Source organism: Paenibacillus sp. J31R122 (assembly GCF_056269185.1).
This window is the reverse complement of record NZ_JBWDNM010000005.1, coordinates 346,030-399,791: the sequence shown is the minus strand read 5'-3', so window position 1 is coordinate 399,791 and position 53,762 is coordinate 346,030. Positions and strand designations below refer to the sequence as shown.

Annotated in this window: 45 protein-coding genes and 3 riboswitches (1 of these 48 running past the window's edge); of the genes, 21 read left to right on the top strand and 24 right to left on the bottom strand. The window is 45.3% G+C overall.

Annotation, left to right across the window (positions count from 1 at the left end; all coding sequences use genetic code 11):
- Positions 1 to 207: hypothetical protein (locus tag AC0YN7_RS11485; protein ID WP_475810121.1), on the top strand; the 207-nt coding region annotated here is incomplete at its 5' end.
- 362 nt (positions 208 to 569) lie between these two features.
- Here the strand turns inward: AC0YN7_RS11485 and AC0YN7_RS11480 are convergent.
- The 4 genes from AC0YN7_RS11480 to cls form a co-directional block, all read right to left on the bottom strand.
- A complete protein-coding gene (locus AC0YN7_RS11480; RefSeq protein ID WP_475810120.1) occupies positions 570 to 1,115 on the bottom strand; it encodes a glutathione peroxidase in 546 nt (181 codons plus the stop codon).
- Positions 1,116 to 1,310: 195 nt separating this feature from the next.
- Positions 1,311 to 1,859, bottom strand: coding sequence for a CcdC family protein (locus AC0YN7_RS11475; RefSeq protein ID WP_475810119.1), 549 nt, complete (start codon positions 1,857 to 1,859; stop codon positions 1,311 to 1,313).
- A gap of 26 nt (positions 1,860 to 1,885) precedes the next feature.
- A complete protein-coding gene (locus AC0YN7_RS11470) occupies positions 1,886 to 2,710 on the bottom strand; it encodes a response regulator transcription factor (RefSeq protein WP_475810118.1) in 825 nt (274 codons plus the stop codon).
- Positions 2,711 to 3,679: 969 nt separating this feature from the next.
- The gene (gene cls, locus AC0YN7_RS11465; RefSeq protein ID WP_475810117.1) at positions 3,680 to 5,155 is read right to left on the bottom strand and encodes a cardiolipin synthase; all 1,476 of its coding nucleotides are present in this window, start codon (positions 5,153 to 5,155) and stop codon (positions 3,680 to 3,682) included.
- A 159-nt stretch (positions 5,156 to 5,314) separates the two neighbouring features.
- Between cls and AC0YN7_RS11460 the strand changes: the two genes are divergently transcribed.
- Positions 5,315 to 6,631 (top strand): deoxyguanosinetriphosphate triphosphohydrolase family protein, encoded by a 1,317-nt coding sequence (locus AC0YN7_RS11460; RefSeq protein WP_475810116.1) that lies wholly within the window; start codon positions 5,315 to 5,317, stop codon positions 6,629 to 6,631.
- Positions 6,632 to 6,729: 98 nt separating this feature from the next.
- Here the strand turns inward: AC0YN7_RS11460 and AC0YN7_RS11455 are convergent, their stop codons facing one another.
- A complete protein-coding gene (locus AC0YN7_RS11455; RefSeq protein ID WP_475810115.1) occupies positions 6,730 to 7,623 on the bottom strand; it encodes a M15 family metallopeptidase in 894 nt (297 codons plus the stop codon).
- Positions 7,624 to 7,834: 211 nt separating this feature from the next.
- Between AC0YN7_RS11455 and AC0YN7_RS11450 the strand changes: the two genes are divergently transcribed.
- Positions 7,835 to 9,697 carry an LTA synthase family protein gene (locus AC0YN7_RS11450; RefSeq protein WP_475810114.1) on the top strand — a complete coding sequence of 621 codons (1,863 nt, stop codon included), beginning with the start codon at positions 7,835 to 7,837 and terminating at the stop codon, positions 9,695 to 9,697.
- An 86-nt stretch (positions 9,698 to 9,783) separates the two neighbouring features.
- Here the strand turns inward: AC0YN7_RS11450 and bcp are convergent, their stop codons facing one another.
- From bcp to AC0YN7_RS11435, 3 genes are all read right to left on the bottom strand, one after another.
- Positions 9,784 to 10,257: a thioredoxin-dependent thiol peroxidase gene (bcp, locus tag AC0YN7_RS11445; protein WP_475810113.1), complete on the bottom strand. Its 474-nt coding sequence runs from the start codon at positions 10,255 to 10,257 to the stop codon at positions 9,784 to 9,786.
- Positions 10,258 to 10,306: 49 nt separating this feature from the next.
- Entirely contained in the window at positions 10,307 to 11,380 is a 1,074-nt protein-coding gene (locus AC0YN7_RS11440) for an asparaginase (RefSeq protein ID WP_475810112.1), read from the bottom strand.
- A 75-nt stretch (positions 11,381 to 11,455) separates the two neighbouring features.
- On the bottom strand, positions 11,456 to 12,760 hold the full coding sequence (locus tag AC0YN7_RS11435; protein WP_475810111.1) for an ABC transporter substrate-binding protein: 1,305 nt from the start codon (positions 12,758 to 12,760) through the stop codon (positions 11,456 to 11,458).
- A 292-nt stretch (positions 12,761 to 13,052) separates the two neighbouring features.
- Here AC0YN7_RS11435 and AC0YN7_RS11430 point away from each other — a divergent pair, with 292 nt between their 5' ends.
- On the top strand, positions 13,053 to 13,652 hold the full coding sequence (locus AC0YN7_RS11430) for a PadR family transcriptional regulator (RefSeq protein ID WP_475810110.1): 600 nt from the start codon (positions 13,053 to 13,055) through the stop codon (positions 13,650 to 13,652).
- Positions 13,652 to 15,514 carry an ABC transporter ATP-binding protein gene (locus AC0YN7_RS11425; protein WP_475810109.1) on the top strand — a complete coding sequence of 621 codons (1,863 nt, stop codon included), beginning with the start codon at positions 13,652 to 13,654 and terminating at the stop codon, positions 15,512 to 15,514. Before AC0YN7_RS11430 ends, AC0YN7_RS11425 begins: the two co-directional genes overlap by 1 nt.
- Before the next feature lie 90 nt (positions 15,515 to 15,604).
- Here the strand turns inward: AC0YN7_RS11425 and AC0YN7_RS11420 are convergent, their stop codons facing one another.
- Positions 15,605 to 18,808: an MMPL family transporter gene (locus tag AC0YN7_RS11420; protein ID WP_475810108.1), complete on the bottom strand. Its 3,204-nt coding sequence runs from the start codon at positions 18,806 to 18,808 to the stop codon at positions 15,605 to 15,607.
- A gap of 47 nt (positions 18,809 to 18,855) precedes the next feature.
- Complete coding sequence (locus tag AC0YN7_RS11415) at positions 18,856 to 19,287, bottom strand: MarR family winged helix-turn-helix transcriptional regulator (RefSeq protein WP_475810107.1); 432 nt, start codon at positions 19,285 to 19,287, stop codon at positions 18,856 to 18,858.
- Positions 19,288 to 19,556: 269 nt separating this feature from the next.
- Here AC0YN7_RS11415 and AC0YN7_RS11410 point away from each other — a divergent pair, with 269 nt between their 5' ends.
- Both AC0YN7_RS11410 and AC0YN7_RS11405 read left to right on the top strand, forming a co-directional pair.
- A complete protein-coding gene (locus AC0YN7_RS11410) occupies positions 19,557 to 20,120 on the top strand; it encodes an FAD-dependent oxidoreductase (protein WP_475810106.1) in 564 nt (187 codons plus the stop codon).
- 230 nt (positions 20,121 to 20,350) lie between these two features.
- Positions 20,351 to 22,996 (top strand): EAL domain-containing protein, encoded by a 2,646-nt coding sequence (locus AC0YN7_RS11405; RefSeq protein WP_475810105.1) that lies wholly within the window; start codon positions 20,351 to 20,353, stop codon positions 22,994 to 22,996.
- Between the two features lie 273 nt (positions 22,997 to 23,269).
- Here the strand turns inward: AC0YN7_RS11405 and AC0YN7_RS11400 are convergent, their stop codons facing one another.
- The 4 genes from AC0YN7_RS11400 to AC0YN7_RS11385 form a co-directional block, all read right to left on the bottom strand.
- The gene (locus AC0YN7_RS11400; RefSeq protein WP_475810104.1) at positions 23,270 to 23,713 is read right to left on the bottom strand and encodes a hypothetical protein; all 444 of its coding nucleotides are present in this window, start codon (positions 23,711 to 23,713) and stop codon (positions 23,270 to 23,272) included.
- Between the two features lie 33 nt (positions 23,714 to 23,746).
- A complete protein-coding gene (locus AC0YN7_RS11395) occupies positions 23,747 to 24,187 on the bottom strand; it encodes a hypothetical protein (RefSeq protein WP_475810103.1) in 441 nt (146 codons plus the stop codon).
- Positions 24,188 to 24,660: 473 nt separating this feature from the next.
- Positions 24,661 to 26,694, bottom strand: a complete 2,034-nt coding sequence (locus AC0YN7_RS11390) for an ABC transporter ATP-binding protein (RefSeq protein WP_475810102.1) — start codon at positions 26,692 to 26,694, stop codon at positions 24,661 to 24,663.
- Between the two features lie 22 nt (positions 26,695 to 26,716).
- Positions 26,717 to 28,462: an ABC transporter ATP-binding protein gene (locus tag AC0YN7_RS11385; protein ID WP_475810101.1), complete on the bottom strand. Its 1,746-nt coding sequence runs from the start codon at positions 28,460 to 28,462 to the stop codon at positions 26,717 to 26,719.
- A 622-nt stretch (positions 28,463 to 29,084) separates the two neighbouring features.
- Between AC0YN7_RS11385 and AC0YN7_RS11380 the strand changes: the two genes are divergently transcribed.
- The 7 genes from AC0YN7_RS11380 to hmpA all read left to right on the top strand — a co-directional run bounded on the left by AC0YN7_RS11380 (position 29,085) and on the right by hmpA (position 37,109).
- Positions 29,085 to 30,704 (top strand): ABC transporter substrate-binding protein, encoded by a 1,620-nt coding sequence (locus AC0YN7_RS11380; protein ID WP_475810100.1) that lies wholly within the window; start codon positions 29,085 to 29,087, stop codon positions 30,702 to 30,704.
- A 71-nt stretch (positions 30,705 to 30,775) separates the two neighbouring features.
- Entirely contained in the window at positions 30,776 to 31,726 is a 951-nt protein-coding gene (locus tag AC0YN7_RS11375; protein ID WP_475810099.1) for an ABC transporter permease, read from the top strand.
- A 4-nt stretch (positions 31,727 to 31,730) separates the two neighbouring features.
- Positions 31,731 to 32,576: an ABC transporter permease gene (locus AC0YN7_RS11370; protein ID WP_475810098.1), complete on the top strand. Its 846-nt coding sequence runs from the start codon at positions 31,731 to 31,733 to the stop codon at positions 32,574 to 32,576.
- Positions 32,577 to 32,619: 43 nt separating this feature from the next.
- Entirely contained in the window at positions 32,620 to 33,606 is a 987-nt protein-coding gene (locus AC0YN7_RS11365) for an ABC transporter ATP-binding protein (protein WP_475810097.1), read from the top strand.
- Positions 33,599 to 34,516, top strand: coding sequence for an ABC transporter ATP-binding protein (locus AC0YN7_RS11360; protein WP_475810096.1), 918 nt, complete (start codon positions 33,599 to 33,601; stop codon positions 34,514 to 34,516). Before AC0YN7_RS11365 ends, AC0YN7_RS11360 begins: the two co-directional genes overlap by 8 nt.
- Positions 34,517 to 35,173: 657 nt before the next feature.
- A complete protein-coding gene (locus AC0YN7_RS11355; protein ID WP_475810095.1) occupies positions 35,174 to 35,620 on the top strand; it encodes a hypothetical protein in 447 nt (148 codons plus the stop codon).
- A gap of 256 nt (positions 35,621 to 35,876) precedes the next feature.
- A complete protein-coding gene (gene hmpA / locus AC0YN7_RS11350) occupies positions 35,877 to 37,109 on the top strand; it encodes an NO-inducible flavohemoprotein (RefSeq protein ID WP_475810094.1) in 1,233 nt (410 codons plus the stop codon).
- A 42-nt stretch (positions 37,110 to 37,151) separates the two neighbouring features.
- On the opposite strand, the gene AC0YN7_RS11345 is transcribed toward hmpA, so the two are convergent.
- From AC0YN7_RS11345 to AC0YN7_RS11325, 5 genes are all read right to left on the bottom strand, one after another.
- Entirely contained in the window at positions 37,152 to 37,652 is a 501-nt protein-coding gene (locus tag AC0YN7_RS11345; protein ID WP_475810093.1) for a Crp/Fnr family transcriptional regulator, read from the bottom strand.
- A gap of 84 nt (positions 37,653 to 37,736) precedes the next feature.
- Positions 37,737 to 40,055: an ATP-dependent DNA helicase gene (locus AC0YN7_RS11340; protein WP_475810092.1), complete on the bottom strand. Its 2,319-nt coding sequence runs from the start codon at positions 40,053 to 40,055 to the stop codon at positions 37,737 to 37,739.
- A gap of 146 nt (positions 40,056 to 40,201) precedes the next feature.
- Positions 40,202 to 40,375, bottom strand: a complete 174-nt coding sequence (locus AC0YN7_RS11335; protein WP_475810091.1) for a hypothetical protein — start codon at positions 40,373 to 40,375, stop codon at positions 40,202 to 40,204.
- 83 nt (positions 40,376 to 40,458) lie between these two features.
- Positions 40,459 to 41,340: a PP2C family protein-serine/threonine phosphatase gene (locus AC0YN7_RS11330; protein ID WP_475810090.1), complete on the bottom strand. Its 882-nt coding sequence runs from the start codon at positions 41,338 to 41,340 to the stop codon at positions 40,459 to 40,461.
- Positions 41,341 to 41,572: 232 nt separating this feature from the next.
- Positions 41,573 to 41,803, bottom strand: coding sequence for a cold-shock protein (locus AC0YN7_RS11325; protein WP_475810089.1), 231 nt, complete (start codon positions 41,801 to 41,803; stop codon positions 41,573 to 41,575).
- 330 nt (positions 41,804 to 42,133) lie between these two features.
- Here AC0YN7_RS11325 and AC0YN7_RS11320 point away from each other — a divergent pair, with 330 nt between their 5' ends.
- The gene (locus AC0YN7_RS11320) at positions 42,134 to 42,265 is read left to right on the top strand and encodes a DUF4023 domain-containing protein (RefSeq protein ID WP_475810088.1); all 132 of its coding nucleotides are present in this window, start codon (positions 42,134 to 42,136) and stop codon (positions 42,263 to 42,265) included.
- Positions 42,266 to 42,934: 669 nt separating this feature from the next.
- Here AC0YN7_RS11320 and AC0YN7_RS11315 read toward each other — a convergent pair.
- The 4 genes from AC0YN7_RS11315 to AC0YN7_RS11300 form a co-directional block, all read right to left on the bottom strand.
- Complete coding sequence (locus AC0YN7_RS11315) at positions 42,935 to 43,258, bottom strand: TraB/GumN family protein (RefSeq protein WP_475810087.1); 324 nt, start codon at positions 43,256 to 43,258, stop codon at positions 42,935 to 42,937.
- A 237-nt stretch (positions 43,259 to 43,495) separates the two neighbouring features.
- Positions 43,496 to 44,320 carry a sugar phosphate isomerase/epimerase family protein gene (locus AC0YN7_RS11310; protein ID WP_475810086.1) on the bottom strand — a complete coding sequence of 275 codons (825 nt, stop codon included), beginning with the start codon at positions 44,318 to 44,320 and terminating at the stop codon, positions 43,496 to 43,498.
- An 18-nt stretch (positions 44,321 to 44,338) separates the two neighbouring features.
- On the bottom strand, positions 44,339 to 45,166 hold the full coding sequence (gene yidC, locus AC0YN7_RS11305) for a membrane protein insertase YidC (RefSeq protein ID WP_475810085.1): 828 nt from the start codon (positions 45,164 to 45,166) through the stop codon (positions 44,339 to 44,341).
- Complete coding sequence (locus tag AC0YN7_RS11300) at positions 45,136 to 45,462, bottom strand: hypothetical protein (protein WP_475810084.1); 327 nt, start codon at positions 45,460 to 45,462, stop codon at positions 45,136 to 45,138. The genes yidC and AC0YN7_RS11300 overlap by 31 nt, the downstream gene beginning before the upstream one ends.
- Before the next feature lie 228 nt (positions 45,463 to 45,690).
- Between AC0YN7_RS11300 and AC0YN7_RS11295 the strand changes: the two genes are divergently transcribed.
- Both AC0YN7_RS11295 and AC0YN7_RS11290 read left to right on the top strand, forming a co-directional pair.
- Positions 45,691 to 47,196, top strand: coding sequence for an ABC transporter substrate-binding protein/permease (locus AC0YN7_RS11295; protein WP_475810083.1), 1,506 nt, complete (start codon positions 45,691 to 45,693; stop codon positions 47,194 to 47,196).
- A complete protein-coding gene (locus AC0YN7_RS11290; RefSeq protein ID WP_475810082.1) occupies positions 47,189 to 47,911 on the top strand; it encodes an amino acid ABC transporter ATP-binding protein in 723 nt (240 codons plus the stop codon). Before AC0YN7_RS11295 ends, AC0YN7_RS11290 begins: the two co-directional genes overlap by 8 nt.
- 554 nt (positions 47,912 to 48,465) lie before the next feature.
- Here AC0YN7_RS11290 and AC0YN7_RS11285 read toward each other — a convergent pair.
- Positions 48,466 to 48,933, bottom strand: a complete 468-nt coding sequence (locus AC0YN7_RS11285; RefSeq protein WP_475810081.1) for a hypothetical protein — start codon at positions 48,931 to 48,933, stop codon at positions 48,466 to 48,468.
- 110 nt (positions 48,934 to 49,043) lie between these two features.
- A riboswitch (cyclic di-AMP (ydaO/yuaA leader) is annotated at positions 49,044 to 49,219 on the bottom strand.
- Between the two features lie 354 nt (positions 49,220 to 49,573).
- Positions 49,574 to 49,774, top strand: a riboswitch (cyclic di-AMP (ydaO/yuaA leader).
- Positions 49,775 to 49,902: 128 nt separating this feature from the next.
- A riboswitch (cyclic di-AMP (ydaO/yuaA leader) is annotated at positions 49,903 to 50,095 on the top strand.
- A gap of 121 nt (positions 50,096 to 50,216) precedes the next feature.
- On the opposite strand from AC0YN7_RS11285, the gene AC0YN7_RS11280 reads away from it, so the two are divergent.
- The 4 genes from AC0YN7_RS11280 to kdpB form a co-directional block, all read left to right on the top strand.
- Positions 50,217 to 50,624, top strand: a complete 408-nt coding sequence (locus AC0YN7_RS11280) for a hypothetical protein (RefSeq protein WP_475810080.1) — start codon at positions 50,217 to 50,219, stop codon at positions 50,622 to 50,624.
- 145 nt (positions 50,625 to 50,769) lie between these two features.
- Positions 50,770 to 50,847: a potassium-transporting ATPase subunit F gene (locus AC0YN7_RS11275; RefSeq protein ID WP_475810133.1), complete on the top strand. Its 78-nt coding sequence runs from the start codon at positions 50,770 to 50,772 to the stop codon at positions 50,845 to 50,847.
- Between the two features lie 41 nt (positions 50,848 to 50,888).
- Complete coding sequence (gene kdpA, locus AC0YN7_RS11270; RefSeq protein WP_475810079.1) at positions 50,889 to 52,568, top strand: potassium-transporting ATPase subunit KdpA; 1,680 nt, start codon at positions 50,889 to 50,891, stop codon at positions 52,566 to 52,568.
- Between the two features lie 19 nt (positions 52,569 to 52,587).
- On the top strand, positions 52,588 to 53,762 hold the 5' portion of the coding sequence (gene kdpB / locus AC0YN7_RS11265; protein ID WP_475810078.1) for a potassium-transporting ATPase subunit KdpB. It continues 856 nt past the right edge of the window; 1,175 of the gene's 2,031 nt are visible here — the first part of the coding sequence; it begins with the start codon at positions 52,588 to 52,590; its stop codon lies off the right edge, out of view.

Below are 53,762 nucleotides of genomic sequence, written 5' to 3'. Positions count from 1 at the left end.
GGTGTTGGTGTTGGTGTTGGTGTTGGTGTTGGTGTTGGTGTTGGTGTTGGTGTTGGTGTTGGTGTTGGTGTTGGTGTTGGTGTTGGTGTTGGTGTTGGTGTTGGTGTTGGTCTTGGTCTTGGTCTTGGTCTTGATCCTGATCTTGATCTTGATCTTGGTCTGTTGGTGTCGGGCTCAGTGCTGGCGTGGGAATTGTGCGGGTATTGAGTTAGTGTCGTGATGACGGCGGCACCTGATTCTGTAAAGAGTTAATATCAGTCAACCGAAACCATCACACCTCAAGTACGCCACTTGATACATTTTGTGCGCACTCGTACTATAACAGGATGATAAATTTCATCATTCACCTATAAAAGACAATCGAGCTGCTAAGAGATTTAATTCATCTCGCAGCAGCTCGTCCATCAATTATAACATAACTCCCACCCTCAAATTCGATGCTTACTACTATAAGCCGTCGTAATTCCGCATCAAATGACGATAAATAGTAATAAAATGGGCATTTTGTCGCCCGGAGGCCGCATAAATGCTTTTTCTAAGTGAGGGAGGGAACCATTATTTGGAAGTGACTATAGCAGCTGTTCGATATCGGCAGTCATAGCTAGAGGCTCATCAGTCGATTCAAAGCGTTTTACAACGTTCCCTTCACGATCAATTAGAAATTTAGTGAAATTCCATTTTATTTCATTTCCTTCCAAAAAGTGTGGGATCTTTTCCGTGAGAAAAGCATTCAGCATTTTACCGCTAGCTTCATTTGTGTTAAAGCCATCAAAAGGAGCCTGCTCAGTCAAATAACGAAATAACGGATGAGCCGTCTCGTCACGAACATCGATTTTTGAAAACAAAGGGAATGTTACACCATAGTTAATTTCGCAGAAGCTTTGAACATCAGAATTTGCGCCCGGCTCTTGCTCCCCAAATTGATTACTCGGAAAACCAAGAATTTCTAAGCCTTGATCCTTATATTGTTCATACAGCTTTTGTAAATCGGAATACTGAGGCGTAAACCCACATTTGCTTGCGGTATTAACGACGACTAGTACCTTACCTTTATATTGTTCCAAGCTTACCTGCTCGCCTTTAATTGTTTCTACATCATAAGAATAAATAATCATTAATGATTGCCTCCTCTAGCCGAATTAAATTTAACTAAATTATATTGTACACAATTCATTTTCTAAAAAAATAATATCACGCTGCTAGGATGTTGTCAAACAAAGCTAATTCGCTTAACAATAGACTCCTCTACAAAAAAAAGGCCCTGCCCCCAGTGATTGAAATCAAAGTTGGTTAACGGCCTTTCTTCCTCATTATGATTCTAATTTTTGCAATCTCATATAGTCGCTGACCATAGCCAAACGCCAAGGAATAATCATACCAAAAGCGAGTAAATAAAAAATAGCTCCCGTTTGCGGAATCGTCATGTACTGTTCTACGATACTATGCAGTGATAGCCTAATAAGAAATAAAGTTATCATTATGAAAATAAAAGCCTTGGAGCGTCTTACATAAATCTCTGATTCAATTCGCTCTAAGCTTGTCGTTACGACTAATGGAAATGCGAAGATTAGCATACCCGTTCCAAAAGCCGCTAACCCCCAGCTCCATGGAATATGGGTGATAGGAAAGGCAAACATAATGAAGCCCATCGCCATGCCAAAGGGCGGTATAATAATTTTGCGTAAGGAAGTCGGTTGTTTTCCAGCTCGGATACGAATTATGATAAGTGAAACGCCCGCTAAAAGCGATATAATGATAGATCCAGCTTGAATCATTTGTGTAGATAGCAGCACTAAGCCCTGCCCCCGTTTTCCCGATTTCATCAGCCATTTATTACTAACATCGTACTGCAAAACCATTATAACTGCAAATCCCGATTCATATGCTAGTCTGCCAGCCTATAGCCTGCTCCTCGTACCGTTACAATATATTTAGGAGCAACGGCGCTATCCTTTAATTTTTTACGTAAGCTTTTGATATGCACATCCACTACATTGCTGCCCACGTAAATTTGCAAGCCCCATACGGTATCAAGCAGCGACTCGCGCGACAGTACAGAACCGTCCGATGATATAAAATGAAGAAGCAAATCGTATTCTGTCTTCGTAAGCTCAATGCGCTGTCCGTTTCGATCAACGGTCATCTTCTTCAAATCAATGTAAATATCTTTAAATTGACGAATGTCCTCCGAAGCTGTGCCCCCTATTGGCGCCGGGCGATTACTGAGCATTCGGTTAATACGAACAAGCGCTTCTTCCGGCCTTGCGGGCCAAACGAGCAGCTCAGCAGCTCCCAAAGCAGGTGTTACACATTCTTCATACGATTGCTGGTCGAGCAATACCAACACAGGTACGCCATGCGATTCCGCGGACTCGAGTAGCTCGGCACCCGCCTGAAGTGTATTCCCGCTCAGCGAGTGATTGACTGGAATAGCATCGTATACGAGCAGCTCGGGCTGTAGGCTGCGGAGCATACTTTGGTCAAAGTCATGCAGAGAGAATACATCAAAGCATTCCTCGGATAACGTTACGAGCAAGCTTCGAACGCGCTCAGGCAGCGGACTAATAATCATGACGCGCTGTGTCAATGAACAAAGCACACCGCTCTGCAGAGCATCTACATCTATATTATCGCCATTCAACTCAACGCTCACCTCAGTGGTCAGACTCCATTGCTCCTCAGCCATCACGTTTCTCATTTCGTTGCGCATGATTCGCATACTCCTTCTAGTACGACTTGTGCATGTTCAATCTTATATTTCGTTTCCTTAGCAGCCTTTATTTAAACTGAGTATAAATGCATATAATTTGACGGTCAACTTTCTACCAATTTACTGCTACTATAGTGTCCCTATTGTCCCTATTAATTATAGCTCAGCTTCATAATCAGTGCTTGATGGATAGATGGAGATGATGCACTTGGTTTGACTGTATTTTATCCAATCAACACTTCATCCTAAGCGTTATTATTGAGCTAGACTGTATTTCATCCAACCTAATTGTCCGTTCTGGACGAAAATGGTTCCTGGCGTCTTGTTAGGTTGGATATTTTCCACTCAAATGCTAAGGAAAATGGATTAGGTGGATGTTTGATTGGACAATATCCATTCTAATCTTCATTCATTCCCTTACGGACATAAGATCCATTTTTTGTTGATTTTCATGCATATGAGGATGGTTGCGATGCCCTCTCCCTCTATTTATCCTATAATATCTATCTAATTGATCATTAGCTTAGATATTGAGACTTCAATAATTATAATTTTTTTGTCGAAAACAATAATCTGAATATTTACAAAATTCAAATAAAGGAGTATACTAAGCCTATCTTAACCGAGAGGGGATAGCCCATTGAAGTAGTCAAGCGAAGCATGTCTCATTAAGTCGGGAAGGAGTATCGAATTGTTGGACATGCGGGAAAATCAGCGCAGTACGAAATCGATCCTTTTAAATGAACAGTACTTAATATAAAGAAAGGATTTGTAGCAAATCGAACAGCAATTTGATCAAGGTCAATCGAGAAAGGATCGAAGTCGAAGAGGTTTGCAGCAAATAGAAAGGAAGCAGATGAGACAGTGCAAGAAGCGGATTGGAGCGTTTGAATAAATTGAATAGTCGTAAGCCAAGCACATAAAGGGATTCTGGTTATCATAGATAAGCAGAATCCCTTTTTATGTTGTTTATAAAATTGGACTAAGAAGGCGCGAAATAGATTCTTTAAATCGATTAAATAGGGGACGAGCCTCATATAGCTCAACCGTCAGCAGCTGACAGCTTTCAATATCTTTCTCAAAAATGCGTTGCAGTTTAGCTGCTGTCCACGTATCATATATGAACGCATTGATCTCAAAATTAAGCTTGAAGCTGCGAATATCAAGATTAGCTGTTCCAACCGAAGCAATCTTGCCGTCGATAACAAGTGTTTTCGCATGAAGGAATCCCTTCTCATACAAATAACATTTGACCCCTCCTGCCAGCAATTCGCCTAAATACGAATGAGTGGCCCAATAAACGAAGAAATGATCCGGCTTGCTCGGAAGCATGATCCGAACATCCACTCCAGACATCGCCGCGATTTTCAGCGCCGTCATCAAGCTCTCATCTGGAATGAAGTAGGGCGTTTGCAAGCAAATCGTCTCTTTTGCCGCATAAATCATTTTGATATACGCATCTTTAATTTGCTGGTATTCCGAATCCGGTCCACTAGCTACAAGCTGCATACCAATCGTACCTGTGTCATCCCTAATAACGGGAAAATATTGTTGATTTAGTTCTATTTTACTGGAAGCGGCTAGATTCCAATCCATCAAAAACTGCGCTTGCATTTGAAGTACCGCATTGCCCTGAACTCTCAGATGAGTATCTCTCCACTCGCCAAAGTGCTTATCCAGACCTAAATACTCGATGCCAATATTAAAACCGCCAATGTAGCCGGTCTGACCGTCAATAATAACGAGCTTGCGATGATTGCGATAATTAACTTTCAAATTGAGATAAGGAATTCGCGATGGGAAAAAGGCTGCAGTCTGACCACCCGCTGCTCTTAGCTCACTGAAAAACCGCTTAGTTAAGCTTGAGCTTCCAATATGATCATACAAAAACTTAACCTCTACGCCCTCTGCCGCCTTAGCTGTCAACGCCTTAACCAGTCTCCTGCCGAGCTCATCGTCACGCACGATATAATACACAAGGTGGATATGGTCCTCAGCTGCCTCGATATCCTTTAGCAGCGAATCAAATTTCTGATTGCCATCCGTAAAAATATCGATTGCATTATTGCTTGTATACATCGCATAGCTCGTTTTCAAATTCATATAAATCATGTCTTGATAATGGTGCATATCGCTATCCTTAAATATAATTTCACGTCCAAGGAGCTGACGCTCTTGCATCTCAATCGTATGCTCAATAATCCGCTGGCTTTCTCCCAACAGCTTAGAAAGCTTTCTCTTTTTCATTTTTTGGCCAAGAATCAAATATAACACGAACCCCACAACAGGAATGAAGAAGAGGATCATGATCCAAGCCCATGTCGTACTCGCATTGCGACGCTCTAGAAAAATAATGGTAACCGCCAAAAAAATGTTTAGCAGCATAACAATGATAGTGGCGTTTTGCGCTATGATCGTGTATGCATTATGTATAAAGGTTGACATTCGTTTATAACACCTCAATCATTCTTAAAAGTTAATGCGATCATACTTCAAGCACGCTGTATGTTCAAGCATAGAAAATATGCTACAATTTCAACCATAGGCAGCTTTCGCCTTTCAAGGCGGGCCATGGTCAGTAGAAATGGCACTGGAGGAACTAGTATGGACATAAGAAAGTTACGACTAGATGAGAAAACGCTCGTTACTTATAGTGACGAACGAGATGAATATGAACGTGATTACGCAAGGCTGATTCAATCACCCGCTTTTAGACGGCTGCAAGGAAAATCACAGGTTTTCGGAGCAGGTACAGGTGACTATTATCGAACAAGACTGACCCATTCACTCGAGGTTTCACAAATCGCGCGTGAAGTAGCACGCCGACTAAATAAACAATATGAGTTTTTAGGTCGCAAGGAGCATCCCGGTCTTATACTCGACCCTGCGGTAGTGGAGATTGCCGCTATAGCGCATGACCTCGGGCATCCGCCATTCGGGCATAGAGGCGAGGAAGTGCTTAATCATTTACTAATGAAAGAATACGGAATGCCTTATGAGGGCAACGCTCAAAACTTCCGTATTTTAATGTTTCTGGAGAAGCGAGCTGGAAGCGGCAGCGGACTCGATTTAACAGCAGCCACACTGCTCGCCGTCAATAAGTATCCTTACGGGCTCGATGAACCAGGCAGACTGAAGGGCTTGTATAACACGGAATGGGAAGATATTGCGCAGCTTCGTCATTCTTGGGGCATGCCTGTCGGCTGCTCAACATTAGAAGCTCAGCTCATGGATCTATGTGATGATATTGCCTATTCCACGCATGATATCGAAGACGGCATCCGCGCTGGAAAAATTCAGATGAACCAAACCTTCTTCGAGGACACGCGACTGATTGATCATCTGGTTCAGGAAATTGTCGATGACAAAGGCAATACCGGCATCGGCTGGGATAAGGTTGACATTCCGGCGATGGTAAAACGCGTACTTGTCTCCTATTGGGAGCAGTGGGAGGCTCTTTATGTCAGCTGTGATCGCGAAGCATCGCGCACAAGACGCGAGATGAAGGCGCGCTGGGTGAGCCTCTTTGCCGGTAGGGTAGGCATTATCGATAATACTTCGAGAGGCTGGAAACAGGTTACTTTCGTTCATGATGGAAAGCAAGACATCGATTTACTGCGCACGATGGAAATATTGAAGAAGCTAGCTTGGGTAACGCTCATAAAGGATTTCCGTGTGCAGCGGCTGCAAATGCGCAGCGAAATTATGATTCGCCGTCTGTGGGATAGCTTTAAGGTTCAAGAGTCAGGCAGACTCATTATTCCGCCGGATTGGATAGAAAATTATGAGCTTCACAAAAACAAATGGAGCTGGCCGCGCTTCGTAGCCGATTACATCTCCGGCATGACGGATGCTTACGCAGAGAAGGTATATGCCGAGCTGTACGCAAGCAAATCGGGTTCCATTTATGAAATGGACTAAAGCCAAGCCCGAAGGATCAATAGCCGTTATAACATCAACCAAGGGCCCCTGTTGTTCACAATAGGTGCCCTTTATTGATTACTAGGAGCTAGGCCCTTCTAGTTTGATACTGGAATCGCGTCAAAATACTCTTCAAGCGACTCACCTGTCTTATTCATCTCAGTCGATATTTCAGTTCCGACATATCTAATATGCCACGGCTCATATTGATAGCCGGTAATTTCTTCTTTTCCTTTCGGATATCGGATAATAAATCCATATTCATGCGCATGCTTCTCAAGCCATTCCGCTTCATCCGTACCGCCAAAACAATTCGACGCCGCGCATTTGCCATCACTTCCGGATACGTCAATTGACAAACCCGTTTCATGCTCGCTTGTGCCAGGGTAAGCGCTGTACGTTCTAGCCTTTTCTAAGCCATCTTCCTTTACATAACGCTCGAACAAAGACTTTTGAGTCGCATGAGATCGGTAAGCAGATACACCAGCCAGCTTTATTTGATCTTTGTCAGCAGCGTCAAACATCGTTTTAAGAGCTTCAGCCGCTTCCTTCCGCATCTTACGCTTGTCCAATTTTTCGGAAAATATAAAACGTACATCTGCATATACTAAATCTGTCGGATTATAATCCTCTGGTAATTTATTATGTTTATTAACCAGTACCGCGAGCGATTCCGGCTGTGCAATGACGGCTATATCGTCTTCTGTTTCTGTTGGTTTCTTTGTTTCTGTTGGTTTCTTTGTTGCTCCTGGCTTCGTTGTTTCTGTTGGACTTGACGTTTCCGTTGGTTTCGTCGTATCTGTAGGCTTTACAGGATCATCCTCACCATTGGTCTCGCCCTCAATTACTCCACCTACACCTTCTGTTTCCTCAACCTCAGACTCTTTGGGCGGAATCGTAGCTGATTCGCTTCTTTGCATCACCATGTAACCAATCGTTAAAATAACGCATACCGTAACAAAAAATAATAATCGTCTTCCTTTTTTCTTCATGCTGAACCTCCAAATGATGTAATAAATTTTTTCCCATAATATTGTAAATGACTCTACTTCCCACTATACTTAGAGGTGCCATTTGCCTTTTGACATTGGACTGCAAGCTGGAGCATAATAGATAGAAACTTAGTGTACGAATATATTACTCGAAGCGGGCTGGCTAACTTATTAAGACGGCTTGTTTTTGTTGTGAAAGGTAGGCGTTTAAATGACATTTTTTACTTCAAAAAAAGGGCTGGGCACTCGTCCCATATTATTTTTCTCGCTCATAATGCTTATTAAAAGCTACCTGGCCTGGATGGTTATTTTTGAGAACGGGCCTTCATGGACGACCTTGGTCAAGGAAATTCCCTTCGTACTCATTGTCTATTGTCTCATAGAATGGTTTACGTCAAAACGAAAGCTTACTTTCTATTTGATTGCCAATCTAGTAATGACCTTAATTCTATTCGCTGTCATAATGTATTACAAGTATTACGGTGTTATTGTCACTTATCTAGCTTTAGAACAAGTAAATCAAGTAACAGCCGTCAGCAATAGTGTGTTTTCACTTATGGATCCCTATTTCCTTCTTATATTTATAGACATTATTATAATGGGTTTCTTATTATTTAGAAAGAAGAAGGCTGTTATTTGGAAGCAAGAAAGCTCACGTAAAGAGAGCAAACGACTTGTCCTTGCGCTTTTCACCATTTCGATTGCGCTTTGTCTGTTCAACATTTTGCCAAACCGCGCCAGCATGAATGAGATTGTTAAAGCGGAGCAAATGGGTATTTTAAATTACGAGGCATATACGATTTTCTCTAATAAAAAAGTAGATTATATTGACCCAAATCAAATTACGCAAGACAAAATTAATGCAGCGAAAAAGATTCAACAGCCTGCCGCGCCACAGCTTTGGAAATCGGCAGCTGGCAAAAACGTCATCATTATTCAAATGGAATCATTTCAAAACTTCTTAGTGAACTTGAAAATTGACGGCAAAGAAATTACGCCAAACATCAATAAGCTTGTTAATGAAAACTATTATTTTAAGCATTTCTACCAACAGGTTGGCCAAGGTAATACATCCGATGCCGAATTCGTAGTCAATACATCATTCTACATTCCGGCGCGCGGCGCGGCTACGATGATCTACGCGGATAAAGAGCTTCCTAGCCTACCGAAATTGCTTAAATCTCAAGGTTACGATACAGCGACCTTCCATACGAACGTTGTCGAGTTTTGGAATCGCTCCGAGCTTTACAAAGCGCTTGGTTTTGACCGTTATTATGACAAAGCCTTTTTTGGAGAAGAAGATAATATATTTTTCGGAGCCTCAGATGAGCAGCTCTATAAGAAAACCGCGGAGGAACTTGATCGGATGAATCAAAACGACAAACCGTTTTACTCGCATGTCATTTCTATGACAGCACATCATCCGTTTACGATTCCAGAAGACAAATACCAAATGACACTTCCTGATCGATATGAAAAAACATTTGTCGGCGACTATATCCGTTCACAAAATTACGCGGACTACGCACTAGGCAAGTTCATCGAGGATTTAAAGCAACGCGGCATTTGGGATGATAGCCTGATCTTGCTTTATGGTGATCATCTTGGGCTGCCGATATACTCGCTTGATCGAGACGACAAAGATTTAATGGCTGAAATTTATGGCCGCGAATACAGTTACACGGATATGATTAATATCCCGCTTGTAGTGGCATCACCTGGCATTACAGAACCAAAGGTCTTTGATCAATTGGGCGGCCAAGTTGATGTTCTGCCTACAATCGCCAACATGCTAGGCATTTCTTTGGACGATCATATTCACTTCGGCCAAGATTTGTTTAATCAATCGTATAACGTTCTTCCACAACGATACTATTTGCCTTCCGGCTCATTCTTAAGCAGTAAAGAGCTGTTCATGTCCGGAAGCGGCTATGAGGATGGCAAGCATTACTCATTGGCGGGCGATGGCGTCACAGAGCAAGAAGCTACTGAAGACGAGTATCAGCGCGCACTTGAATTGCTTAATTTGTCTGACAGCTATGTAAGTCAGCTGCCTAGCTGGAAGAAACCATAATTGTAATATAAGAAAGCTCTCCTACAAGCTGATAATTCCGCTTGAGGGAGAGCTTTCTTTCATCTATTCGTTCATATCGCATTAGTTTAGATGCTTTTTACCGCTTCAAGAACTTCCTTCACATGTCCTTCCACAACGACGCTCCGCCATTCCTTGACTAGCTTGCCTTGTTCATCAAGGATAAATGTAGAACGCTGGATACCCATATACTCCTTGTCATTCCAGCGCTGCAGCTTCCATACGCCAAACAGCTCTGATACCTGATGATCGGTATCCGATAATAGTAGAAAGGGCAGCTCATGCTTGGATACAAACTCTTCATGCGAAGCTAAATCATCAGGGCTAATGCCGATTACTTCCGCATTATTGGCACCGAATTCACCGTTGAAGTCACGGAAATCACAGGACTCTGTTGTACAGCCAGGCGTCATATCCTTCGGATAAAAGTAAATGACTAGTTTCTTGCCGGCATAGTCTGTAAGCTGAACCTCTTGGCCGTTTGAGGCTTGAAGCTTAAAATTCGGAATCGTATCTCCTACTTGCAGGTTTGCTTGCTCCATGAACACATTCTCCTTTTTTATATGGAATGATCAATCATTATGCACTCTATTATCGATTATCATGCTGTATGTCGTTGCGTTCATAGTACAGTGAGGTGTCTGTCACAAATTGTTTAACCCGCTCGCTTGAATCAAATATACCATAAGCAAGCATGAGCTTCGTAATGGCCGCTTCGATTGACATATTTTCAATAACAATTGCACCTGCTTCAATGAGTCGCAGCGACGATGAGTATAGCGCGTCCGAACGATCTCTAATCGGGCAAATATAAAAATCAATCCCAAGTGACTGGCAGCGGGATATGAACTGCAGCAAAGAAAACGGTCCTGAGCTAATGGCGCATGCTGTTCCAGAATGATGTAAATCATGCAGTACAGCTTTCGGAGTGTTCGCAGTAAAATCATAATACGAATAATTTAAACCTGGGTACGGTTTGATGTATACAACACTAGAGTCTATAGCCAGTGTCTGAGGTTCCCAATTAAACTGCGCCGCATGCGTCTGCTTAAGCTTACCCAAGCTTGGATTTCGTTTATCCTCATGCCAGACAAATCTTCCGCCTTCCATCATTCCATACGGAACACCATACGGCGTGCCAAACTGATCCGTAAACGATACAGCCTGCGTAATTCGCGTCGCTATGTAAACAAGCGGTGATCCTTGATCGTTTTCATAAACAACAAATACACCCGGCAAAGCGGTATCCACAATAAAGTCGATCGCATTCGTGAAATTGCGGAGACCATTGCTCCGCTCATCCGCAAGCGGGTAATTACTTGCGGTAAATAGGATCGGCACATTAGTGTCCGCAAATAAATAACCAAACATCGCAGTTGTATAGGCTAGCGTATCCGATCCATGCGTGACGACAATACCGTCATATGCGGTCTTATCTGCTTCGTTTATAGCCGTAGCCAACGTACGCCAATCGTCAGGTGTAATATTTTCGCTAAGAAGATTGAGTGGTTGTATCGTATGAAGTGTAACCTCTTCCTTGTACAACGGACTGCTCTTATAGGCGTCTATTAAACCATAGGAACCCTCCTCATCAACATGAATTCCCGCTCCCTGCTTTCTGCTTCCGATCGTACCGCCAGTAAATATGATAAGCAGCTGCTTCACTTGTCTATCTCCTTTCCCCTATGTCAAGAAATCCGAACACTCCATACAAGGTTACCCTTGCTGCTTCAGATCATACTAATCACGCTGTTCCATCCAGAAGCGATCGAATTGTTCAAGCAGCTTCTCAGCTGATTGTTCTCCAATCAAGTACAATCGTCCGTAAACGGTCATCATTTTCAAATAATTGCTGTAATTCGCATAATGTGTCGACGGCTTCACTGCCGTATAGCGGGAAGGGTTATCATTCATCCGGATATAAGGCGCGAATGGTCCGGTCTTATATCTCTCTTCCGTCTTCACATTATTATAAACCGAAATAACTCCCGTCGCCTTAGTAAAAGAGTTGTTATTATCTGCAGACGACAGGAATGCAATCAGCTCCCACGCCTCCTGCGGGTGTTTGGATCCCTCTGCTATTCCCCAGCCGGCGGCACCTACATTATAATGTGCGATATTCTCTGGACCGGTAGGCAAAGGAGCTGTTGCCCATGTACCTTCCTTCCAGTCCTTTTCAATACGTTCTATTGCGTCCGGATCTTGAATCAGCATAGCCGCTCGTCCTTCCGCGAATGCTTTTACATGCTCATTATAGCCCCAGTCTATCGACTCGGGCGGAGATATATCCGTGTAAATATTTCGATATAATTTTAAAGCATTTATTGCAGCCGCATTAGAAAAAATAGTCGTTCCATCCATGCGAAACATCGATTCATGCTGATTAACATAATTCCCGCTGTAATCCTGTATGATTTGTGTGAACATAATGGATGCTCCTGTGCCACCGCGAAAAGCAAAGCCGTATTGGTTCAAATCCAGCTTCGTCAGTTGTTTCCCAACGAAGTAAAGCTGCTCCCACGTTTCCGGCACCTGAAGTGCTTTGGCATCAAACAAATCCTTACGATAAAACAATTGCGCCTGGTATAAACCGTTAGGGATATAGTAGGCGACCTCATTTAAATCCCTGGCCATCATCTTCGCATTACAGGACATAAGCTGATATTCGGGCCAGTCCGCAATATATGGCTCCAAGCTTTTTATCAGCCCTAGAGAGACATAGTCATGTACCGTAATATCACGGACTTCGACAATATCAGCTTCCTCAGCTACCAGCATAGATTTGATCGTTTGATCAGCCGTTTCATATACCGGTGAAATGAGCTCCACTTTTATCTGAGGATGTTTGGATTCAAATTCATTAATGAGCTGTTCAAGCTGCTCCGTACGCTTCTCGCTTGCTAAGCTTTGTACAATTTTAAGGGTCACTGTATCCGTATTTTGTGAATTGTGCGGGGGGCGGTTAGCTGTGCAGCCACTCAACAAAAAAGTTAATATGACCAATGAGAGCGGGTATAGAGCTATGCCCAACTTTCTGAGCTTCATTAAATCACCCCTCAGCTTCAAATAAGGGCTCTAAGCCCATACATTATTTATCGGCTGCACATTGACCATTCAATACAGCTCTTTTTTTGCCACGTTCAGCACCTGAGTGCCATATCTCAGCTGAATGCATATTCGGCTTCCGTAGTTGCGGCATATCGTCTCACTTCCTCAATAGCTCCATTCTACCAAAAGTTTAGGTCGCAATGTATCGTAAAAAACGATTGACGAGAATACGATATATCGTATACTTTTATATTACGATATATCGTATTGATAAAACGAGGTGCAGAATATGTGCGACATACAAGAAAATAGAGCCGCTGATCAGCAGCAGCCAGGCGAAATAACCGAAGCAAATTCGCATCGGGGCTGGGGCAAGCGTTATTTTGGCAGGGGCGGTGTGAAGTTTGCTTTACTGAAGCTGCTCGCCCTTGAACCGATGCACGGCTATCAGATGATGAAGGCGCTGGAGGAGCAGTCCGGAGGACTTTATGTTCCGAGTGCAGGATCCATCTATCCTACTCTTCAGATGTTGGAGGAGCGCGGCTTTGTTTCCATTCAAGAGGAGGAGGGCGGGAAAAAGGTCTATTCGATTACAGAGCAAGGTCTTTCTGCCTTAACCTTATTGCCCGACAAATCGAGACGTGACGGTGAAGAGCATGACCGACATTCTCCTCAGGCAGAATCGTTCCGAAATGAGAAGCTCCGTCAGAAGCTCGGTCTATCGAATGACTCGTTTGACTTTCTATTGCTCATTAAACGTGCCGAGCAAGCTGTTTTAACCAGTAAAGAACGGGCTGAGAAGCTGCAACTACTTCTTCTTGAGCAACAAAATCAGCTAAATATATTTCTGGCTGCTGCTGAGCAGGCAGACGAAGGCGAGTTGAAATAATGGCGATGCATCCATTTCCACAGCCTATGAAAAATCATCATTTCCGTAATACACCAGCCCGTCCTGCGCGCGGCAGTATATGGGCAATGTACAAACGAATGTTTTTCCATGTACGGTCTCAATGGCTTCTGCTTACAGCGGCTTTTATTTGCATCATATCCGTTGCATTGCTGGAATTCATAATTCCGCGGCTTACTCAATTCACCATCGATGACATCATACCGAATAAACAATATCATTCCCTCATTTGGGTTGGCGTCGGCGTCCTCGGCACAGCCTTGCTGCTCGGGCTGTTCAACTTTTTAAGCAGTTTGCTCATGGCGTCTGTTGGCCAACGCGCGGTCTACGATATCAGAAACGATTTGTATAAGCATATCCAGAAGCTTGATATCAGTTTTTTTGACCGCAACCGTACTGGCGACCTCATGTCTCGCTTAACGAGTGACGTGAACATGCTCCAGCAGATGGTCTCCTCTGGTATGATGTCGATCGTAACCGATTGGTTTACCTTTATCGTCGTCGCCTCTTATATGTTCTGGATCAATTGGCAGCTAACGCTAGTTGTACTCATTACCTTTCCGATTATGATTGGCATGACTCACTTTTTTGGAAAAAGAATGCGCGCTGCCTTTAAGAAGGTACAGGAAACAGTTGCCGAGGTTAGTAATCATCTTCAGGATACGTTATCATCCATTCGTTTGATTAAATCCTTCTCCAACGAAGATTATGAGGCGGAGCGATTCTCCACTCGCAGCCATAACAATATGACAGCGAATCTTAAAGCGGTGAAGCTGCGAGCGAGCTTCGAGCCTATTATTGACCTGCTTCTATTTCTCGGTCTGGCCGCCGTTCTCTTGTTCGGAGCCAAGCTCACAATGGATGGCGCTATGACCACAGGAACCATTGTCGCTTTCATTGCTTACTTACGGCTGCTGCAGGCTCCGATTCGCAGGTTTAGTCGAACAATCAATACGATACAGCAATCGGCGGCCGCTTATGAGAGAATCGTTGACATTTTGGGAACTGAGCCTGGGGTGACTGATGCGCCAAACGCTATTACACTCGAGCATGTACAGGGTAACATGCTGTTTCAAGACGTCAGCTTTGCTTATCATAACGGCGTTCCCGTACTGGAGCAGTTCAACTTCGAGATCCACGCAGGCAAAATAACGGCGATTGTCGGATCATCAGGAGCAGGGAAGTCGACGATAACACATCTCATGACCAGGTTCTATGATCCTCAGGAAGGTGTAATTACGATTGACGGCAATCCTTTAACTGGCGTAACGCTCAAATCACTGCATCAGCACATGGGTATCGTCTCTCAAGATATCGTGCTTCTTAACGGAACCATCCGCGAAAATATCGTATACGGCAAGCCGGACGCGACGGATGCCGAGGTTGAGGCGGCTGCGAAAGCGGCAAGCGCACATCCCTTTATTGCCTCGTTTCCCCAAGGCTACGATTCACAAATTGGAGAACGCGGCGTGAAACTGTCTGGCGGTCAGAAGCAGCGTATTTCGATTGCGCGCGCCATTTTGAAAAACCCGCGTCTCATTATTTTGGATGAAGCGACCTCCTCTCTCGACACCGAGTCTGAAAGATCGATTCAGGACGCGCTCACCTATTTACTGAAGGGACGTACCTGCCTCGTCATTGCGCATCGGCTATCTACGATACAGCAGGCTGACTTCATCTATGTGCTCGATAAAGGCAAGATCATCGAACACGGCACGCATGATTCTCTGCTCAGTCAACAAGGGAAGTACAGTCAGCTCTATGAGCTGCAATTCCCTCAGAAGGAAGTTGTCTTAGAGGCTGATGTGGCTCCCAAGCTGGGGCGAAACAAACGAGGACGCTAATTGAGCATTCATACTCTTAATACTGCCATAGGAACAAAAAAAGGGGTTGCCCACGGTTAGAGACCTGAGCAACCCTTTTCTGAATATTTATTAGATCGTCGTATCATGCGAAACCTGGCGGCCTCGGCTAGACTTTGTATGATCGGATAACCCCTCGGGCTCCGCTGTCTGCTTGCGTCCCATGAACGGCCACCAGTTGGCAGGACCGAACATACGCACCATAACCGGAATAAACAGCGGAAGCATAAGCAGCGCGTATATGAATAGTCCGCATAACACAATCGTCGCGATTTGCAAGAGTGACATTACTCCTGACGGCAGCATGGCAGCGAATGTACCGCCTAGAATAACAGCAGCCGACATAATGACCGTGCCCATATTTTTCATGGCATCCAGAATAGCTTGCTGCGGCGATAAATGACGGTATTCCTTGAAACGATCCATCAAGAAGATACTATAGTCGATGCCGAGCGCCACCAGCATAACAAATCCGAAGAACGGCACTGCCCAGCTAATGCCCGACTGTCCGAGCAATCGTACAAATATAACCTCCGCAATCGCCATCGAAGTATAAAACGTCACGAGCAGCGAAGCAATCAAATAAATCGGCATTACGATCGAACGGAATAAAATAATAAGAATAATCGAAATGCCGATCAGCATCAGCACAACTGTACGCGAATAATCTGCTGATGAAATATTTTTGAGATCATTGTTCATACTCGTCACCCCGCCAATGGCCACTTGAGCATCGTTATAATCCGTACCTTGAACCGCGCGTTGCACGGCTGATTCAAGACCATCAATTTCATCCATTGTCTCAAGCGCATATGGATTAGTACTGAATACAACGTCAAACTTCGCAGTCTGGCGATCCTCCGACATGTAGACGTTCAGAGCAGCTTGGAATTCCTCATTCGCAATTGCTTCCTCTGGAATGTACCAGCCTGTCATTTGTTTGTTCGGTGAACCCGCAAGTCCATTTAAGTAGCCTCCAGCAGAAGCTAATCCGCTTGTCACCTGCGTAAGCCCATCTACACTTTGGTCTAAACCGCTTGTAAGCTCGCCAAGCTGATCATTTAATGCGGCAAAGCCTGCTTGCAGCTCTTGTTGTCCATTAGACAGCTCCGTGAAGCCCTGCGTAACACCTGGTAGCTTGGATACGATTTGGCCTTGACCTGCCGCCGCTTCAGCAATTCCCTTTTGCAGCTCAGCGAGACCTGCAGCAAGCTTACCCAAACCATCCGCAAGCGCCTTTTGACCGCCTGATGCTTGCGCATAACCGTCATTTGCCTGCTGCATGCCCGTAGAAATGCCGCCGAGCTGCTCATTCATCTGTGTTAATTGTCCGCCGATGCCAGCCGCACCCTGCTGCAGCGCAGCTAGCGTGCTTAGTGCTTGCTGGAACTTTTCATCACCCTTCAGATCAGGGTAGCTATCCTGCAAGCCGCCCAGCTCTTGCTTCACGCCATTCAGACCATCAGCAAGCTTAGTCTGCTCTGTCGCTATCGCACGATAAGCGCCAGTCAATTGACCAAGCCCGCCTCCCAGCTGCTCATAGCTGGCAAGCAGCTCGCGACTCGCCGCTTCTAGCTGCTCCGCGCTCGCTTGCGCTTGCTTCAGACCGGCGCTTAGCTCCTTAGCTCCGGTTGAGCCTTCTACCAAGCCCAGCTGAATTTGCTTCAGGCCATTGCCAAGCTGTACGATACCTGACTTCAGCTCATTTGTACCATCTACGAGCTTGCCTGCGCCCTCTACAGCCTCATTCAGCTTCGGTCCGTTCTCATTCAGAGCGCTGCTGGCTTCGGATAGACCACTGCTGATTTTCCCGAGTCCACTGCCGCTTTGTCCTAGTCCATCTTCAAGCGTGACCACTTGATCGGATACGAGGAATTGCTCCATTATTTCACCGGTAGGACGCGTTGCGCTCCGAACGAGCTTGACGCCATTCGTCTTCGCCAGTTCACGGCTTACTTGCTCCATCGCCGCAAGGCCCTCCGGCGTATCAAACGGTTTATCCGCTTTGACAATGACTGTTGTGGGCAACGAGTCGCCAGGTCCGAAGCTTTCGGAAATAATATTGAACGCTTTAACGGAATCATATTTGTCCCCGATCTCATCCAAGGAGTTGAAGGACATGTTTCCTTTGTATGACAATAGGAAAGGAACGATAATAACTGCCAAAATAAGCAGCGCCCACAACGGACGTTTCAGTGAAAACTTACCGACCGATCCCCATAGCTTGCTCTGCTTATGCTCGAGCGAGCCTTTCGAGGGCCAGAACAGCTTCGGACCGAGCACCGCCATGAAAAAAGGCACAACGGTAAACAAGGCGATTAGTAGTACGGCTACACCGACAGCAACCGCGACTGCTGAGCGGTAGAGGACAAAGGTAGAGAAGCCAATGGCAGCGAAGCCTACAAGCACCGCAAGTCCAGAGAACAGCACTGTCCTGCCCGCCGTGCGGTAAGTATGAAGGATCGCCTCTGTCTTGTCGCCGCGATGCGCGAGCTCCTCCTTAAATCGACTGATAAGCAGTATGCAATAATCTGTCCCGATACCGAAGAGCACCGCGACAAGAAAGATTTGCGTAAAGTTCGAGAGCGGAAAATCCATATATTCGACTAAGTAGGCCACGATCGACTGCGTTACTAAGTACGTAAAACCAACCGCCAATAGCGGTACAATCGGAGCCACCGCCGAACGGAACACTAAAAATAATATGATCAAAATAAATCCGAGTGTAATGAACTCTGTTTTCTTAAGCCCTTCTTGCGAGCTTTGCACAACATCCTCGGAAATAAGCCAATTGCCAGTGAAATAGTGCTCCACCTTCACATCCGAGATCGCTTCATATAAGCCGTCGCGCAGCTCAGACAGCTCTTTATCGCCAGCCTCCACATTTACCAGCGTAAGCACCGTGCTGCCATCCTCAGACAGCATTTGTGCCTTTAATTGCTCCACATCAAAATGACTGGTGACAGAGAGTACGCCTATGCTCTCCCCCGCACTCTTAAGCTTATCAACGCCGACCTTCACATCGGCAAGATCTGCTTCGGATAAGCCGCCGTCTTTGTGAAATACGAGAACGGTAGCCATCCCGCTAGCTCCATTATCCCCACCGATAGCTTGCTCCAAATCACTGGCTATCGTCGATGAGTAGCCTTCCGGTACCATAACCTGCCCTTTCGTTCGAACAAGCTCTTCCATATTCGGCGCGCTAAGCATCAACCCTACCGCCGCGACCAGCCACAGTGCCAGCACCAGCCATCTAAGCTTTAAAATGGTTCTCATCTCTTGTCTCCTTCTCATTAGACTTTGCTTTGTTAGCAGGGTTTAACTTACGAATTCATCATTTCCTTCGCGAGCTTTTCAAACGTGTTAATAAATGCGGCAGCTTCCTGTTCATCAAAATGCTTCATATATTTCGAAAGCAGCTGTTGAATCTTCTCCTCCATCATGTCGCATATTTGAACGCCCTCCTCGGTTAAAGCCAAATAAATGACTCTCCGGTCTTTCTCATCCGGCAGTCTTTTAATTAGATTTTTATCCGACAAACGCGTAATAATAGCAGTTATGGAGCTTTTCCCTACACAAAAAATATCCGCCAGCTCAGAAGATGTGCTCATATTCTGTGCTCGCAAGTAACGAAGCGTCGCAAATTGATCAATTGTCAGCTCTCCCGGCATAATCTCGCGGAACATGGCATTCACCCTGCGGTTAACGACGAAATTAGCCGCTTCGTAACGATCAATGATTTCCTTTAAGTCCATCCTGTTGTCCTCCCTATTGCACGATTCCAGAAATGCTCTTGCAGTTGTTGTACATCTTGTTGTTCGTTCTGATTGCCCCTCAAATGGTTGTACTATCGAATAGTTCGACAATAAAACTATATCAAACAGATGTTTCCAAATCAACATTTTAAATATGAATTTACCGTGAACAAATTATGGAAAATATTCAGACAAACCATTTGCTTTTTCACACTCCGAATTAATATACTAATCAAGTAAATACATAAATATTACTGGAGGTATGTTGCATGTATGACATCGCTATTATTGGTGCAGGCCCCGCAGGTGCAAGTGCTGCTATTTTCACTGCCAAAGCTGGAAAGAAAACGCTCGTCTTTGAAAATAACAAAGGAATGACAAAGCGTGCTTGGTTCGAGAACTACTATGGCATTTCAGAAATCAACGGTCCTGACCTCGTCGATACGGGCAAAAAGCAGGCTGAGAAATTCGGTGCTGAAATCAAAGAAGAATCCGTACAAAACATTACAGCCATTGACGGCGGCCTTCAGGTGGATACGGATGCTGGCAGCTACACGGCGAAGCATGTTCTCATCGCGACAGGTGCTCTGACCGATCTCGCAGAGCATGTCGGAGTGACAACTAAGCCAGGCACAGAACCTCGAATCAAAACCATTATCGATGTTGATGCAAGCGGCAAAACGAACATATCTGGCATTTGGGCGGCAGGAACTGCTGCAGGCGTAAGCGTGCATGCTGTTATTACTGCAGGCGATGGCGCAAAGGCTGCTATTAACATCATTAGTGAGCTTAACGGCGAGCGTTATGTGGATCACGATATGTTTAAGGGATAACAAACTATAGCCCCGCTGAATCCGCTTATGGCGTATTGGAACGACATACCTCTCATATGACACAAAGGCCCGTATCCAGACGATTAGCTGGTACGGGCCTCTTTCTGCCTATATAGGAAGAGAAAGAAGGATTTTAGAATATTTTGTCGAATATCTCGAATGTCTACGGAAAAATATCCCTTCTAAAATGAACTTTTTCGAACCATTTCCATATACTCGGGAGGACTTTCGTGAGCAGCCAACTGATTCAGTCTTATAAGAAACAACTCACTCTTGTTCTCTCTTTCGCCAGCTTCATGTTATTAGCAATCTTCGCTGATATTAATCATTTCGGTTTCCTTTATGGGATTACGTTTTCCCTTTCAAGCCTGTTTATCCTAATTATTATCCGTTTGTACGGATTATGGCCCGGCCTGCTAGCGGCTGCAGTCGCCTACTCCATTGGTATTTCGCTCCATGAGCAGCCTTTGATCCATGTTATCGGCTTTCTGGAAGCCGTCACGGTCGGTCTTCTCATGAGAAGATACCGTAATCGACTGTTCGGCAACGATGTATTTTTTTGGATCTTGGTTGGGATTCCGTTGATTTATTTGACCTGCTATAGGCAGTATCCGTCCGGATCTAACGACTTATTGCTCATAGCAAGTATCGTAGCGGTAAGCGGCATGTTCAACGCGTTGATCGCCGAAGTTATTCATTCATATGTCCCTCTGCGCAAATGGGGCGGCTTCTCCGCTGATGATCACCGTCCTTATTCTTTCAGCAGGCTGCTGTTTCATTTTTCGATCGGCATTGTGTTTGTATCATTTTTACTAAATATCTATATGAACAGCTTAAGCTCATTCAAGGAAGTAAGCATTAGCGCAAAGCGGATGTCTATTAATGAGGTAAACCGACTATCTTACAGCTTAAATGAATGGTCTTTGCAGAATGCTCATCCGTCATTAGAGGATCAAGTGAAATTCATCCAAACTTATATTGATTCCGGCTCTCCAAAGCTCACTATTACCATAACCAATCATACGCGCCAAGTCGTCGCTTCAAGCAATCGGAATGGAATAGGCCAAACATTAAACATAACGGAGAACAATAATATAACCCGCCTAAGCTCCAACATGTATTTGAACATACCTAATCCGAAAACCAATTCAAGGTATTTTCATACTTGGCATGACGGTTACTTTGTATATTCGGATGTCACAAATTACGGCAAATGGAACGTCTTTGTAGATATGCCAATCAAGGACTTTCAAAATTACCTATTTTCCAAATACTTCACTCACTTTGCCTATCTAGTCGCTTTAGCCGTGTTCACAGCTTTTCTTTCTTATTTAATAAACCGCAAGCTTGTACAAAGCCTGACTAGATTAACTGCTTCAACTACGGATTTACCGCGTAAGCTGCAGCAAATGGACAATGTGATATGGCCTGAGAGCAGTATTATGGAGATTCATTTACTCATTTCTAATTTCAAGCATATGTCCACCAACCTGCTTCATCTATTTCATGAAACACAAACCAATAGAGAACGGCTGGAAACGCAGACTTACTTGCTGCAGCAGTCTGAGGTGCGACTTCACCAGCTTGCTTATTACGATATGCTGACCGGACTGCCGAACAGGCTGCAGTTTAACAATCATTTTCAAGACATGATCGCGTTGTATTCAGGTTCGAACCAGCCGATTGCTGTTATGTTCGCGGATATCAATCGATTTAAGCAAATTAACGATACACTCGGACACTCGGTTGGGGATGTTCTTCTGCAAAAAGCGGCTGAACGTTTCGAGACTGCTACCCAAGATAACTGCACGGTGTTCCGTCTGGGCGGCGACGAGTTTGTGTTTGTAGGCCGATTTGAAGATGAAGCAGCTATGAGAAGCACTGCTGAGTCTATCTGTCATTCTTTTGATGCTCCTTTAACCATTGACGGGAATGTGCTTTTCCTAACCGTTAGTGTAGGAATTAGTGTGTTTCCTCAAGACGGAAGCGACCTAGATTCGATTGTCCGAAATGCGGATATCGCCATGTACAGCGCTAAAGAGCAGGGAGACGGCTGCTACCGGTTTTTCAAGCCTAACTTGATAACAGCTTTGACAGAAAAAATGCAATTAGAAAATGGCTTGTATCATGCGCTGCTGGAACATCAATTTTCACTGAACTATCAGCCGAAAATAAACGCAGCAACTGGAGAGCTCTGCGGCATCGAAGCACTGATTCGGTGGAAGCATCCTGAGCTTGGCATGATACCTCCTGATCGATTCATTCCGCTCGCTGAGCAATCTGGATTTATATTCGAAATTGATAGCTGGGTGTTCCGTGAAGCTTGCAGACAGAACAAAGCTTGGCAGGATGCTGGTTTGCAGAAAATAAGCGTTTCGGTCAACATTTCAGGAAAACATTTTGACCAGGGCAATTTAATTGAAATGATTGTGAATGTGTTGGAGGAAACGGGATTAGAAGCGCAATATGTCAGTCTTGAATTAACGGAAAGCGTGTTTATGCAAAATATGGAGCAGGTCATCGAGCGGATCATACATTTGCGCAAGCTTGGCATTCATATTTCAATCGACGATTTCGGCACGGGCTATTCCTCACTGAACCAACTACGGCGATTGCCTATTTCGGATGTTAAGCTTGATCGCTCCTTCATCTCCGATATCGCAAACGATGAGAAGAAGTCTTCTATTGTAAAAGCGATTATCGAGCTGGTGCACAGCATGAATATGAAGGTCGTTGCCGAAGGAGTGGAGACGCAAGCGGAATCGCAGCTTTGCACCGATCTGCAATGTGATGAGCTCCAAGGCTATTTGTTCAGTAAGCCACTTCCTCCTGAGCAGTTTGAGCTTATGCTGAGAGAACAAGGGAACACCGCTTAGCAGACTTATCTATGGACTCAGTTCAAAGGAAAATCTGCATCTGCTTCAAGCAAATAATGCTTATAACTAAAAAAATAATTCTACTAAAAATAATACTTAAACTAAATGATCCTTCTATTGAATGATACTTCTATTAAATGATAATTCTAACCAAGAAATACTTCTAACTAAGAAATACTTCTAACTAAGAAATACTTCTAACTAAGAAATACTTCTAACTAAGAAAAGCGGCCATATGGCCGCTTTTTTTGCTGTATTATAACCTGCTCATCTTCAAGCTATAGGAGCAGCCACTTCTGAGCTCGCTACAGCGTCATCCCCAGTGGTTGCCGTATCAGCTGTGCAATCGCCTCGCTCACCTTTTCCAGCCCTGCCTCCGCCCAATGCCGACAGCTCACCGTTTACATGCTTAGCAGCACGTTCAGCAGCTTCTGCAAGCTTCGTATCAAGCTGCTCTTTCGTTATTTTACCTGCAGCCAGCTGCTCCTCAAGCTTTTCCTTACTCGCACTTATCAGTGCATCAATAACTGTCTGAACGTTTACCCCCTTCTCGGCAGCTAACGCCGCAAGCGTCTTGCCTTCCTTAATTGCTGCTTGCAGCTCATCAGAAGTTACTCCTAGAGATTTGGCAACCGCCTCACTATTGATACCCTTACCTTCACCGCCAAAGCCTCTAGGAGCACCATGCTTGCCCAGCCCAAAGCCTTTGGAATGCATTTTCTCAGCCGCAGCAGCGGTGTCCACTTTGATCTAAGGATCAGATTTATCACCCTGCTTGCTGGCATCTTTCGTTGCTGATTTCAGAGCCTCGGCTTGCGCTGCATCGAGCCATTCCACTAGCTTGGCTTTTAGCTCGGCTCTCGTTTTACCTTGCTCGACCGCTAGCTCTGCTAGCGTCAAAGTCTCTAGATTAGTCTTAATCGCTGCCTCGTCAAGTGCTAAGTACTGCTGTAATTGCTCAGTGATTTGTGTCAGACCCCGGCCCTTAGCATGTTCAAATCCTTCGCGTTTGCCTCCTCGCCCCTTACTTGCCTGTCCTTCAGCGTTTTGCGCGGCTTGACTTTGCTTCAGTGTACTGCTGCCGCCATCTACCGACGCCGCATTAGCTAATTGACTGGTCCAGAGGCCAGCGCCTCCTATTGTAAGTGCCAATGCGATAGCGCCAGCTGTAATAGCTTTCGATTTAATCATGTTACCTTCCACCTCTCGAATAGAGTTTGTTGTTACAAGCTCCATTCTAGCCACGGCTCCTTAATTTCCCTTTAATGCCAGCTGAAAGTTAGCTGAGCGTCCTCTACCTTCGCCCACCTAATTCGACCTAAATGAATACAAAGCTACGATTCGGCTTCAACGAGATTGAAATTGTCCCATCAGTAAAGTAGATTATCCTAACACAGCCATAAGCTCGAAAATCACGCTTACAGACTCAAATTAATCAAAAAAAAGAGGTTTTAAGCCTTCAAACGATGCTTACAGCCTCCTCAATAACCATATACTTGGCAATTATCGTGCTGTAAGCCCGGAAATCAAGCTTATAGACCCGAACTAACCAAAAAAAGAAGCTGTAAGCCCGGAAATCAAGCTTAAGACCCGAACTAACCAAAAAAAGAAGCTGTAAGCACCTAATCGATGCTTACAGCTACTTCATTCACAAAATACCTATGCTATGCCGATACAGCAGCTCCGAATTGAAGCTGGTACATCGCAAAATATTTGCCTTGCTTCTCCATCAGCTCGTCATGATTGCCTCGCTCCACAATGACACCGCGGTCGAGCACCAGAATTTGGTCCGCTCCGCGAATTGTCGACAGCCTATGCGCGATGACAAACGTCGTGCGCCCTTTCTTGAGCACATCGAGCGCCTCCTGAATGATAGCTTCTGTCTCCGTATCAATGCTCGCCGTTGCCTCATCCAGAATAAGAATCGCTGGATCATAAGCCAGCGCTCTCGCGAACGAGATCAACTGCCGCTGACCCGCGGACAGCGTGCTGCCTTTCTCAATAACCGGCTCATCTATGCCGCCTGGAAATTGACTGAACATATCATACGCACCAACATCACGAAGTGCCTGCTCCACCTTTTCCCTGCTTATCTCCGGATTATCGAGACTCACATTCGACGCAATTGTTCCAGTAAACAAGAACGGATCCTGCAGTACGATACCCATATGCTGACGAAGATGCTGTTTTGGAATGTCACGAACATCCGCACCATCCACCACAATACGCCCTTCGTTCGTATCATAGAAACGGAACAATAGGTTCAATATCGAGCTTTTGCCTGAGCCGGTATGACCGACGAGTGCAACCGTTTCACCTTGACGCGCTTTGAATGTAATATTGCGCAGCACCAGCTCATCCTTCTTATAGGCAAACGAAACATTATCGAATGAAACTTCACCCTTGTAACGCTCCATTCGTCCAGCAGATACATCGATTCCCTCTTCATCCATCAAAGTGAATACACGCTCTGCCGATACCCTTGCTGTCTCCAAATTAGACAATTGGTTTACGATACCAACGATCGGCGCGAACATCCGATTCATATAGTCTACGAAAGCGTAAAGTACACCCACCGATAAAGCCGATCCGAAGGATCCACCCCAAAACATCCAAATCACTACTAAAAATAAAATATTCCGAACGACGTTTACCAAATTATGCGAAGTAATGGAGTTTAAACTGAGCAGCTTATTTTGATACGTGTAGTAATGCTCATTCAGCTCTTCAAACTCCTTGGTCGTCTCCTTCTTATGACGGAAAGCTTGAATGATCGTCATCCCTTGAATCGATTCATTGATCATGCCATTAATTTCACTGAGCTTCGTCCGAATAATTCGGTTATACTTTGCTGCAAACCGACGATATACGATAATCCAGACGATCAGAATCGGAATGATTGGCAGCGAAATCAATGCTAGACGTGAATCCAGCAGGAATAACGCACCATAAATCGCAACAATATAGATAACGCCTGTAAAAAAATTAGCCAAAACCCCGACATAAAGCTCACGAATCGCTTCCGTATCATTTGTCACCCGGGAGACAACTTGCCCCGCCGACAAATTGTCGTAGTACTGAACCGGCAAGCGATGCGTATGCGCAAAAATATCATTTCTCATTTTACGTACGATCCGATTAGCCGATGTTTGAAGCATAAGCCGCTGGCCGTACGTAAACACAGCAACAAGCAGCAGCAGCCCAAAATACATAGCCGCCATACGTATCAGTGCCGGGAACTCCGGCTTATAGAACGAATAGAGCTCCTTTGAGGATAGCTTAGTCACAGTATAGGAGGCTGATTCACCTGTTTCCTTATTGGTGACGCTCATCTCTGCTCCTTGAACTACACGCTTGCCGCCTTCAAACTTAAGCGGCTCATCCAGCCAATAAAATTGACGTCCAACCTGAAGCACTCGTACCTCTTTCCCCTTCTGGTCCCCTGTTTCAGCACCAGTGGCAAAGTGGTCCTCACGCTTATACCATTTATCTTTATAATGAACCGCATAGGATTGTTCTGCCTCGACCTCATGCCATTTTTTCTCGATACCGAGAATGTTTTGATCAATCATTCGTTTGGCAATAAACGGTCCTGCAAGCTCTGCGCATACAGCTAGCACAAGCAGCAGCAGCGCGAGCAGGATCGGTTTCTTATAAAGCATGGCGTATTGAAACAATCGTTTTCCTGTGTTACCCATTGTCCTTCACGCCCCTTATTTATTACGTTTCAATAATAGCCTCAAGCTGCTGGCGATCATACTGCTCCCGATACCATCCCCCGCTCTCAAGCAATTGCTCATGTGTACCTTCTTGCACAATACGCCCTTCATCCAGCACGATAATCCAATCGGCATGCTGTACCGCAGACAATCGATGTGTCGTAATGAGCGTTGTTTTACCCGCCCGTTCCGTGCGAATGCCTTCAATAATTTCGGCCTCCGTCTTGCCGTCAACAGCAGACAACGCATCATCCATCAATAAAATATCCGGATTTGAAATAAGCGCGCGCGCGATACTGACTCGCTGCTTTTGCCCGCCGGAAAGCGCGACACCCTTCTCCCCAACCAACGTCTCCAGCCCATCAGGCAAAAAGGCAATATCCTTCGAGAAGGAAGCGCGCTCCAAAGCTCGCTGTAAATCCGCGTCCGTACCTTCCTTTAGACCGAAGAAAATATTTTCGCGAATCGTCCTGGAGAATAGAATCGGCTGCTGCGGCACGTAGCCAATCCAGCCGAGCAAATGATCAATCTTCAAGCTTCCGATTGATGCTCCTGATATCGTTATATCGCCCTGACCAACTGGATATTCACGCAGCAGCTGCTTCAGAAGCGTTGTCTTTCCACTGCCGGTACGTCCAACGATGCCAAGTGTTTGACCTTGATGGAGCTTGAACGACACATCCGCTAAGTTATCCACGTTTGAAGACGGATAACGGAATGTCACATGCTTGAACTGCAGCGTTGATGGCTCAGCCACCTCTGCTGGCACAGCAGCATCCTCCACGTCTGGTTTGTAACCAAGTGTTTCATTGACACGATCAAGCGACGCGTTACCGCGCTGCATAATATTGATAAGCTCCCCGATCGCGAACATAGGCCAAATGAGCATACCAAGGAACACGTTGAAGGAAACCAATTCCCCAAGCGTAATTTCATTATGAAATACTAAGTAACCACCATAACAGAGTCCAATCAGATAACTCGTTCCGACAAGTATTTTCATTGTAGGCTCGAACAGTGCGTCAATACGGGCAACCGCGATATTTTTACTGAGCACATCTTGTGTTTTGGCGCTGAAACGCGCCTCACTTGCATTCTCCTGTACGAATGCGCGAATTACTCGCACGCCGGAAACAGACTCCAGCACCTGATCGTTCAAATCACCGAACGCGTCCTGCGCATCCATAAAGCGCTCGTGAATTTTTTTACCATAATGCTTCATCGCAAGAGCCATCAACGGCAGCGGAAGCAGCGCCGCGAGCGTCAGCTTCACGCTTATAAGTCCAGCCATTACAATTAAAATAGTGATCATAAACAAGGTTGAATCGATTAGGGTTAGTATACCGAACCCTGCCGTCTGCGCTACCGCACCAAGATCATTCGTCGAACGCGCCATTAAATCACCTGTCCGGTTGCGCTCATAGAAGGTCGGTGTCATACGCAAGAAATGGCGCATTAGATTCGTACGCAATATCCGCTCAAGTACGAACGCGCCGCCAAATAGCTGATAATGCCATATATACGTAATCAGATAACCAACGACCGTAATTCCAATCCAGCTATACAGTATAAGATCAAACTCAGCCTGACCAAGCAAATCCTGATGAATGCCATCAATTGTGTAACCAATTAGCCATGGTGGAATTACATCTAGAAAACCAGTCAATACTAGGAGAGTGATGGCTACGGTATAACGTTTCCAATTCAACTTAAAAAACCAACTTAACTTTTTGAGTACACTAAACATGCTTCTCTACCACACCTTCCGCTATCCATCCAAGCTTCATTTCATCCCGAGCGCAAACGGCTATCGCCATCTTTGCGGCAAAATCGTTCGTTTCGCAGAGATAGATAAGCCAATTTATAAATGAAAACTTATAAATTCTTATCTATCAAAATACAAAGAAGCGTGTCGCCGTAACGACACGCTTCTTCCTGCAAGAGACGAACGACACACCTGTGACAGGCTGCGTCGCACTCTTTAAGCATAAAAAAAGCGCATGATTACGGTACGTAACCATGCGCCTTTGATGTTGGGATTACCCTTAAATCAAAGAGAAATGACGCGCGGATGGATTACGTTATTCATGTTGAAATGATGATTCATTGTTACAGTCGAAATAAAATCATTATGACTTTTCATGGAACGTAATCCTCCTCTCGAATAAAATCTAATTGTCACTTTACCATTGGAAGAAAATGCTGTCAATACATCGTTAATCACATTAAGGAGTTGATCAAATGGGTCTTTATGAATTATTATATAAAAGACATCTTTTCCGCGCTTTCAAATTAAATTCCTAGTAATCCGATTGTATATATGATATATTCTTAAAATCACATAAACGAGAGACATGGAGGATGGAAAAATGCGTAATCGTAAAAGCATTTTCGGAATCATTGCAGTGGTATTATTGGCCTTGTTGGTCAGCGCATGCTCCGGAAATAATACAAAAACGAACCCTGGTTCATCGAATTCACCAACTAATGAATCACAAACAGGTGGCGATCAACCGAAAGATGGCGGCAGTGCCATTATCGCCGTTAGTGCTGATCCCGTCATCTTGAATCCCAACTATGCGGGCGACCGTGTAAGCTTAACAATTGACCAAGCATTGTTCGCTCCTTTATTCCAAGTTAACAATGGCAAGAAGACATTTTACCTTGCAGATAGCTTGGAAGCATCCGCAGACAATCTGACTTACACATTGAAGCTCAAAAGCGGTCTCACTTGGCACGATGGCGAGAAGCTAACAGCTGATGATGTCGTATTCACAATTGATAAAATTCTCGACGAGAAACAAAACAGCTTCCTCAGAGGCAACTTCATCGTGAATGGCAAACCGATCCAAGCCGTTAAAGTTGATGAAACAACAGTAGAGTTCAAGCTTCCGCAAGTCAGCCCAGCATTCGAAGCTGCGCTAGTTCAAGTATCGCCTATTCCGAAGCATATCTTCGAGAATGAAGCTGACCTTGAGAAAAGCACGAAAAACAACGCTCCAGTTGGTTCAGGAGCATTCAAGTTCAAGGAATACAAAACAGGTGAGTATGTAATGTTGGAGAGATTCGATGGTTACTTCGGCGGCAAACCACACCTTGATTCAATCACTTACCGAATCGCGAAAGATACAAATTCAGCTAACCTTGCCCTTCAAAGCGGCGAGATCAACATTAAATATATCGATCCACAAGATGTAGGCACGATTCAAGCTTCAAACAAGTTTGAAATTTTGCCATACAGCGAAGGAAGATTGTCATACCTTCTGTTCAATCATAATAGCGATACTGGCGTGCTTAGCAAAAAAGAAGTTAGACAAGCTCTATCCTATGCGCTTAGTCGTGACGAACTGATTCAAGTCGCTTATACTTCGAATGAATACGCGGATCCCGCGAAATCCATTCTCGCACCAGACGCGCTGTTTCACTCAAATGACATAGTGACCTTCGATAACGATGCAGCCAAAGCGAAAGAAATGCTGGACGCCGCAGGAGTTAAAAATCTTAAGCTTCGTTTCATCCTTTCGAGCGGCAACAAGGCTCAAGAAGCAATCGGCCTATACGTTCAACAGAAGCTTAAAGCTGTAGGGGTTGAAGTAGAGATCAAAGCGATGGACGCTTCCGCATACGGGGAAAAATTCGTCGATCCAAAAGCAACGGATTTTGAACTTGCGGCAGCAGGATATATTATGGGCTTCGATCCAGACGCGTACAGCATTCTGTATAAATCAACAGAGGGTTCTAACTACTCCCATTACAATAACAAAGAAGTGGATGAGCTCTTCAATCAGGGTGCCGGTGAAGCGGATCCGACGAAGCGCGGAGAAATCTATAAGAAACTTCAAGAAGTCGTAGCGGAGGATGCTCCTGTCTACCCGATTGCTTACACGAAGTCAATTGTAGCGGTTGATAAGAAATTCGGCGGCCTGGAAGAAGCTGTTCTGAAGCCGGTCGTTATTTTCGAAGATTTGTCTAAAATCTACCTTAAATAAGGACAGAGAAAAAATAAGCTGGAACGTTCAGCTTATTTTTTTGTCCAAATCCGACTAGGAGAAAAAAACGCATGGGACAACTCATCGTCAGAAGATTGCTGCAAACCATACCAATGCTGTTCTTCGTATCGATTGTTTGCTTTACATTGGTAAAGCTAGCGCCAGGAGATCCAGTTCTCTCTTTCGTTACGCCGAATATGCATGCCGAGGATATCGAACGGGTTCGGCATAACTTAGGCTTAGATAAGCCAGCCTATATACAATACTTAATCTGGATCAAAGAGGTATTATCCGGTAATTTAGGCTACTCACTTATAAACCATCAACCCGTGCTCGATCAGATTCTGGATCGACTGCCAGCAACGGCAGGCTTGATGGGTACATCCATCGCACTCGCTGTTATACTAGCCATTCCACTTGGACTTGTCGCGGGAGCAAACCGGAATCGCTTTGTTGACAAGCTGATCAACTTATTTTCGTATATTGGAATTTCAGTTCCCTTGTTCTGGCTTGCTATGCTCTTTATGTACTTCTTCTCAGTCAAGCTTCAGTGGCTTCCAAGCATGGGGATGCGAACAATCGGTGTCAATTCCGTTATGGACGTCATAAAACATGGTATTCTTCCTTGCTCCATACTCGCCTTTAGTTTTCTTGCGGTCTACGTCAGATATATACGATCGAGTACAATTGGTCAGCTTAAGGAAGATTACGTACAAATTCAATATGCTTTTGGATCGACAAAGAAAACCATCTTGTTTCGTCATGTTATGAAACATGTGCTGCTGCCCGTTATTACGCTTCTCGGGATGTCTTTTGCAGACCTGGTGACAGGCGCGATAGTCACGGAGACGGTATTTTCTTGGCCGGGGATCGGATCCCTAGGCATGACCGCTGTAAGAGGAATGGACTACCCTGTCATTATGGGAATTACGTTATTCTCCTCCGTTATGCTGATCTTTGGCAATCTAGTTGCGGATATTCTATACGGATTCGCGGATCCGCGAATTAAGACGAGGAGGTAATCGTATGAATCGAACCAAATGGCGGAACGTCCGCAATGAGCTGTTTTCGAACGGACTCAGCATCGCGGGAATTGTCATCCTTGTCGTGTTCACTTTAGCGGCTGCGTTCGCTTTCTTATCACCGCATGACCCTAATGAACTGAACGTGATGGAGCGATTGCAAACTCCTAGTGCTGAGCATTGGTTTGGGACAGATGATTTTGGAAGGGACTACTTCGCTAGAGCTCTTTATGGAGGCCGCGTATCACTCATGGTCGGTTTCACTTCCATGATTCTAGCGACTGGTATTGGTGTATTAGTCGGAGTAATCAGTGGCTATTTCGGCGGATTTATTGATAATTTACTTATGAGAATGCTCGAAATCGTCATGTCGATTCCGTCCTTTCTTATTCTTCTGCTGCTTAGCGTGTTTCTAAAGCCTAGCGTAGGCAATATTATCGTGATTATTTCCCTCTTGATGTGGATGAACATAGCCAGAATCGTAAGAGCTGAGACAATGACTATCAAAGAACGGGAGTATGTCTTGTACGCGCAAGCATCTGGTCAAGGCGCATTCGGAATTATAAGCAAGCATATCCTCCCAAACCTGATGCCTGTCATTATAGTTGGAGCGACTAACAACATTGCCTCCGCGATAATGATGGAATCTTCCCTAAGCTTTCTTGGGTTCGGAGTGCAGGCTCCCAATGCGACTTGGGGCAGTATGCTTAATAACGCGCAGGGCTACATCGCGCAAGCACCGTATCTCGCTTTATTTCCGGGCCTATTCATTCTGCTGACGGTTCTTAGCTTTAACGTGCTGGGTGATATTTTGCGCGTAGGCTTTGAGCCGAAGCTTGTAAAGAGATAAACCGTTAGGGTAACGGAAGCTTAGCAAAGGAGTGAATAACTAGATGACAGAACGGATGCTAACCGTTAAAAACTTAAAGGTTTCTTTCGATACGCGAGACGGGGAAAACCAAGCTGTTCGCGGTGTGAGCTTTCATGTTAATGAAGGAGAAACCGTAGGCATCGTCGGGGAATCAGGCAGCGGAAAGAGCGTTACCGCGAAGGCTATTCTCGGCTTAATCCCTCCGCCAGGCAAAGTGCTCGAAGGAGAGATCAACTATCGTGGAGAGAGCTTAACCGGCTTATCCGAGAAGCAGTGGAGAAGCATCAGGGGCAATCAAATTGCGATGGTGTTCCAGGATCCGATGACCTCCCTCAATCCCGTCAAAAAAATCGGGGCACAGATGACAGAGATCATTGCTAGGCACCGCGGCTTAAACAAAGCAGAGGCGCTCAAAGAAGCGATAAAGATGCTGCGCGAGGTTGGCATTACCGCACCTGAGCAGCGGGTCGATCAATATCCACACGAATTCAGCGGGGGTATGAGGCAGCGGGTCATGATTGCAATGGCTCTCTCCTGTCAACCGGATCTTCTACTCGCTGATGAGCCTACAACTGCACTTGACGTTACGATACAAGCCCAGATCCTTGATCTTCTTAAGGAGCTAAAAGATAAATCAAAAATGTCCATCGTCCTCATTACGCATGATTTGGGCGTAGTAGCGCAGGTATGCTCGCGTGTAATCGTTATGTATGGCGGGATGGTCATGGAAGAAGGACTCGTAGACGATATCTTCTTTCGTCCGGGACATCCTTATACGCAAGGCCTTCTCCGTTCCGTTCCGAAGCGCGATGGCGGATCCCGCGAGCGATTGGTGCCGATTGAAGGAACACCTCCGGATTTGCTCGACCCGCCTCCTGGCTGCCCGTTCATAGAGCGCTGCCCTCACGCTTTCAGCAAGTGCGTGGAGCGGCCGCCATTGTTCGAGCTCGGCAACGATCAACGGGCCATGTGCTGGTTGCTTGATAAGGAGGGCAAGTCGGATGAGTAACAACAAAAACGATATTCTCGTAGATGTCCGGAATCTGAAGAAGCATTTCACTAAGGGTAAAGATATTTGGGGCCGCAGTACGCATGTATTGAAGGCTGTTGACGGGGTAAGCTTTCAAATTCGTCAAGGAGAAACGTTCGGTTTGGTCGGTGAGTCAGGAAGCGGAAAGTCGACAGTTGGACGCTGTTTGATCCGTCTGTACGATTATACAGAAGGTGAAGTCTACTTCGACGGACACAACCTTTCCAATCTGAACGAGAAACAGCTTAAGCCGTTTCGGAGCCGGATCCAAACTATTTTTCAAGACCCGTACTCTTCACTTAACCCTGGTATGAACGTCCTGGAGCTAATTGGTGAACCAATGAATATTCACGGGCTATACAAGGGTGACGAACGCAAAGATGCGGTCGCGGCACTTCTTGAACGGGTTGGTCTGAAGCGTGATCACCTTTATCGTTATCCCCATGAATTCAGCGGCGGACAGCGGCAGCGTATCTCGATCGCCAGAGCGCTGTCTGTTAAGCCCGACTTCGTTGTATGTGATGAGCCGATCTCGGCGCTAGATGTATCCGTGCAAGCTCAGGTCGTGAACATGCTTGAAGATTTGCAGGAGGAATTCGGACTTACGTACCTCTTCATCGCGCATGACCTATCCATGGTTAGACATATCTCCGATCGAATCGGCGTTATGTATGGCGGCCGTCTCGTAGAGGTTGCTGATAGCGATGAATTGTATGATAATCCGCTTCATCCTTATACGAAGGCGCTTTTATCAGCTATTCCAATACCGGACCCTCGAGCGATCAGCCAAAGAACCTCACCAAAGGAAGGTACTCCTGATTATGGAGCAAGCTCAGGAGAGTATCAGCTGCGAGAGGTTAGTCCTGGACACTTTGTTGCCGAGCATTAAGATATAAATAAGCACGCCTTTTGATTAACCGATATAAGGTATCTACAACCGATAATGATTGCCGAGTGAAGGAATCATGAGGAAGTAGGAGGATGTAAGAGGATGTAAGAGCATTTAAGAGGATGTACTAGGAAGCATGAGAAAGTACAATGGAATACGAGTGCTCTCAACTATTTCCCTCTATTTGTCAATAGGATATCGCCGTGAAGTAAATATTCATCTGGGTGCTTGGAGGCAAATTAAAATTAATTCAACATATTGAAACTAATGAGCGTAATTATGGGAATAGAGACGATTTAGTTTCAGTATTTGCAGCTAATTCACCGGAAAGTGGGCACGGATCGAGCTAACCAGTAATTAAGTTCATCTCCTGACACTAAATCGCAGCTCACCTTTTTGCAGCCTCATTTAATTGCAAAATTTGAAACTACGCTGGCATAACAGATAGGACAACGGACACATTAGCGCTTATTTATGAACATTCCCCTTTTTCGGAGATGCGTGCGGACTACAGATCCGTTATTTGTACCAAAAGGGTCAAATAGGCCCGGACAGAAGAGAAATAACGGAACCAGAGTCCGTTTAGCTGCTTTTCGTTTGCTGTGCTCTAGAAATAGATCAAGAAATAAGAGAAATATTAGGGAGCGTGGACAAGACATGGAGATAACAAATCAAGTGAAGCTATCGCAATGGGACGCATTGATGCTGGAATCTTTGCGTGCTCACGGCTACTCTAATGAAGAGCTAATACGCAGGGTGAAGGCGGAAGAGCTTCCGATAGACGAAAGTGAATTCCAATTTGATTATCCTGCGCTTACCGCTTTCGCGGCGGAACAACCAGATCTCTTCGAAGCAGCAGTGATGCAAGGATATCAGATCAAATACAACACGGTTCGCGGAATTCGGAGTTGGATCTTGATCCGGTTCAAGAAGGATCCAGAACTGCTTTTAGAAACAGGCGGCGAAGCGGTTCACGCATCGTTGACTTCCACAGAGAAGGATGAGTTAACGTCAGTACTGTCCTTCGGTTGGGCCGTTCACGAGGAGCGCCCTGCTTCTAACGGTGAAGCAGGTTTATTCCGAATTGAGCCCATCCAACGATAGGCAGCAAGTATAAGTAACATAGCATTTGCCAAAAGGTCGACCTTACGTAGGTCGGCTTTTTTTGTTGTATAGAGAATAAAGCGCTATAGTATCAGAGAAACATATAAAGCTGATAGCTATTCGTTGAGCTTGCTTGCCTGTCACAAATCGTTGCGGTTTGAAGTGATTCAAATCACATGAGTTGCTTGCTTTGACCTCTATAATTAGGTTTATCAAAAACAATTGCGTAACGAATAGATACAGGAGGGATTTTCCTATGTTAAACAATAAAACGATCGATATCATTAAATCAACCGTTCCCGTACTAGAGCTTCACGGTGTCGCCATTACGAAACGTTTTTATGAATTAATGTTCACCTCTCATCCAGAGCTGTTGAATATATTTAATCATGCCAACCAAAAGCAAGGAAAACAACAAGCTGCCCTCGCTAATGCGGTGTATGCGGCAGCCGTTCATATTGATAATCTCGCTGCTATCATTCCTGTCGTGAAGCAAATTGGACATAAACACCGTAGTCTCGGCGTAAAAGCAGAGCACTATCCTATCGTTGGCGAGCATCTGTTGAAGGCTATTAAGGAAGTGCTTGGAGCAGCAGCTACAGACGATATTTTACAGGCATGGGCTGATGCTTACGGCGTGATCGCCGGCGCATTTATTGGCATAGAGGAAGAAATGTATGAGCAAGCGAAAAATCAATCCGGAGGCTGGGAGGGATTCCGAGCTTTTCGAGTGGAACGAAGAGTTAAGGAAAGTGATGTAATCACCTCCTTTTACCTCATACCCGAGGACGGAGGAGCATTGGCTGACTTTGAACCTGGACAATATATAAGCATCAAGCTGGATATCGCGGATGAGGAGTATACACAAATACGGCAATACAGCTTGTCCGATAGTGCAGGAAAAGGATATTACCGAATTTCTGTCAAAAGGGAGGATGGCAGTCAAGGCCGCCCTGCAGGCAAGGTATCTACTTATTTGCATAAACATGTTCAAGCGGACGATGTTGTGTGGCTCTCAGCTCCAGCGGGAGATTTTGTTCTGAACCAAGAAGATGAACGTCCTGTAGTGCTTCTTAGTGGCGGCGTTGGACTAACTCCGATGGTGAGCATGCTGAATACGTTGACAGAAAAATACCCGAATCGTCCTGTTACTTTTATTCATGCTGCTCAAAATAGCGAGATGCATGCCATGGAAGAGCATATTACGTCTCTAGCTAGCAAGAATCATCAGGTGTCCGTTTACTATTGCTATAATAATCCGACGAAAAATGACCTCGAGCAGCAAACGCACCATAAAGAAGGCTATATCGACCTGCCTTGGCTTCAAACGGTTATCGCTGATCGCAATGCCCAATTTTATTTCTGTGGACCGCTGCCATTCATGCAGGCCATCAACAGCTCATTAGAAGCTTGGGGCGTTCCTGCCTCCGATATTCATTTTGAGTTTTTCGGCCCTGCTGCCAGTTTGGCGCAGACAGTCAGCGTTTAATAAACGATCGGAACAGCTAACATAGCAATCGAAATAACTTACTTATTTCGATTGCGCGCGCAATAGCCGGTTGACCGTCTCGCGGCGAAGACCGATGAGCTGCCCAATCTCATCCTGGGTTAGAACATCGGTCAGCGTTGCCGGCGCGATATAGGTTAGAAACCACTGCTGTAATTTCATCAGCTTATCCGCAGGCGTTACTTGCGTCAATTGGTCAATTCTTTGCTGCATCATCCGAAGCTTGTCTTGAAGAAGCAAGGCAATTTCTCTGCTCTTTACAGGGTTCTGATTAATATCGTCATACCACTCTTGCGGAGATACGATCTCGATATCGCAGGTCATTAGCGCAACTGCCGTACCGTGGTACGCCATCGGGCTAATTAATGAATGATGCGGAATCGTCTCCTTTGGCACAATAATATTCACTAGAAACGGATTGCCGTCCTCGTGAACACGAACGATTTTGAGCAGACCACTCTTCACATGATATAACGGACCGGTTTCGCCTTGGTGAAACAGCGTTTCGCCTTTATGAATCAACATGATACTCAACTCCATCATTTAAGCGCTTGGCCGATTATAGGCTGAGCCTTTTTTTTTTGGGCATATCAGCTAGGAAAATCATCATTAGCTCTTCCACTCATCCGGCAGAAGCCGCTGGTATTGCGGCTGCAAATAACGATCGTCAATGAGGACCAGCGTACCGCTATCCGTCTCCGAACGAATGAGCCTTCCTCCGGCCTGCAGTACCTTATTCATACCCGGGAATACATAAGCATAGTCATAGCCGTTTTTTCCTTGCTCATTAAAATAATCCTTCAGCATATTACGCTCCACGCCAAGCTGCGGCAGCCCAACGCCTACGACGATAACACCGATTAAACGGTCTCCTGTGAGGTCAACCCCCTCTGAGAAAACTCCGCCCATCACAGCAAAGCCAATCAGCGTCCGCTTGCTTCCTGCTTGGAACGAGGCTAGAAACTCATCCCGCTCCTCTTCTGACATATCAGACTTTTGCAGCAGCAAATCAACATCCTTATCACTGCCCACAGACTCCGTCCAGTCCACCAATTCCACATATGTCTCGTAGACCGCATTCATATAAGCATACGAAGGAAAGAATACAAAGTAATTTCCTGGACGCTCATTTATTAAACGCTGCAGCAGCTTAACTATCGGGAGCTTCGAATCATTACGATCATTATACCTTGTTGATAGCGGCTCAATAATAACTTGCAGCTGCTCCTTTGAGAACGGGGAAGGTATTGTTAGCGTATAATCATTCTCGCCCGCTCCCAGCATGTCCATATAATAGGATACTGGAGACAACGTCGCCGAAAAATAAATATGAGAACGATAGCCTTTGCCCATTTGCTGCAGAAGCATGGATGGGTCAAGGCAGAACAGCTTCAGCCTGACGTCATTTTTCGTTAGCTCGGTATAGACGATGTAGCGCTCATCAAACAGCTTCGCCGTACGAATAAAATTTTGTGCCGCAAAAAAGGTATCCAACAGCAGTCCGCTAACGTTACCGCCACCAAGCAGTCCAACACCTGAGAGCGCTTGTCCCGCCGACAGAGCGAACAATTCCACCAAGTCGACAAGCTCTTCCGGCAGCTGCTTATCTACCCTGTACGACGCATCCTCACTCCGCTTGCGCAGTGCTATAAAGTAATCATTGACCGCTTTTGCTGCCTTATAGCCCTCCGTATGCACGCCCTTCAACTCTCGCTGCAGCGCTAGAAATGAAGTCTTAGACAGCTCCGCAGAAAACATTTCCCGCGCGCGATCAACCAGATTATGCGCCTCATCCACAAGCAGCACCGTCTTCTTCTTCTGCTCCGCATACTGCCGTTTGAATGAAATACGCGGATCAAATATATAATTGTAATCGCATATGACCGCATCGGCGGCATAAGCGACATCCAGTGAAAACTCAAATGGGCATACCATGTGCTTCTTTGCATACTCTTCAATTACCGTCCGCGTCATGACCGTTTCATTTCTCAATATATCAAGAACAGCCCCATTAATACGATCATAATAACCATCGGCATAAGGGCAATGCTCCTTCTCACAGCGCACCTCCTCTTGGAAGCAAATTTTGTTCTTCGCAGTTAGCGTCACTGTGTGAAAATGTAGTCCCTTCGACTGCATGAACAGCATCGCGGCCTCCGCTGCCGCTCTAGTTGTCGTACGCGCCGTCAAATAATAAAAGCGCTGCACCATGCCAGTACCCATAGCTTTAATGCTCGGAAAGGTTGTAGAAATCGTCTTGCCTATACCGGTAGGAGCCTTCGCGAACAATCGAACGCCTTCCTCGATTGACTTATACACAGCACCTGCCAGCTTACGCTGCCCCGCCCTATACGTATCAAACGGAAAAGAGAGCTCTTGAATGCTCTCATTCCTCGTCTGCTCGTGAAGACGGCGCTGCTGCGCGTAAGGCGCGTAACGCTCGACAACCTCTAATACAAATCGCTCAAGCTCCTCTATGCTTGCTTCTCTTACAAAACGTCGTTCTTGTTCCGTCTCGGTCTGCACATAGGTTAGCTGCACGCGCATTTGTACTTCGCCATGCTCCTTGGCGTACATGTAGGCATAAAACATCGCCTGCGCCCAGTGTACGGGCGATCCATCCCCGCTAATTCGATCCAAATCGCCGCCCGTTGATTTTATTTCATCAATCGTTAGTATAGGCTCTGTTGCGAGCAGTCCATCACAGCGCCCATCCACAACAAATAACAGATCATTCATTGCAATGTCCGCTCGCACATAAACCTCTTTATGATCCTGTTCTCCGTATGTCTGCTGCACGCGTTGATGCGCTTTCGTTCCTTCATGCATCGCATCCACTGTATTTAGCCTCGTATCGATGCTCCCGCTTAAAAATACATATTCGACCAGATGCCTAACTGATATCGCGACCGTGTAAATGTCCTGCATAACTTCTCCTTACTCGCTTTCGAGCGTATCCGCACTTCGATTATAAAGAACATTTGTTCCGTTATTGTACCATATAAGGGAGTAATTGCGCACGGCAATTAAGGGAACGCGGCGGCGTCCCCTTTGCAGCAATTGATAAGATTTCTTTACTCTCCCTTCCTGCCTGCCGTATGGTATGGATATTTCTCCAATAGCTCTTCAGCCGCGTCTTTTACTACTTCTTGCTGTACTTCCTCCGTAAACAGACCAAACGCCGGATCGATATCCTTCTCCGTCACTAGACTCTTCTTACCTCTCTGACCATACTCGTTGCTCACCATATGGAATGCCTCCCTAGCTAGTATCCATTTAGATTACCCCGATCCGTTCTTTTAACCAGCAGACTTCAAAAGTAAATAATGAATTAATGATAAGATAAAATAACAAGGGTCGCATTATCTTGATAGGGTTTCTGTTCATCAATAATGCTCTTTAAGATATATTTTGCGGCTGCTTCTGGCGTTAATTGATAGGCCTCCTCTAACAGCCCCATTGATAATTCCTCATACAAGCCGTCGCTGCACAGCAATACCCAATCACCTTTTTGCAGACGAAAGGGTTCACGATTTCTATCGATTTCATTCAGCTGAGGGATACCTAGATAGCTAGTTAACAAACTGCGCTCTGGATGCGTACTCGCCTCCTCTATGGTCAGCTCTCCGGCCTTCACCCGTTCATTCAGTCGATTCGCATATACATGGTCTCTTGTTAGCTGAGTGATGAGTCCTTCGCGATACAGATATATGCGACTATCTCCCACCGAAATCCAGTAAAGCTTTCCCTCCTGAATAACGGCCGCAATAAGTGTCGTTCCCACATTCCATTCCAAATCATTTTGCTTCGCCAGTTCAAAGACCTCTTTATTCGCCGACTGAAGCGCTCTCATTAATGCCCATGATACCGAATCTTCTGCTGATTTTCCCATATAGCTGCTCTGGAACGTTTCTATAGCAAGCCGACTTGCTTCTTGCCCCATCGCAAAGCCTCCCATACCGTCTGCAAGCGCCGCAAATACACCATAACGCGCGATCGCCTCAGAATCCTCTGACGGAGAACAGACATAAGTGTCCTGCTGCTGCTCACGCTCTCCAATATGCTGAGCCCCGCCGGTAATGACTTTTGATGAGTGATGAGGCACTGCCGCTTCGTTTGTCTCAGAATATTTATCCGCCAAGATTGCAATGGCAAGAAGAACAATGATCCCAATCGTGCTCCACATCAATATGAAATCTACTGCGTTCTGCATAGAACTCCGCCTCCTAGACCCCCGCCTATTCTCATCCATAAGCCGCGGCTGCTCTTTACCATAATCCTTACTAAACTTCACTTCAATTTATGTCAATCCAGCTTGATTGCAGCAGAGGAAAAATGGTCCTTCGAACAGGGAAGTCTTTTTGACAAAAAAAAAAGCCAAAACCTAGATGGACGGCTTTTGCCCTTCCATCAGATTTTGGCTTTTTTTCATCAAGAAAGATTGCCTACGTAATAGGTGTACCCTTCTTCAGCGCTTTTAGGTCGCCATTAGAGTTATTCAGTGCAGGCAGCATTTTCTCGCCGACTACCATCGGTGCATGACACATTAAACAAGTTGGAACGTGATCAAACGCAAAGTTATCACGCATCCAACTGTTGCACCCCTCTGTTACACATGTCCAAACCTTCGTTTTTTCTTCCGGAATTTCTTCTAGCGGTTTTTTACGATTGTACATGGTCAGCCCCCCTCGCTTAAAAAGGAAAAACTGCCTCAAACTTATAGGTAAGGGGCAGTCATCATTTATGAAAAGCAGTGATATGTGAAATCTTGGTTCATGTTGCAATTACCTCTATCTTACCATATTTCGTATAACAAAGGCAAATAACATTTAACTATTTTCTTGACTTTTGCGGCCCATCATTGTAATATGCGGTTTTTCTCCATTCGGTAGGTGTACCTTGTCACATAAGTTTTCATAAAATGGCGGTTGAATGCCTGATTTCTGATTTATTGGATATTCTAAGAATGGGATGAAGCAAGCTTATACCAAAGGAGGATGAATGGTATGGAAAGCACAAAGGATTTTATTGATAAAGTGCATGATACGCAGCGTAAAGCAGAACGAAACAAAAGACGCGGCGGTCATGGTACCCCTGCCAAAGTACTGTCCACTAAGCAGCATAGTACCAATAAGTAAAGCAATCGAGCAGCATTACCAATAAGCAATACATTTGAGCAGGCCCATGCGCAATTGCATGGGCTGTTTAGAACCGCATATGCGGGCACAGGTTCGGTTATTCTTAAATTTCAATGCCATTTTAGACGGTTGCGGTCTTGAGGACCCTTGCTCCTCTTCGCTGGGGCGTATTTGGCCCATCTGTACAAATACGTGCTCCCGTGTACGCTAATGTATAATCGATCGATGCTCATTTAGTTTCAACAATTGATGGGTTAGCTCGATCAGTAAACACACTCCTGCGATTTAACTTCATATTCTGAAACTAATCCTGCTATATTCCTATGTTGACACGCTTTAGTTTCACAGTATGAACCTAATTGATGAGTTGGCTCGATCAGTGAACCCACTCCTGCGATTTAACTGCATATTCTGAAACTAATTCGGCTCTATTCCTATGATGACACGCTTTAGTTTCACAGTATGAACTTATTTCCTTCCCCCAACCTCAGCTAATGAACCCCTCTATTCAGGGATTTTTACAGACTAGCGATCTGTTATTTATGGAAAAAGAGTCAGATAAGCTGCTTTTTGTTTGCTCCTATTATTAGAGTAGGTTTACACGGAGTAGTGTATGAAGATAAAAACCAGGCTGCCGTATCATGAATACGACAGCCTGTTCCTTATCTATTACTGACGATCAACTTTATAACCTTTCTTCTCAAGCAGCGGTACTATTCCATCTTCACCAAGCATATGCGCCGCACCTACAACTACAAAGTATGATGAACCGTCCTTTTTCTTCAAATATCCGTCGATTTTTTCGACCATCGCATGATTGCGATCTGTCAGCATAGCTTTATTCAGCTCAGCCTGCTCCGCAGCTTCCAATGTCACGTCGAGAAGTATCTTTTCATCACCCGTTTTCCACATTTCTGTCAATATATCAATGCCTGATTCTTCTGCATAATAGTTCTCAATAGTACCTATACCAACTCTAGCTGCAAGTTTCAAATTCCTTCAACGTAATACGAGAGTCAAATAATCAAGTTTCATAATGTTGGATATTATTCCTAATATTAATTCATCTGACTGGAAGAAACGAAAAGATAATTTCTGAAGAAGCAAGCAATTACGTGAATTGTTTTATTATCAGTTGTATCTGAACATAAAGAACATAAAGAATACAAAAAAAACAGCAGCCCCGGCGGAACTCCCGCTAGTCTACTGTTTTAGGATGATTCTATGATGTTACATACGTGAGCGGATACTATCAATATAGGCTTTGGACTGCGCCATTTGAATCTCCGCAGCCTCCTCCATAATGATATGCACTTGAGGCTTGTATTGATTAAGAAGTCTCATATATAGCTCATAATTCATCCTGCCGAGTCCCGCTGCAACCGTCTCCAGCCTGCCATCCTCAACTAAAATGCAGTCTTTCGCATGGGCTGCAATAATGCGGTCTCCGAGAAGCTCGAACGCTTCCATAATGACTTGATCCTGATGCTCAAAGTTGATTGCCGTCAACAGGTTTCCAGGATCGAGCACAACACCGATGTTGGAGGAAGGAACCTCCTCCAGCATCCGAGCGAGCTGAGGCGCAGTACCGATCAAATGATCGTTTGCCGCCTCTAAGCCAACAAACACGCCCCATTTCTCTGCTTCCTCTACGAGCTCCTCCAACGTTTCCTTCATGATAGACCAATCGCGTTCTGTATAGTCGTTGCCTTCATTCCGCCCTGTCTCTGCCGCTACCATTGGAGCTCCAAAAAACTTCGCGTATCGAAGCAATTCTTTAAATCGATTCACATTAGCACGGCGTTGCTCATCATTACGGTCGAATAGATGAACATAGCAGCCGAGTACCGATATTGAAACACCATTTTTGTGAAACTCCTCACCGATCGCGTTGGCAAGACCCGGACTTATGTTGCCGGGCCTGCTGAAATCGACATCGCTGATTGCTTTCCACAAAGCCAGCTGTACATGACTAAAGCCGCTTGCCGCTACCCTTGAAGCAAGCTCCTTGTACGGCAAGCTTCCGAATAAATGAGCTAATACACCGACTGACATGAGATCGTCTCCTTCTATTTATACGCTTCCTTTCAGCGCTGTCTCCACCTTCGGCGTGACGTACACTTTTTTGGCCAAGTAAGACTGTGCAATCATGAATATCCCGCCCGTTACCCAATACAACGAAATTGCCGCAGGTGCAGATAGTGCGAAAATCCCCATCATAATGGGGGATAAGTATCCCATGAAAGCCATCTGCTTGGCCTGTGCGTTCTCTGCTCCTGTCTGAGCCGGCTGCGATACTTTAAACTGGATAAAATAGATAACCGCTGCAATGATTGGCAATACAACGTCCGGTGAACCCAGCTTAAACCATAGAAAGGAATGATCCGCGATCTCTGGCGTCAGCCTAATGGCTGAATATAAGCCCATCAAGATTGGCATTTGGATGAGCATAGGCAGACAACCGATCGCAAGCGGGTTAACCTGATGCTTCTGGTACAGCTGCATCGTTTCCTGCTGCTGCTTCTGCTTGGAAGCGGCATCCGTTTTCCCCTTATACTTGTCCTTTATCAGCTTAAGCTCAGGCTGAAGCACGGACATTTTCTGCTTCATCTGATGCTGCGAACGATATTGACGCATCATGAGCGGCAGCAGCGCGAGCCTAATGATGAGAGTGATTCCGATAATCGCAAAGCCGTAATTGCCTTGAAACAGATCAGCAAGATATTGCAGCACAGCTGACAAGGGATAAATGATGTAATGATTAAACACACCCGGCGTATCTCCGTCAATCGTACCGCTAGCCGATCCGCATCCGCTAATTAGAAGCAAACCTGCCAGCATGATGCCGGCTATTAACACACGTCCATATCTTAATGAAGGGAATACATTGTTCTTCTGCATAAAAATCCTCCTCGTTTGTTTGAAAATAGCGCAACAAACGAGGCTGAGCAGTCTGCTATATCGTCATCGGGTGATTCCTTTCGTTTCACTTTTCTAGCTAGCCAGTGGTGAATCGGAACGTTGCGGATAAGCATCTGCTGAGGCAGAGCAATAAACAACACGTTTATAACCTGACTTCGCTCCCAGTATTCATAAGCCCCAGAATGCAAATGAGAAGCATAGGCATAGGCCAATGAGCAAAGCAAGCTAATGGAAAATATATATGGGGCGACGTCATGCAGCTCAAGTTCGAACAATGTATTCACCTCCCTTCCTTGATAAAAATAGATTTTATGCTTTTTGGATAGTATAACAGTAAATATCGCCCAAATACGACTTCAATACTCATAAAGATGTTACAAAACCGTGCTGCTAGGTTATTTACAAATGGATACCGTAAATCATATAATTTCTAAGTTGCCTACTCATAAAGGGTTGCATCGACTTGATTGCACACATACACAACTTAGAAGAAAGAGGACACTATGAATCGAAAAAAGTTATCATTCCTTTACATCACTCTCATCACGTTCGTCGTTCTGGTTCTGGTCTTTGGGCAATTGTTTCAGCTAGGAACCGCTGACTCGCATTCCGTCAGTGCTGCAAGTGCAACTGACTCGCCCCTATCTGGACAGAAAAAGAAGCTTGTGATGGGTACCTCGCCTGACTATCCGCCTTATGAGAGCGTGGATGCCAAAAATAATGGTGAAATAATCGGCTTAGATATTGATATTGCCAAGTATATCACCGATAAGCTCGGTTATGAACTGGAAATCACAAGTATGGATTTCAACGGTCTAGTTGCCGCACTTCAAACAGGTCGCGTCGACTTCGTTATGTCCGGTATGTCCGCTACAGAAGAACGAAAGGCGAGCGTTGATTTTTCCACTACTTATTACGCGGCCCGCAACACAATTGTTTCCAAAAAGTCTGCTCCGATTGAAACAGCTGAGTCGCTGGCTGGGAAACAGGTTGGCGTTCAGCTTGGTTCTGTACAGGATCTCCTCGCAGAAACAATTGAAGGGGCGCAGCTCAAGAAGCTGAATAAAATTCCAGATCTAATTCTGGAGCTCAAGTCAAACCGTATTGATGCTGCCATCGTGGAGGATGCTGTCGCTGTCGAAATGACTAATGCAAACCCTGATTTGGTCATGAACTTCCTTCCAGCCGATTCGGCTGAGAATGGCTATGCTATAGCTTTTCCGAAAGACTCAGCACTAACAGCTGCTTTTAACGGCGTGCTCTCGGAGATGTCCGATAACGGAAAGCTGGAGGAAATCATACAAAAGTGGTTTTCAGCAGAGAAGAAGCCATCCGATAAGCTGCTTAATCTGAATATTGACTTCAGCGTACTGCAGGGCTATATCCCTTATATTCTAAAAGGTATTAATGTAACACTGCTCTTTACGCTTGTCTCAGCGATTTTCGGATTTATTTGGGGTTCGATATTATCACTATTCAAAATATCCGGCATTAAGCCGCTCGAGTGGTTCGCTACGGCTTATACATCCGTATTCCGCGGCACACCGCTGTTAGTGCAGCTCACAATCATCTATTACGCGACTCCACAGCTATTCAACTATGATATACCTGCCTTGATGGCGGCCGGGCTCGCATTCGGTCTAAACTCTGCTGCTTATTTGTCCGAGACAATTCGCGGCGGTATTATGGCGGTTGATAAAGGGCAGCGCGAGGCGGCTATCGCACTCGGCATCCCATATCGCACGATGATGATCCGTATCATCTTCCCGCAGGCTTTGCGCAATATTTTGCCTGCACTCGTAAACGAATGCGTTGCATTGCTGAAGGAATCATCGCTCGTATCCGTCATCGGTGTATCCGATTTATTACGGCGCGCAAATGTCGTGCAGTCCATCGAGTTCCGTGCATTAGAGGTGCTCTTGTTTATCGGCGCGATTTATTACGTGCTCGTTCTCATTTTAACTTCGTTTGCCCGTAAGCTCGAAAGGAGGCTGCGCCGCAGTGATTAATGTAAAGGATTTAACTATAACATTCGGGAAAAATCAGGTTTTAAAAGGAATTTCTACGTCGATTGAGCGCGGTGAGGTGGTGGCGTTGATCGGGCCATCCGGTTCAGGAAAATCCACCTTCCTTCGCTGCTTAAATAGGCTTGAGACGCCAACTTCAGGATCTATTACTATTGCCGGTGCTTCGATAACCGATCCAAAAGCGGATATCGCCGGTGTACGTCAGCATATCGGTATGGTATTTCAGCATTTTCACTTGTTCCCGCATATGACCGTAATCGATAATATTACTTTCGCTCCAATGAAGGTTAAAGGCGTGTCGCTTGAGCAGGCTCGCCTGAAGGCAAAGGAGCTGCTCGAAAGTGTCGGCCTATCGGATAAAGCGGATAGCTTTCCGTCCCGCTTGTCAGGCGGTCAGAAGCAGCGTGTCGCTATCGCCCGCAGCCTTGCGATGGAGCCAGACATTATGCTGTTCGATGAGCCTACTTCAGCGCTCGACCCGGAAATGGTCAAAGAGGTGCTGAATGTCATCCGCGGTCTTGCGGACAGCGGCATGACTATGCTCATCGTAACCCACGAGATGAAGTTCGCAAGAGAGGCAGCGGACACGATCTATTTCCTCGACGACGGCAAGCTTGTCGAGCGTACGAAACCAGAGCAATTTTTCACTAACCCGCAAAGCGAACGCGCCAAGAGATTTCTGGAGCAGGTCCTGTAAGAATCGTTAGCGAAAATATAGCATTAAAATGTTTTCTAAAATGAACATCATTATGGACACAGCTTTATTTCATTGAACAAAAAAATTCAGCTCCATCATACAAAACAAATAGTGAGGTAAATCTCATTCACCATGAACCTAACTTCATGGCGAGTGAGGTTTGCCTCACTATTTCATTTTCAAGCCCCTAACTCCAACCATTTAATGAGGTTTCACTCACACATTAGTGAGTTTCCCTCACTAGTCGAAGCCCGCTCCTCGGTTCACTCGCCTTACACTTTAGAATCTGAGACTAATTTGACTCATTTTCTAATAAAGCCCTAATTAGTTCACTAAAGTGAATAGCCAGGTGTGCGTTCACTACCTCTTCCTACCTTACTCCTTACAGATCCTCTACCATAATTGTTGTCCGCCTCTTGAATAAGCCAATATCGGTACTTCAGCTAAAGACCTTGCCTTAAACCCGGGGTCGCAAAACTTTATTCGCTCCTTGCGCAAACAAGAGGGGCTTTCATTTGGGCAGTATCGCGTGAAAACGAGAATAAGCTAGTCTTTTAGAAAGCATAATAGGACTGCGAAAGATGAATTAAATAGGATCGATCCAGCATCTCATCATCTATAATAGGTTCATGAAATACGGTTCGCCTGTACAGGTTATCAGCTAAGTCTGACAAGGCAGATTTAACAAGATCGGTTCTATCCTGCCCCCATGCCTCAGCGTGAGATTGTACAAACACAAGCGCATCCGGTACGGAGAGGCCCTTGAGATGGTTGAAAACGGATGCCCATTGGACCAAATCCGAATATTTCTTCTCACATGGAAGTATATATTCACCCCAGCCATTAATGCTGCCGCTGGCGATTTTCAATAGTCCGCAATTGCTTCCGCCATTGATTTCGGGCATCTGTTTCTCGATCGTCCTGCAGTCAAACCGATAGATTTCCATTAAGCCAACTCTACAGTTCTTCAAGTAGTCACTATGTATAGCAGGCAGAGGTTTAGTGATATTCAATGCTGCCACTCTTCTTTCTCCATTAATTTGATATAAAATAGCACGCAAAGAAGCCCCTGAGCAGAGAAACTCTGCACACGGGCTTCTCTCGCATCATCATGCAAAGAAAGTACGGGTAGCGGTTCTCTCACAATACGCTTACGAGGTTAGCTGACGGATTCGGGCTTGCGAGCGCCCTACCTGCTACATGCTTTCAGCATGCCTTACAGGATTCACCCCATGAAGGATTCTAACTTACGAATACCTTCGTTTGGATCCCCCGCATCCCTATTCGGGATTTATGCGTTTCGGATAAGCAACTGCCTATCCTAATTTGATTCGGTATAGTATTGAACTGAATATTACTCCGGTAGTATAAAAATGTAAACTGTAATTTGAGCATTTTTTGCTTATTATTTGATCAATTTAGTCAATGAAAGCGTATTAATCCACATCATGCCCTTATTATCTACCACAATGCTTCTCCAAGCTGACTATTTTGCGATATGCGAGAGATACCGAGATAATAGCAGCTACAAGGAGCATATAAGGGTTGTGATAGTTATAAGATCCATCTGAATACCGTTTATTGTCAAATTTGAATCTTGGTGATTCTTTACAGGAATTTTTGTCAGGCGTATGATTCATCTCAGGATTCATACAACGATTCCTTGTTAGAACGCTTAATTTCCATTTAGGAAAACGGGGGAACCACATGAAAGTGTTGCACAGACGGTGTGAGAGCTGTTCTGGTGTGATGCTTGGGGTGAATCCCGGTCTCTGGAACGCATATCGTTCCCCAAGACTGGGTAGGGCGACTCTCACCGCCCGAATCCGTCAGCTAACCTCGTAAGCGTGGTATAGGCAGCAGCCATAAATGAGATTCATTTGGCAAGTGCTGCTTTGGAGAGAGAGGATGATGAGGCTTGTAATCGGAAGCTACGACCACAGGGCGTAAGGGCTGTGGTTTCTTAAAATATAGAAAATACGTTTCACCATGCATCTTAATCGCTGAATCCTTGAGCAAAGGAACGGGGGAACCAACAGCAGCCATGATACTTGAAGTCCTTAATAGGGACAATGTATCTGGCGCATGGGGTGAATCCTATGTGCAAGCTACTTGCGCATAGGTAGGGCGACTCTCACGCCCGAATCCGACAGCTAACCTCGCAAGCGTATCGAGAGAGGCAACGACTATCGTGCGAAAGACACGGGTTTATTTCCTGTGCCTTCAGAAGCCGCGAGAAGAGTTCCTCTTCTTGCAGGCTTCTTTTTTGTTGTCTTCTCTTCAATTAATCAGGAGGAGAATCGAAATGAAAGATCCAGAATGCATTCTTGTATCCGCACCGAACAACACAGGGGAAGGCTTCATTCGTCACCTAATTACTCAAGGTTTTCCTATCGCCGCTATCGCGAACAACTCAGAAGAAAAGCGAAGAATGGAATTACTTGGGGTGAAGCACATCCTAATAGTAGATACGAAAGATATAAATACTTGGGCTATACCGGATTTTTCTGTAGGTAAAGTATTCCTATTCGAAAGAAGCTTTACCCTTTGCTGCCGATATATTCAGATCTGTCGGAAATGGACGGCTAAGCCGATTTACGTCATCACACACACGAATAACCCGCGCATGATCTATAAAGCTGTGGGAGCGAATTATATCATCCATACCACTAGCAGCGAGGTCTCGTTTCTAGGTAGAACGCTTATCGAATAATCGGATTTAATAATTAAAAATACGGGGAGTGAACGTACATGTTAGATGTGTACATGGTATTGATTCTAGCCGCGACCTTTGGGTTATTTTCCGCATTTTTATTTTGGTGCGAACGCGTTATTCAGGATGCGGGAGGCGAACGAAAATGATCATCGTCTACATTTTTACGGTGTTTATCTTTGTATACCTGGGTTACGCCTTAATAAATCCGGAGAAATTTTAGTCTAATTTTCAACAAAGCTCTCTGAGGAGGATATGTAAAACATGGGCATTTTTCAAATTGCTATCGTTATTATCATATTGGTGCTGCTCGTTAAACCTTTGGGCACCTATTTGTTTCATGTATTCTCAAACGAAGAAAACCGGACGGATAAGTGGTTCTCCTTTGCGGAACGCCCCATTTACTGGCTGCTCGGTTTGAAAGAACGCAAAGGCATGACCTGGAAGGTTTACGCGCTTAGCTTTATCATTACGAACATCGTGCTCGTTGCCTTGGGTTATTTGATATTACGGATGCAGAAGTTTTTGCCTCTTAATCCGAACGGCATCGACAACATGGAACAAACGTTGTCATTCAATACGATTATCAGCTTTATGACCAATACGAACCTTCAACATTACAGCGGAGAAACCGGCTTGTCCTACTTCTCGCAAATGGCTGTCATTACAATGCTGATGTTTACCTCCGCCGCAACAGGCTTATGTGTCGCTATTGCATTCATAAGGGCGATTACGAGCAAGGGCGGAACGATAGGAAATTTCTTTCAAGACTTTGTAAAAGCGCATGTTCGCGTATTTTTACCGCTTGCTTTCATCGTCATGTTAGCGCTTGTGGCGCTTCAGGTTCCGCAAACGCTCGATTCTACATTAAAGGTAACGACCTTGGAAGGTGCTGAGCAGCAAATTGCGATCGGTCCGGTCGCTTCTCTGGAATCTATTAAGCATCTCGGAACGAACGGCGGAGGTTTTTTTGGAGTGAACTCCGCTCATCCATTTGAAAATCCGAATCCACTTACTAACGTGATCCATATTTTATCGATGTGGTGCTTATCGGCCGCACTGCCGTATACGTTCGGATTATTTGCCAAAAACCGCAAGCAGGGCTGGGTTATTTTCTCGGCTATGTTGATTTTGTTTCTTGTATTCTTATCTCTCAATTATTTCTCTGAGACAAAAGGTAGCCCTGTTATGAACGAGCTTGGTATTGATGCCTCCCAGGGCAGCATGGAGGGTAAAGAGGTTCGTTTCGGTATTGCTCAATCTAGTCTATTCACAACCGTAACCACAGCAGCGACAACAGGAAGTGTCAACAATATGCATGATACGCAGACGCCGCTTGGCAGCATTACACCTCTAGCACTAATGATGCTGAACAATGTTTTCGGAGGCAAGGGTGTTGGACTGATTAACATGCTGATGTACGCGGTTCTGGCCGTATTCCTTGCCGGTTTAATGGTCGGAAGGACACCGGAATTTCTCGGAAGGAAGATCGAAGCTCGCGAAATGAAACTGATCGCGATTGTCATTTTGGTCCATCCGTTCATCATCCTAGCGCCAACAGCGCTCGCGCTGGCTACAGATGTCGGAACGGCCGCCATTACGAATCCTTCCTATCACGGCGTAACGCAGGTGCTGTATGAGTATGTCTCTTCTGCGGCCAACAACGGATCGGGATTCGAAGGGCTTGGCGACAATACACCTTATTGGAACATTTCCACCGGACTCGTTATGCTGTTCGGGCGCTACATTTCAATGATCGCCATGCTGGCTGTTGCCGCCTCTCTCCAGCGCAAGCAATGGGTTCCAGAGACGATCGGTACGTTCCGTACAGATAACAAATTGTTTACAGGCATTTTGGTAGGAACCGTGTTAATTATCGGGGCCCTTACATTCTTTCCGGCAATTGTTCTTGGACCCATTGCCGAATATTTGACGATCCGTTAAGGGAAGGTGAACTTTACTCATGAGTACGAATAGAAAAAACTTATTAACCGCCAATATTATGAAAAATGCGGCCAAAAATAGCGTTGTAAAGCTGAGCCCTGCCACGATGATGAAAAATCCAGTCATGTTTGTAGTCGAAATCGGAACATTGGTCGTGTTGTTAATGATTATATTCCCCAGATATTTCGGAACTGAGGATAGCATCGGCTTCAACTTGACCGTGTTCCTGATTCTGCTCTTCACCCTCCTGTTCGCTAACTTTGCCGAAGCACTCGCGGAGGGCCGAGGAAAGGCGCAAGCCGACTCCTTAAAGCGGTCGAAGAAAGAAATTACGGCAAACAAAATCATGAACGGCGTAATGAAACAAGTGCCGTCCACCGAGCTTCGTAAAGGCGATATCGTTGTCGTTGTACAAGGCGAAATGATTCCAGGGGACGGAGAAGTTATTGAAGGTCTCGCATCCGTTGATGAATCAGCCATTACAGGTGAATCCGCGCCGGTTATCAAAGAATCCGGCGGTGATTTCAGCTCAGTGACGGGCGGTACCCGGGTTGTGAGTGATAAGATCAAAGTGAAGATTACAAGTGATCCTGGTGAGTCGTTTATCGACCGGATGATCGGACTGGTAGAAGGCGCTAAGCGTCAAAAAACGCCGAATGAGCTTGCGCTGAACACCCTGCTCACGAGCCTAACACTGATTTTTCTCATTGTTGTCGTAACGCTTGCGCCCACTGCCCGCTATTTAGAAATTAATTTAGAAATTCCCGTATTGATTTCATTGCTTGTATGTCTCATTCCAACAACAATCGGCGGGCTGCTGTCAGCCATTGGGATCGCGGGAATGGACCGTGTTACACAGTTTAATGTGTTGGCCATGTCAGGTAAAGCGGTCGAGGCCTCAGGCGATATTAATACGATGATTTTAGATAAAACAGGTACAATTACATTCGGTAACCGGATGGCGAGTGAATTCATACCAGTTAGTGAGATGAATGTCGGCACATTAGGCGAATGGGCAGCAGTCAGCTCCCTAAAAGACGAAACGCCTGAAGGACGCTCCGTACTGGAACTTATGAGCAAGAAAGGGTTAACGTTCAACCTTCCGCTTGCTGAAGGCGGACAATTCATCGAGTTTAAAGCTGAAACCCGCATGAGCGGCATGGATTTGATCGATGGCCGCAAGGTGCGTAAAGG

Excerpts from the sequence above, each read along its gene's own strand:
- AC0YN7_RS11480 (WP_475810120.1), bottom strand. The coding sequence starts at position 1,115 with ATGATTATTTATTCTTATGATGTAGAAACAATTAAAGGCGAGCAGGTA.
- AC0YN7_RS11475 (WP_475810119.1), bottom strand. The coding sequence starts at position 1,859 with ATGGTTTTGCAGTACGATGTTAGTAATAAATGGCTGATGAAATCGGGA.
- AC0YN7_RS11470 (WP_475810118.1), bottom strand. The coding sequence starts at position 2,710 with ATGCGCAACGAAATGAGAAACGTGATGGCTGAGGAGCAATGGAGTCTG.
- cls (WP_475810117.1), bottom strand. The coding sequence starts at position 5,155 with ATGTCAACCTTTATACATAATGCATACACGATCATAGCGCAAAACGCC.
- AC0YN7_RS11460 (WP_475810116.1), top strand. The coding sequence starts at position 5,315 with ATGGACATAAGAAAGTTACGACTAGATGAGAAAACGCTCGTTACTTAT.
- AC0YN7_RS11455 (WP_475810115.1), bottom strand. The coding sequence starts at position 7,623 with ATGAAGAAAAAAGGAAGACGATTATTATTTTTTGTTACGGTATGCGTT.
- AC0YN7_RS11450 (WP_475810114.1), top strand. The coding sequence starts at position 7,835 with ATGACATTTTTTACTTCAAAAAAAGGGCTGGGCACTCGTCCCATATTA.
- bcp (WP_475810113.1), bottom strand. The coding sequence starts at position 10,257 with ATGGAGCAAGCAAACCTGCAAGTAGGAGATACGATTCCGAATTTTAAG.
- AC0YN7_RS11435 (WP_475810111.1), bottom strand. The coding sequence starts at position 12,760 with ATGAAGCTCAGAAAGTTGGGCATAGCTCTATACCCGCTCTCATTGGTC.
- AC0YN7_RS11430 (WP_475810110.1), top strand. The coding sequence starts at position 13,053 with ATGTGCGACATACAAGAAAATAGAGCCGCTGATCAGCAGCAGCCAGGC.
- AC0YN7_RS11425 (WP_475810109.1), top strand. The coding sequence starts at position 13,652 with ATGGCGATGCATCCATTTCCACAGCCTATGAAAAATCATCATTTCCGT.
- AC0YN7_RS11420 (WP_475810108.1), bottom strand. The coding sequence starts at position 18,808 with ATGAGAACCATTTTAAAGCTTAGATGGCTGGTGCTGGCACTGTGGCTG.
- AC0YN7_RS11415 (WP_475810107.1), bottom strand. The coding sequence starts at position 19,287 with ATGGACTTAAAGGAAATCATTGATCGTTACGAAGCGGCTAATTTCGTC.
- AC0YN7_RS11410 (WP_475810106.1), top strand. The coding sequence starts at position 19,557 with ATGTATGACATCGCTATTATTGGTGCAGGCCCCGCAGGTGCAAGTGCT.
- AC0YN7_RS11400 (WP_475810104.1), bottom strand. The coding sequence starts at position 23,713 with ATGCATTCCAAAGGCTTTGGGCTGGGCAAGCATGGTGCTCCTAGAGGC.
- AC0YN7_RS11395 (WP_475810103.1), bottom strand. The coding sequence starts at position 24,187 with ATGATTAAATCGAAAGCTATTACAGCTGGCGCTATCGCATTGGCACTT.
- AC0YN7_RS11390 (WP_475810102.1), bottom strand. The coding sequence starts at position 26,694 with ATGGGTAACACAGGAAAACGATTGTTTCAATACGCCATGCTTTATAAG.
- AC0YN7_RS11385 (WP_475810101.1), bottom strand. The coding sequence starts at position 28,462 with ATGTTTAGTGTACTCAAAAAGTTAAGTTGGTTTTTTAAGTTGAATTGG.
- AC0YN7_RS11380 (WP_475810100.1), top strand. The coding sequence starts at position 29,085 with ATGCGTAATCGTAAAAGCATTTTCGGAATCATTGCAGTGGTATTATTG.
- AC0YN7_RS11375 (WP_475810099.1), top strand. The coding sequence starts at position 30,776 with ATGGGACAACTCATCGTCAGAAGATTGCTGCAAACCATACCAATGCTG.
- AC0YN7_RS11370 (WP_475810098.1), top strand. The coding sequence starts at position 31,731 with ATGAATCGAACCAAATGGCGGAACGTCCGCAATGAGCTGTTTTCGAAC.
- AC0YN7_RS11365 (WP_475810097.1), top strand. The coding sequence starts at position 32,620 with ATGACAGAACGGATGCTAACCGTTAAAAACTTAAAGGTTTCTTTCGAT.
- AC0YN7_RS11360 (WP_475810096.1), top strand. The coding sequence starts at position 33,599 with ATGAGTAACAACAAAAACGATATTCTCGTAGATGTCCGGAATCTGAAG.
- AC0YN7_RS11355 (WP_475810095.1), top strand. The coding sequence starts at position 35,174 with ATGGAGATAACAAATCAAGTGAAGCTATCGCAATGGGACGCATTGATG.
- hmpA (WP_475810094.1), top strand. The coding sequence starts at position 35,877 with ATGTTAAACAATAAAACGATCGATATCATTAAATCAACCGTTCCCGTA.
- AC0YN7_RS11345 (WP_475810093.1), bottom strand. The coding sequence starts at position 37,652 with ATGTTGATTCATAAAGGCGAAACGCTGTTTCACCAAGGCGAAACCGGT.
- AC0YN7_RS11340 (WP_475810092.1), bottom strand. The coding sequence starts at position 40,055 with ATGCAGGACATTTACACGGTCGCGATATCAGTTAGGCATCTGGTCGAA.
- AC0YN7_RS11335 (WP_475810091.1), bottom strand. The coding sequence starts at position 40,375 with ATGGTGAGCAACGAGTATGGTCAGAGAGGTAAGAAGAGTCTAGTGACG.
- AC0YN7_RS11330 (WP_475810090.1), bottom strand. The coding sequence starts at position 41,340 with ATGCAGAACGCAGTAGATTTCATATTGATGTGGAGCACGATTGGGATC.
- AC0YN7_RS11325 (WP_475810089.1), bottom strand. The coding sequence starts at position 41,803 with ATGTACAATCGTAAAAAACCGCTAGAAGAAATTCCGGAAGAAAAAACG.
- AC0YN7_RS11320 (WP_475810088.1), top strand. The coding sequence starts at position 42,134 with ATGGAAAGCACAAAGGATTTTATTGATAAAGTGCATGATACGCAGCGT.
- AC0YN7_RS11310 (WP_475810086.1), bottom strand. The coding sequence starts at position 44,320 with ATGTCAGTCGGTGTATTAGCTCATTTATTCGGAAGCTTGCCGTACAAG.
- yidC (WP_475810085.1), bottom strand. The coding sequence starts at position 45,166 with ATGCAGAAGAACAATGTATTCCCTTCATTAAGATATGGACGTGTGTTA.
- AC0YN7_RS11295 (WP_475810083.1), top strand. The coding sequence starts at position 45,691 with ATGAATCGAAAAAAGTTATCATTCCTTTACATCACTCTCATCACGTTC.
- AC0YN7_RS11280 (WP_475810080.1), top strand. The coding sequence starts at position 50,217 with ATGAAAGATCCAGAATGCATTCTTGTATCCGCACCGAACAACACAGGG.
- AC0YN7_RS11275 (WP_475810133.1), top strand. The coding sequence starts at position 50,770 with ATGATCATCGTCTACATTTTTACGGTGTTTATCTTTGTATACCTGGGT.
- kdpA (WP_475810079.1), top strand. The coding sequence starts at position 50,889 with ATGGGCATTTTTCAAATTGCTATCGTTATTATCATATTGGTGCTGCTC.